This is a genomic window from Arthrobacter sp. PGP41 (genome assembly GCF_002953935.1).
GTDB lineage: Bacteria > Actinomycetota > Actinomycetes > Actinomycetales > Micrococcaceae > Arthrobacter.
Map to the genome: position 1 here is coordinate 789,815 of NZ_CP026514.1, position 56,805 is coordinate 846,619.

Consider the following 56,805-nt stretch of genomic DNA (forward strand, 5'->3'; position numbering starts at 1 on the left):
AGACGGGCGGGCAGGCGGCCGATGCCATGGCTGACGCCGCGCGCTGGGGATGGCTTCCGGCGTTGAGCGGAGTGGCTGTTGGGGGAGATCACGCCCGGCGGAGCCATGGGGAATCCCTGGCGAAGCGTGCAGAAATGTCTGGTTGAGCACAGTATTGCGCCGGTAACGGGATAATGCCCTAAACTGCTTCACTGAGGTGCCTGAAATGGTGCTGCGCAGCAACGAAAGTGAACACGCTATGGCTACCGATTACGATGCCCCACGCAAGCAGGAAGAAGAATCTCCGGCTGACTCGCTGGAGGCCCTCCAGGCCTCGCGCGGCGGCAACGCCCAGACCGCGGTCATTGACGTCGATGAGAACGATACCGCCGAGGGCATTGACCTGCCGGGTGCGGATCTTTCCAACGAGGAACTGACGGTCATTGTTGTTCCCGAGCAGTCCGATGAGTTCACCTGTTCGTCATGCTTCCTTGTCCGCCACCGCTCCCAGGTTGCCCGGGAAAAGAACGGCATGAAGTACTGCCGCGACTGCGAAGGCTGACTCCTTTTCCTGATTGCCGGCGCCGGCCACCCCCTCGGGTGACCGGCGCGTCCTGTCTCCTGCCGCCGTCGTTATCCCGGTAACGGCAAGGTGCCGGAACACTGCCAAAAGAACACGGAACGGGTTCCAAACGGACCCGCGTGGGCCCTGTTTCGGCCCCTGCTATACATGGGCGTGATGCAGGGTGCGGCGGGTTAACGGTTACGTGGCGAAGCGGCAACAAGCCTCGTTTCGCGCCGCAAAGGCTCCTACGCTTGAGCTATCCATTCGCTCCACAACATGGGTGGCTCCAAAATGAAAAAGTTCTACACCTGGCTGGCTGCCATCCTCCTGGCGGCCGGGCTGGGAATCGTGGTCCCGGGGCCCGCCTCCGCTTCCACATCCTATTGCGGGCTCGTATGGGGGTCTTTGGCCAAGGCCGACCAAAGCATGAGCACCGCCACCGTCACCAACGTCCGGACCGGGCAGCACTACTGCTTCGACAGGATGGTGGTGGACCTCCACGGCGCCGTTGCGGGTTATACCGTGCGGTACGTTCCCCAGATAGTCCAGGACGGGTCCGGCTTCGCCATCCCCGTCCGGGGAAACGCGCGGCTGCAGGTGACAGTGAACGCGCCCGCCTACGACGGCGACTACAACTCCACCTACACCCCGTCCGACCAGGCTGAACTCTCCAACGTTGCCCGCTACCAGACCTTCCGCCAGGTGGTTTTTGCCGGCAGCTACGAGGGCTACACCAGCATCGGACTGGGCGTACGGGCCCGCCTGCCGTTCCGGGTCTTCACCCTGGACGGGCCGGGCTCCGGGTCGCGCCTGGTGGTTGACGTAGCGCATTACTGGTGACGGCGGGCAGTAAGCAGCCAGCCGATCAACACCGAAGGTGCCGTTCCCCCGTTATGCGGGGAACGGCACCTTTTTTCGTCCGCGGTAACGGGCTCCGGACCCTTACTCCGGGACCACAAGCGCAGGGGTATCGCGCCTAAGCGTCCCGCCGCGGAAGAAGCCGGGGCGGACCCTGGCCATGATGAGCATGACCACGGCGCCGGATGCCAGGATGCCGACGCCCAGGACAAAGACCAGCCCCACCCCGAACACTTCGGAGCCGCTGCCGAACTCGGGCGCCCAGCTGTCCACGGCGGTCTGCAGGAACACCACGAACAGGCCCACGCCGCCCAGCACCGGGCACACCAGGCGGAGGAGGAAGTGGCGCAGGCTGCTGAAGACACTGTGGCGGAAGTACCAGGCGCAGGCCAGGGCGGTGAGGCCGTAGTAGAAGCAGATCATCAGCCCGAGCGCCAGGATGGTGTCATTGAGGACGTTCTCGCTGACCACGTGCATCACGGCGTAGAAGCCCGCGGACATGATGCCGGCGGCAACCGTGGCGAAGCCCGGCGTCGCAAACTTCCTGCTGACCCTGCTGAACGGCTCCGGAAGCGCACCGTAGTACCCCATGGCCAGCAGGCTGCGGGACGGCGACATGAACGTGGACTGAAGGGACGCGGCAGAGCTGGACAGCACCGCCATGGACATGAGGATGGCGAACGGACCCATGATGGGGGAGGCCAGTGCCGTGAAGATGTTTTCGTGGATCTCGGTGTTGTTCAGGCCGTTGCCGGTATCACCGACACCGGCGAACATCATGGTGGCGATGCTCACCGTCAGGTAGATCGCCAGGACGATCACGGCAGTCAGGGTCCCGGCCAGGCCCGCCGTCCTCTTGCCGTTGGACGTTTCCTCATTGACGGTCAGGCAGACGTCCCAGCCCCAGTACACAAAAATGGACAGTGAGATGCCTGCAGCGATCTGCCCGAAGGTCTCGATCCTGGTGACGTCGAACCACTCCCAGCTGAACGGGATGGCAGTGTCAGAGGCTGACCAGTTGGCAAAGGCCATGCCAACAAAGAGGCCCAGGACAACCAGCTGGAATCCCACCAGGCAGTACTGCACCAGCTTGGTGGTGTGGAGGCCGCGGTAGCTGACCCAGACGGCCAGGGCCACAAACACAAAGCAGGTCAGCACGTTCACTGCCTTGTTTGCCGCCAGCTCGGCGAGCTCCGGCGAGCCCGTCAGCTGCGAAAGGAAAAGATAGAAGAAGTCGACGGCGACTCCCGCGAGGTTGGAGAGCACAATGATGTTGGCCGCCAGCAGGCCCCACCCGCCCATCCAGCCAACCCACGGGCCGAAGGCCTTGGTAACCCAGGTGAAGGTGGTGCCGCTGTCCGGGGAATCGGCGTTGAGTTCCCGGTAGGCGAGGGAGACCAGGATCATGGGGATGAAACCGATCAGGAAGATGACGGGCAGTTGGAGCCCGGCTTCATTGACCGTGGGGCCCAGGGCGCTGGTCAGCGTATAGGCCGGGGCGATGGTGGAAATCCCCAGGACGACGACGGCGAGGAGTCCCAGCTGACCGCCCTTCAGTCCCTTGGGGCTGGTGCCGGCGGTTGCCGGCGAGGCACTCCCGGAACCATGGGCGGATGTGCTGGTGCGGATGGTCTCGGTCATGGCACCACTTTCTGGAGAAGTTGAGACGGCGGTCACTATATGAATGACGTTCATTTAGTATGTCGATACACGGTCCTGGAAGCAAGGAAAATAATGAACGCTGTTCTTTTATTTCGGATGTGAGCGATTTAGTAAGCTCACTGAGAAATTCCCTGCCGGCCCTCCGCCGTGCCGGCTGGTGCTGGTAGCGTCGGGCTTACTGGACCAATTGAGGAGGATGCATGAAAGCTTCACCGACACTGACCAACAACCTGCAGGCCGTGCTCGCGGACCTGATCGAACTGCACATCCAAGGCAAGCAGGCACACTGGAACATTGTGGGAACCAACTTCCGCGACCTGCACCTGCAACTGGATGAGATCGTTGACGCTGCCCGCCAGTTCGCCGACGACACCGCCGAGCGGATGCGGGCCCTCCACGCCCTGCCGGATGGCCGCAGCTCCACCGTGGCCGGGTCCACCAGCCTGGCCCAGTTCCCGGAAGGCCTGATCAGCACCAAGGACGCGATCGAGCGGATCGTGGCCGCCCTTGAGGCCGCCGTTGGCACCATGCGCAAGGTTCACGATGAGGTGGATGAAGAGGATCCCACCACCGCCGACCTGCTGCACGAGTTCATCGCCAAGCTGGAGCAGTTCGCCTGGATGGTCAATGCTGAAACCATGAAGCCCACCGCGAGCGTTACTGCCCCCGACTCCAAGTAGCCACGCCTGGCCCAGGCCAAGCGCCCGGCACCGGACGTACTGTCCGGCGCCGGGCGCCGTTTTCAGCCTGTTCCCAGGCTGCGGTCACGGTGCCAGCTCTGGAGCGGCTGCGGGGCTGGCTGACATTTGCCCCCGGGCCCGCGGCATAGGAGAATTGGGCTGTGTGCGGGCCGTTACCGGTGCGCAAAGACAACCCAAATGAATAGCCTTTGATCTGCGGCGGGAGAGTTCTGCCAGAAGGTACAAGCAGGCGCCGTAGGAGCAATACCTCCCCAGGAATCTCACAGGCCCATGTACCGCCGCGGCGAGGCACCTCTGGAAAGCAGCACGGCGTCCGCTTCGAGGTCCGGTCCCCGGATCTTGGCTGTTGTGCTCACCGACGGTGCAAGCGGTGCCCGCGTGTTCAGGCAACGCGGAAACTCTCAGGTCCAGATACAGAGCGGGGAGGACCCGAATCGATGTGGCGTACCCTGCGCCGCCTTAGTTATGGAGTTCCTCGTGACTGTATCTCCGGCCTCCGCCGTTCCGGCCACTGCCACCCCGGCAACTGCCGAACCCGCTTCTGCCGCCACCTTTGTTGACCGGCACATCGGCGCAAGGCGCCAGGCCGACGTCGAAACCATGCTCAAGGCCGTGGGTTACGACACCGTGGACGCGCTGGTTGATGCCGCCGTCCCCAAGGACATCCGGCAGGACTCCGCGCTGGAACTGTCGGCCGCCCTGAGCGAAGTGGAGGTGCTGGCTGAACTGCGCCGGCTGGCCGCCAGGAACAAGACTGCCGTGCAGATGATCGGCCAGGGCTACTACGACACCGTGACGCCGCCGGTGATCCGCCGCAACATCCTTGAGGGCCCTGCCTGGTACACCGCGTACACGCCCTACCAGCCCGAGATTTCCCAGGGCCGCCTCGAAGCGTTGCTGAACTTCCAGACCATGGTCCAGGACCTCGTGGCACTGCCCATCGCCAATGCATCCCTGCTGGACGAAGCCACCGCAGTGGCCGAGGCAGTGCTGATGATGCGCCGGGCCAATAAGAACGCAGATGCCCGGGACGGCAAGACCGTCCTTGACGCGGACTGCCTGCCGCAGACCATCGCCATCGTCAAGGGCAGGGCAGAAGCGCTCGGCTTCGAGGTGGAAGTGGCCGACCTTTCCAGCGGCCTGCCCGACGGTGCCATCAATGGCGTGGTGCTGCAGCAGCCCGGCGCTTCCGGCCGCGTCTTCGACCACGCCGCAGTGATTGCCGACGCCAAGAGCCGCGGCGCGCTGGTGACCGTGGCCGCCGACCTCCTGGCCCTCACCCTCATCACCCCTCCCGGCGAGCAGGGCGCGGACATCGCCGTCGGCTCGGCCCAGCGCTTCGGCGTCCCGCTGTTCTACGGCGGCCCCCACGCGGCCTACATGGCTGTGCAGAAGGGCCTCGAGCGCTCCATGCCGGGCCGCCTTGTTGGTGTATCGAAGGACAACGCCGGCTTTCCCGCCTACCGGCTGGCCCTCCAGACCCGCGAGCAGCACATCCGCCGCGAGAAGGCCACGTCCAACATCTGCACCGCCCAGGCGCTGCTGGCCATCGTGGCCTCGATGTACGCCGTGTACCACGGCCCGGATGGCCTGAAGGCGATCGCCCAGGCCGCGCACTCCCACGCAAAGATGCTGGCCGCGTCCCTTAGGGCCGCCGGTTTGGACGTGCTGCACACGAGCTTCTTCGACACCGTCACCGTCTCCGTGCCGGGCAAGGCTGCCGGGATCGTCGCTGCCGCCGAAGCCACGGGCATCAACCTGCGCAGCATCGACGCGGACACGGTGGGCTTCTCCACCGATGAAACGACAACATCAGAAATTACCGCCGGGGTGCTGCAGGCCTTCGGCGTCCCGGCCGCCGCGGACGGCGAAGGAGCATTCCAGCTGGACGCCGCCGTCGAGCGTTCCTCCGGGTACCTGCAGCACCCGGTATTCAACACCCACCGCTCCGAAACCCAGCTGCTGCGCTACATCCGGAAGCTCTCGGATAGGGACCTGGCTCTGGACCGGACCATGATCCCGCTGGGCTCCTGCACCATGAAGCTGAACGCCACGGCCGAGATGGAGGCCATTTCCTGGCCCGAGTTCGCCTCCATCCACCCCTTCGCCCCGGACTCCCAGACGGAGGGCTGGCGCGAACTGATTGCCGGCCTCGAGGCGCAGCTGACCGAGATCACCGGGTACGACCAGGTGTCCATCCAGCCCAACGCCGGCTCCCAGGGCGAACTTGCCGGGCTCCTCGCGATCCGCGGCTACCACCACTCGCGGGGCGATCGGCAGCGCAACGTCTGCCTGATCCCGGCCTCGGCGCACGGCACGAATGCGGCTTCGGCTGTCCTGGCGGGCATGAAGGTGGTTGTGGTGGCCACGGCACCGGACGGAACCATCGACCACACCGACCTGTACGCCAAGATCGAGGCGAACAGGGACGCGCTGTCCTGCATCATGATCACGTACCCGTCCACGCACGGGGTGTACGACGCCGACGTCCGTGAAGTATGCGACGCGATCCACGCAGCGGGCGGCCAGGTGTACATCGACGGTGCAAACCTGAACGCCCTGGTCGGGCTGGCGCAGCCGGGCAAGTTCGGCGGGGACGTGTCGCACCTGAACCTGCACAAAACGTTCTGCATCCCGCACGGCGGCGGCGGACCCGGCGTCGGTCCCGTTGCTGCCAAGGCTCACCTGGCACCGTTCATGCCCGGCAACGCCGCCACCTGGACGGAAGGCAATGACGTGCCTATCTCGGCGTCCAAGTACGGCTCCGCGGGCGTGCTCCCCATTTCCTGGGCGTACGTGAAGCTGATGGGCGGCCACGGACTCACCGAGGCCACCAAGTCCGCGCTGCTGGCAGCGAACTACGTCGCAGCCCGACTTAACGATTTCTTCCCGGTGCTCTACACCGGCGAAGGCGGCCTTGTGGCCCACGAGTGCATCCTGGACCTGCGCGAACTGACCGCCCGCACGGGTGTCACGGCCGAGGACGTGGCCAAACGGCTCATCGACTATGGTTTCCACGCCCCCACCCTGGCCTTCCCCGTCGCGGGGACGCTTATGGTGGAACCCACGGAATCCGAGGACATCGGGGAAATCGACCGCTTCATCGAGGCCATGATCGCGATTCGCGCCGAAATCGACCAGGTGGCGAACGGTGACTTCACTGTTGCTGACAGCCCGCTCCGGAACGCTCCGCACACCGCCGCCGCGGCGATCAACAGCGACTGGGATCGCGCCTACCCCCGCGAGCAGGCCGTGTTCCCGGTGAAAACGCTTAAGCAGGACAAGTACTTCCCGCCGGTGGGCCGCATCGACGGCGCAGCGGGGGACCGGAACCTGGTCTGCGCCTGCCCGCCGCTTTCCGAGTTCGAAAACTAAGGACACGCTCCATGGCTGAGAAGCACACCGCCCTCTACGACGAGCACAAAAAGCTGGGCGCCTCCTTCACCGACTTCGGCGGCTGGCAGATGCCGCTCAAGTACAGCTCCGAGCTCGCCGAACACCGCGCCGTGCGCAATTCCGCAGGGCTCTTCGACCTTTCCCATATGGGTGAGGTCTGGGTGACCGGGCGGGACGCAGCCGCCTTCCTCGACTACGCGCTGGTGGGAAAGATCTCCGCCATGCCGGTGGGCAAGGCCAAGTACTCTCTGATCTGCAATGAGGACGGCGGCATCATCGACGACCTCATCACGTACCGCCGGCCCGCAACCGCCGGTAGCGCAGAAGGCAGTACCGACCGCTTCCTGGTGGTCCCCAACGCCGGCAACGCCGCAGTGGTGGCTGCTGAGCTTTCCAAGCGGGCTGCCGGGTTCGATGTGGAGGTGAATGACGCCTCCGCCGTCACGTCACTGATCGCCGTCCAAGGCCCCACGGCGCAGGAACTGCTGCTCCGACTGGTCCCCGCAGCCCAGCACAGCCAGGTGACGGAACTGAAGTACTATGCCGCCGTCGAGGTTCCGTTCTTGGTGGGCGGCGCCGGACTGGATTTGCTGCTCGCACGCACCGGCTACACCGGCGAGGACGGGTTTGAGATCTTCGTGTCCAACGACGACGCCACCGGCCTGTGGCAGGCACTGATCGCCATTGCCGAGGACGGGGAGCTGACGCCCGCCGGGCTGGCCTCGCGCGACTCACTCCGGCTTGAGGCAGGCATGCCGCTCTACGGGAATGAGCTCTCCCTGCAGGGCGATCCCTTCGCCGCAGGCCTGGGACCCGTCGTCGCACTGTCCAAGGAAGGCGACTTCGTGGGAAAAGCGGCCCTCACCGCGAAGAAGGCCGCCGGCGCCTCCGCCGGCCGAAGGCTGGTCGGGCTCAAGGGACTCGGCCGCCGTGCAGGCCGGGCCCACTACCCGGTCCTCAAGGACGGCGCCGTAGTAGGCGAAGTCACCTCAGGCCAGCCGTCACCCACCCTCGGGTACCCCATTGCCATGGCCTACGTGGACGTCGCGTTCACGACTGTTGGCACCACCCTGGATATCGACCTGCGAGGTAAGGCAGAGCCGTTCGAAGTCGTCGACCTGCCGTTCTACAAACGCGCCAAATAGTCGGATCCTCCGTGGCTGGCTTCGGGGCCGGCGGACCGGACATTTTCACGCGTGCCTTGGGCCCACGCCGTCAGGGTTCCCTAGCCGAGCTTGCGAGGTTAGGGAGACGGTGGGGAGCACGCTTTCGAAAAGTCCGGCTCCGTCGCCCCTCGTGCGCATGTCGCCTTGGTGACGCTCTACCCGCCCGCTACACGTCAAGTAAGGAATCCCACGATGGCCGTTGGTGTCTTTGATCTTTTTTCGATTGGGATCGGTCCTTCGAGTTCCCATACTGTGGGGCCGATGCGGGCTGCTGCTGTGTTTGCGGAGGAGCTCAAGGGTTCCGGCAGGCTTGCGGAGGTGGCGTCGTTGCGGGTGGATTTGTATGGGTCGTTGGCGGCGACGGGCCACGGCCACGGCACGATGACTGCGATCCTGCTGGGGCTGGAGGGGTTCCATCCGGAGCTGATCCTGCCCGATGAGGTGGAGGAGCGGCTGGCGGCGATCGCGGAGACGGGTTTGCTGCACCTGGCCGGTTCCGTACCCCTGCCGTACGGGGTGAAGGATATGGTGTTGCGGCCGCTGACGGTGCTTCCGCGGCACACGAACGGGATGACGTTCACGGTGTCTGACGCCGAAGGGCAGGTGCTGCATGCGGCGACGTTTTTCTCGGTGGGTGGCGGGTTCATTGTCCGTGAGGGTGAGGAGGACGCGGCCCAGCAGGAGCTCGAGGAGTCCAAGAAGGAGCTGCCGCTGCCGTTCCGGACTGCCGCGGAGCTGCTGGAGCACTGCCGGGACACGGGGTTGGGGATCAGTGATGTGATGCGGGTGAACGAGGAGGACAGCCGCACCCCGGATCAGATCCGGGCGGGCCTGCTGCACATCTATTCGGTGATGGAGGGCTGCGTGGCCGCGTCGCTGAAGCGTGAGGGGGTGCTGCCGGGCGGGTTGAAGGTCCGCCGCCGTGCCCCGGACTGGTATGACCGGCTGCGGAAGGAAAGCTCCCGGCCGGCCGGATCCCAGGACGAAGGCCAGGACGCGGAGTTCCATGACCCGAGGTATTGGCAGGAGTGGGTTAACTTGATCGCCCTGGCCGTGAATGAGGAGAACGCTTCCGGCGGCCGGGTGGTGACCGCGCCGACGAACGGGGCGGCCGGGATCATCCCGGCGGTGCTGTATTACGCCCTGCATTTCGCGCCGGGGATGGAGAACGCGTCCCGGGTGGACCGGGAGGATGTGGTGGTGAAGTTCCTGCTCGCTGCCGGCGCGGTGGGGGTGCTGTACAAGGAGCAGGCCTCGATCTCGGGTGCGGAGGTGGGGTGCCAGGGCGAGGTGGGGTCGGCGTCGTCGATGGCCGCGGCGGGCCTGGCTGAGGTGATGGGCGGGACCCCGGCGCAGGTGGAGAACGCGGCGGAGATCGCGATGGAGCACAACCTGGGCCTGACGTGTGATCCGATCGGGGGCCTGGTGCAGGTGCCGTGCATCGAGCGGAACGCGATCGCGGCGGCGAAAGCGATCAACGCGGCGAAGATGGCGCTCTGGGGCGACGGCTCCCACCGGGTCTCCCTGGACGAGGTCATCATCACGATGCGGGAGACCGGCAAGGACATGAGCTCCAAATACAAGGAAACGGCCATGGGCGGCCTCGCCGTCAACGTCGTCGAATGCTAAAGGAAGCAGTCAGTTGTAAACGGCGGCCCACCAGTTCAGGGTGCAGGCGAACACCAGCCAGGCAACGTAGGGCAGCAGCAGCAGGCCAGCGGTCCGGCTGATGGGACCGAAGTACAGCACCGTCACCGTGACGGCGGCGACCAGCGCCAAAATAACGGCCAAAGCCAGCCACAGCGCGGCCGTGCCCAGGACGGGATACAGGCCGAAGAACACCGGAGTCCAGGCGAGGTTCAGGCCCAGCTGGACGGCATAGGCCGCCAGTGCGGGCCCGGTCCTGGACGTCCGTTTCCGCCACACCAGCCAGGCAGCCACCGCCATGGCCGCGTACAGCACCGTCCACACCGGCCCGAAGAGCCAGTTGGGCGGCGACCAGGGCGCTTTGTCAGCCGTGGCGTACCGCCCGTCTACGTTGCTGACAGTGGAGAACCCGCCGAGCGCCGCAACCAGGAAGGACGCCGCCAGAAATCCGGCCAGCGCTGCTGCCTGGACGCCGGTACCGTACGGCTGGTCCCTTCCTTCCGGCGGGGACGCCACTCCATCCTTCGGCTGCATGCTTCCACCCTCGCCAACGCCCCCGTGCGCGTCAAGGCAGGCACGGGCCGGGGCCTTGCTGAAAAGCCGGGAGGGCATCAGGCTTTAGACTTGAGGCTGCATGTCCGCACGCAGACACGAGTACCGAACCGCGCACGAAACCGATTGGACACGGCCCCCTTGCGAGAATTCACCGCACGATTTGCCACAGCCGAGGAAATTGAAAACTGGGACAAGCACGTCACGGCCAACCCCAACGGCGGCAACATGCTGCAGTCCGCCGCATATGCCTCAGTCAAGAACGGCAGCGGCTGGAAAGTCCGGTTCCTGGTGCTGGAGAACCCGGCAACTGCCAGCTACAACCTGGTGCTCGAAAAGAGTTTCCCGCTGCTCGGCCGGCTTTGGTATCTCATCAAGGGCCCTGACCTGGCGGCTGCAGGTGACCTGAAATCAGCGCTGGAAGCCTGCGCGGCTTTCGCCCGCAGCCGGAAGCTCAACGTCTTCACCATCAAGATCGAGCCGGACGTCGTCGACTCCGAGGAGGCCCGGGCGCACCTGCATGACGCAGGGCTGGTCAAGGCACCCAACATCCAGTCCAACGACTCCACGGCCCTGCTGGACATTTCCGGACCGGAAGAAGCGGTGTTCAAGGCCATCTCCTCCCGCGCCCGCAACGCCATCCGCCGCGCTGAGCGGGAAGGCTGCGAAGTGGTCCGCGAGGAACACGGACCGGAAACCTACCGGGCCCTTTATGACCTCATGGCCGACACCGTCAAGGCCAAAGGCTCCATGCCCCTGCGCAGCTACGAGTACTATGCCGCCTTCTGGGACGAGTTCTGCAACCGCGGCCAAGGCAGTTTCTTCTTCACCTACGAGGACGGAAAGCCCAGCGTGGGAGCCTTCGTCATCAACTACGGGGCAAAAGCCACCTATAAGGACGGCGGCTCCATCCAGAACCGCAGGCAATACGGTGATTCCCACCTGGTGCAGTGGGCAGCCATCCGGCGCATGCAGGAACTGGGCTGCACGGAATACGACTTCTGCGGCACGCCGCCAGCCTCCCGGATCAAGGACAAGACCCACAACCTGTACGGCATGGGTATGTTCAAGACCAGCTTCACCAAGACGGTCACCGACTTCGTGGGATGCCACGACTACGTTCTCTCGCCCGTGAAACACCGGCTCTGGGTTAACGGAGCAGAGAAGGTCTTCCGCCGGATCGAAACCGCACGCACCGGCCAGCAGTTCTACTGACCCGCGGGCAGGAGCGCCCCGCCGGCTGCCCTGCCCCATCCCGACCGACCTCGCCCGCTGCCCGCCATTGCCAGGCACTTATCCGTGAAGAAGGTAACTCCTTGAATGCAATCCCCGCCGCCGATCTCGAGTTCGCCGTGCTCAGCGACGCCGAATTCGAGCAGTTCGCGCTGAAGCACCCGCAGAACAGCTTTCTCCAATCCGTTGACTTTGCCCGGTTCCAGCGCGCCAGGGGACAGCAGGTGGAGCTCTTCGGCGTCCGCCAGGACGGCGAACTGGTTGCAGCGGGGAAACTGAACTACACCACCACCCGGCTGGGATACACAGTCTGCGAATGCGCCAAGGGACCCCTGATGGACTACACGGACCCTGACCTGGTGCGTGCCGTCGTCGGCCTCCTCCGGCAACGCGCGGCCGAGCGCAAGGCCGCCGAACTGCGGATCTCCCCGAACCTCAGGTACATCGCCCGTGACGCCGATGGCGCCGAGCACCCCGAGATCGAGGACAACCGGCCGCTGGTGGCACAGCTCGGCGGGCTGGGCCTCCGGCACCAGGGCCTGGACATGAACTTCGTGAACGTGAACTGGATGTTCATCAAAAACCTCGAAGGCATCCAGGACGCGGAAGAACTGATCATGGGCACCAGCTACCGGACCCGGAAGGCCATTCGGAAGGCCGAGAAGAACGGCGTCTTCCTGGAACAGGCAACCCTGGACACCCTCGACGAGTTCTACGGCGCCCTGAGCCGGGCCGGTGACGAAAAGGGCTTTGTGTACCGGGAGCGCGCCTACTACGAGCAGCTGCTCCGCACCACGTCGCCTGAGTTCACCAAGCTCATGATGGCCAAGATCGACATCCCCGCCTACCGGAAGTCCATCACGGAGCGGCTTGCCGCTGAATCAGACACCGCTGATGAATTGCGCCATGAGGTGGCGGAGACCGGCAGCAAGAAAAAGAACAACCGCCTCAAAGTGGTGCAGGACCTGGTGGACAGCTACGAGCGAAGCCTTAAGGACATCGAGCGCTTTCCCGACTCGGTGGGCGTGGCCACCGTGGCCGCGATCCACTTCGTCTGCTACGGCGACGAGGTGGTCTGCGTCATCGGCGGCACGGTGCAGGACTACATCTACTTCAACGGCGCTACCTCGCTGTACTGGGGAATGATGCTCCACGCCCTCGAAAAGGGCTATCCGCGGTACAACTTCTACGGGACGTTCGGCATCTCCGGCCAAGACGAGGAAGGCCACGGGGGCTACGCGTTCAAGAAGGGCTTCGGCGGGGAAGTAGTGCAGCTCCTGGGCGACTTCGTGCTGCCTGTCCGGCCCGCCGTATTCCACGCCAACAGGCTCGCCCGGATGGCAGCCGGCGCCGCACGCATCGTGCTGGGCAAACTGCCGCTGAAGCGCTCCGCCTGACGCCGCCTGCACACCACCACAACGGGAGGAGGGACCATGACTGACCGACCCGAGCGCCCCGGCGCCGGATCCCCGAAGGCCAGGCCGCGCACGGACGGCCTGCCCAAGACCGAGCCGCTGACTCCCTCCCAGCTGCGGCAGAACGCTGCGGCCAAGAGGATGCTGCGTCGCCTGGTCCAGGGTGAAAACCCGCCCACGGCTCCCTTGAGCATCGTGGACAGGCTCACCGGCAGCCCCTACGCGAACCCCACGATCCAGGTGGGAGGGGTGGATACCTCCGCCCGCAAGACCCTGGACTTCGCCCTGCACCTGGCAGAAACCATGTTCCGCTACGGTGCGGGTGCCCTGGAGGTGGAGACCAGCATCATTGCAGTCACTGCCGCCCTGGGGCTGAAGAACATCGAGGTGGACATCACCAACCAGTCCGTTGGCATCAACTACGCCCCCAAGGACCAGACGCCCATCGCGCTGCTGCGCGTAGTCCGCTCCTGGACCAACAACTACGCCGGCCTGGCCAAGGTCCACCAGCTGGTGACCGACATCGTCGCCGGGGGAGTGGGCCGGGACGAGGCCATCCGGCGGCTGGAGGAGGCAATCACCAGCCCCAAGCCGTTCCCGCGCTGGATGGTGACCGCGGCGTTCGGCGTTTTTGCTGCAGCCTTCGTTGCCGTGCTGGGCGGCGGACCGGCGTCCTCTGCCATAGCGTTCGCAGCCAACATCGGGGTGAGCCTGCTGGCCCGCCAGCTGGGCCGGTGGCGGGTTCCCGACTTCTTCATAACGGCCAGCTGTTCCTTTGTGGTGACGCAGTTGGCGCTGGTCCTCTGGCAGTTTGGCCTGACAGCGTCGCCGGCCATCGTGGTGGTGGGAGGCATCCTCCTGCTCCTGCCCACTGGGCGCCTCGTCTCCTCTGTGCAGGACGCCATCAACGGCTTCCCTGTTACGGCCGCAGGGCGGTTCCTGTCCACGCTGCTCACTTTTGGGGCCATCGTGGCAGGCATCGCCGTCGCCTTCGTGGTGGGGGAGCTGACCGGCATGCAGCGCATTGACGTGACGCAGACCTTTCCGCCGGCCTACGACCTTTGGGTGCTGGTCATCCTCGTTGCCGTGGCGGTGATGGCCATCGGGGTCACGGAACAAACCACCTGGCAGCTCCTGCTTCCCACCGCGGCGGTGGGGGTTGCCGGCTACTTCGTCCTGCTGGGCGGCGGCCTGCTGGGCATCGGGGACCGGTTCTCTCCGGCGCTGGCCGCAGTGGCCATCGGCCTGCTGGCCCGCGTCGTCGCACTGAGGATGGGTGCACCCCAGCTGGTGGTGGCCGTGCCCGCGGCGCTGATCCTGCTGCCGGGCCTCACCATTTTCCGGTCCATGTACGTGCTCACCATCGAGGAAGCCGAGATCCTGCTGGGTGCCGGCGGGATGCTCAACGCCGGAGCCATCGTCCTGGGAACGGCCGGCGGGATCGTCCTTGGCGACACGCTGGCGCGGCCGCTGACCCGCAGCCTTGCCAGCAACGAGCGGCGGCGCGCCCGCCGCCGCTGACCGGCTGCCTGGAGCCGGTTTAGATCTGTCCTACGGGCAATTTCTTCTCCGCCTGGAAATCGTCCTCAACACGGCCTTTTGCCCAGTAACCGGACAGGGACACCTGTTTGCGTTCTAAGCCACGCTGTACAAAGAAAACATCGCGCAGCGCCTTCATGTAGCCGCGTTCGCCATGGGCAAAAACGTCCACCCGGCCGGCGGGCCAGCCTGCCCCTGCCACCGCCTGCACTAGCAGGCCGCTCTCGCCCGCAGGTACGCGGCGACGGAACAGCCAGTGGAGCTTCACTCCGGCGGGGGCGGCGATCTGCTGGATGTCGGCCTCGGAATCAACCTCAAGGAAGGCGAGGCCGGCGGCCTCGGCCGGCAAGGACTCTATGCAGGCCGCAACGGCGGGCAATGCCGCCTCGTCCCCGGCGAACAGGTACCAGTCAGCGTCCGGCGCCGGGTTGTACGCCCCTCCCGGCCCGGTGAAGGTCAGGGTGTCGCCCGGCCGGGCCTTCGCCGCCCACGGTCCGGCCAGCCCTTCGTCGCCGTGGACTACAAAATCGATGGCAAGCTCCCTGGCTGCGGGATCCACCCAGCGCAGCGTGTACGTGCGCGTGAAAGGCCATTGTTCCCGCGGCATGCTCTCGCGGATGCTCCACAGATCCAGCGGGGAGGGGTAGGCGACGCCCGGCTGCGGGAAGACAATCTTCACGTACCGGTCAACGAAGCCGTTGTCGACGAAGTCCGCAAAGCCGTCCCCGCCGGCAACTATCCGCACCATGTGGGGCGAGAGCTGTTCCCGGCGCAGCACGGCGAGGTTGACCTGCGGTCGGCTCTTCTTGGTGGCGCTGGTGGCGGCGGGAACAATGCTCATAAGGCAAGCCTAAGCTAGGGTACCGTCGGAAGCTCCCAGGTTACGCCCGGCGCACCCTGCTCCCGCAGCAGCGCGTTGACGCGGCTGAACGGCCGCGAACCAAAGAACCCGCGGGCCGCCGACAGGGGGCTGGGATGCGCGCTGGACACAGCCGGAACCCCCGGCAGCAGCGGACGCACGCTCTCCGCATCCTTTCCCCACAGCACGGCAACCAGCGGCAGGCGTGACCCGTCCGGAGCCCGCCGCCCGGCCACGGCCTGGACGGCCGCCGTCGTAATCTCCTCCCAGCCCTTCCTGCGGTGCGACCCTGCGGCTCCGGCCCTTACGGTCATCACGCGGTTCAGCAGCAGTACCCCCTGTCCGGCCCAGGCGGAAAGGTCGCCGTGGACCCGCGCGGGAAGCCCCAGATCCGCCTCCAGCTCCCGGTAGATGTTCGCCAGGCTCCGCGGGATGGGCCGGACGTGCGGATCAACGGAGAAGGCCAGGCCGACGGCGTGCCCCGGCGTGGGGTACGGATCCTGCCCTACGATCAGGACTTTCACCTCCGCGAGCGGCTGGCGGAACGCCCGCAGGACGTTCGACGGCGCCGGCAGCACCGGGTGCCCGGCCGCCTCTTCGCCGGCAAGGAAGGTGAGCACGTCCCTGAGTCCGCTGTCCACGCCCGCCAGGGCGTCTGCCCAGTCGGGCGCCATCAGCTCCTTCAGCGGCAGCTTCGCCAGTTCGGCGAAACCTTGCCCGCGCGCCGGATCCTGCGCCAGTTCGAAAAGGGCATCTGATTCAAACACCGTCCCATTCTCGCAGGGCGGCCACTGTGCCCCGGTCCGCCAGGCCCCCGGCACAAATGACAACAGTGTTATTCGTCCGTAGCATGGGGGTCAGACATTTTACGTAACCAGCAAGGGAGAGTGCGCCGTGGCGGAACCAGCTCGGGAGCACCTGCCGGAGCAGGAACAACGGAACGCCCTGCTGCCGGATTTCAGGCTGCGGGATTCCCCCCTGAACGAGCGTGACCAGCAGATGCTCGCCCTGGAACGGCAGTGGTGGAAGTACGCCGGTGCCAAGGAACAGGCCATTAGGGAACTCTTTAATCTCTCCGCGACGCACTATTACCAGCTCCTCAACGCCCTGATCGACACCGAGGATGCGCTGGCCCACGACCCCATGCTGGTCAAGAGATTGCGTAGACTACGTACGTCGCGTCACCGTGCACGCACTGCACGGCGCCTGGGGTCCGACGCATAAGACGCTCACGCTGGTTCCTCAGCAGCAACACGCAAGGATGTCTCATTCCCATGACCAAATACGCCCGCGATGAATTCGACAAGGTCCCGGAGACCGCGTCGCGACAAGGTGTCCATCGCACAGCCTCTGCTCCGTCACGGGTCCGGCTGTGGCCCGTCCTGGCGGTGGGATGCGTTGCCCTGGCCATCGGGCTGGTTTCCTTCCTGATCCTGCCCAAGCTGGGATTTGCCGGTCCGGCAAGCCAGGCCTCGTCGAGCCTGGAAGCGCCGCTGGCCGGAGCGGGGTCGACCCCTTCCGCGGAGCCGGGCGCGTCCACCGCCCCCTCGGCAGAGCCTGAGCCCTCCGCCGCGCAGGAAACGGCCGGAACCGACACGGTCCCCGCAACTGGGACGGGGCCCAGCACCCGGCCCACGGCGCAGGCTTCGTCCGTAGACAAAACCCAGGCCGTGGCGGTCTACAACGCCGCCGGGACCGCCGGGCTGGCAAGCCGTGTAGGCGGAACCGTGCAGGCGGACGGCTGGCCCCTGGGACAGGTGGGGAACTGGGCCGGCGCGCCGCAGCAGGGCTCCGTCATTTTCTATTCGGGGCCAGCCCAACGGGCCAACGCAGAAGCCCTCGCGGAACTCCTGGGCGTCCCCACTGTGGTCAGCAGCACCGAATTCCAGGTACCGCTGGTGGTTGTGCTGGGCCCGGGGTACCGGTAAGCCCGGTTCTTTCACCGGCCGCGCTGCGCGGGGCCGCACCCGGTCCGGGGGCACAGCGTTACGCCTGAATAACGTTTGCCCGCAGCACCGCCGGGTGCCAGCGGCACCAATATGCATTGGCTAGAGTAAATTCCGGGCTTCGGCCCGGCACGGCGGCACCGGCGCAGCATCCCCGGACCTAACGGAAAGAGTGGTCACCATGGCACGAGGAACCGTCAAGTGGTTCAACGCGGAAAAGGGCTACGGGTTCATCACCGTTGACGGCTCCGGCGACGACATCTTCGTCCACTGGTCTGCCATCCAGGGCGAAGGTTACCGGGCACTGGACGAGGGGCAGCGGGTGGAACTGGAAGTCGGCGAAGGCGAGAAGGGCCCCCAGGCGGAAAGCGTCCGGCCGGCCGAGTGAAGCATCTGTTTGTCCCTGCCCGGGCCCTCCGTCCTGCGTTCGCCGCTGCCCTCTGCTCCACGCTGGCCCTCACCGCCTGTTCCGGGGTCACCGGAAACGCCCGCGTGGAAACAGCGGAGGCGTCCGGTGACGGCGCCCTGCGGATTGGCCTCATTCTGGACAACGCGGGGCAAAGCAGCTTCCTGAACGCGCCCCAGGCGGCCGCAGCCAAGCTCGCAGTCAAAGAAATAAATGCTGCCGGCGGCCACAAAGGCCGGCCCGTGGAACTGCTGCCCTATGAAGCCGGCCAGGATACAGCGGCGCAGGCGCAGGCTTTGGTCCAGGCCAAGGCCGACGTAGTGATCGGCCCCACCGACTCCAGCCACGCCAAGGCCGCCGTGGACATCCTCTCCCGGGCCAGGACGCCGATGATCTCGCCGGCCAACACCGCGGCCGGGCTCAGCAGCATCCCCAGCGGCGGATACTACTTCCGGACGGCGGCCGCCGACGTCGCGCAGGGACCGGTGCTGGCTAAGCTCGCCAAGGACGCCGGCGCCTCCACCGTCTTCGTGATGTTCCAGGAAGGTGCCTACGGCACCGACGTCTCCGCCGTCGTCGCCGATTCCGCGGAACAGGCCGGCCTGGACGTGGTTGCCACGGCCGGCTTCAAACCGGGTGAAGCGGGAAGTGCCGCTGCCGCCGCCCGCGGGGCGGAACCCGACGCCGTCATCCTGGTGGCCCGCGACGGCGCCCAGGGTGCCCTGGCCGAACTCAACAACGCCGCCCTGGCCGGTTCGAAGATCATCCTCAGTGAAGGCGCCTTCGGCCGCTACGCGTCCAAGCTGGGAACCAAAGCCCTGGAGGGCGCCCGTGCCGTGGTCCCCGGAGAGCTGCCATCGGCCGCCTTCCAGGAAAGGCTCCTGGGCATCGATCCGGGCCTGAAGGATGTGTCCTTCGCAGCGGAGACGTATGACGCCGTGACCCTCGCGGCCCTCGCGGCTGCCAAGGCCGAGGACGACTCCGGCCGCTCAATAGCGGCGAACCTCGTCGCCGTCTCCGGCGGGACTGCGGCCGGAGCGGCCGGCGGGGCTGCAACGGCGCCGGGCCCGCCCTGCCCCGGCTACAGGGAATGCCTTGCAGTGAAGGCCTCCGGTGCCGGCATTGATTACGACGGCGAATCCGGCCCGGTTGCCTTCGACGCCAACGGTGACATCACCTCGGCAACGTTCACGGTATTCACCTACGGGGCAGACAACAATCCAACGCCCACCGGCCGCGAAACTGCAGGACGTGCCGGCTGATCGCCGTTGGCGTAGAGATGCCCGCCGCAGCGGTTTCCGCGCCCTTTTCGCTTGCACTCTCACGTGGGGAGTGCTAATTATTGACTTAGCACTCTGACGTACCGACTGCTAAAGCAAAGCCTGGTTCCGGCCGGCGGCGCGCGGCAGCGGGCGAGGAGCGAAGAAACACCTTACTGGAGTGAGATCCGCACCCGGAGGCATACAGAGGCCGCCGGCAAAGGGTCGTCCGTCGCGGGCACTGCAGCGAAGGTTCATTCTTAACGACTGTCCCGAAAGGACTACTGCCGTTATGGCCAAGATCATTGCATTTGATGAAGAGGCACGCCGCGGCCTTGAGCGGGGCCTTAACACCCTCGCCGACGCCGTTAAGGTCACCCTCGGCCCGCGTGGACGCAACGTCGTCCTCGAAAAGAAGTGGGGCGCTCCCACGATCACCAACGATGGTGTTTCCATCGCCAAGGAGATCGAGCTGGACGATCCTTACGAGAAGATCGGCGCCGAGCTGGTCAAGGAAGTTGCCAAGAAGACCGACGACGTCGCTGGCGACGGAACCACCACCGCTACCGTGCTGGCCCAGGCCCTCGTCAAGGAAGGCCTGCGCAACGTTGCCGCCGGCGCCGACCCGCTGTCCCTCAAGCGTGGCATCGAAAAGGCCGTTGAGGCCGTCACCGCCGAGCTGCTGAACTCCGCCAAGGAGATCGAAACCAAGGAAGAGATTGCCGCAACGGCATCCATCTCTGCCGGTGACGAGGAAATCGGTGCGCTGATCGCCGAAGCCCTGGACAAGGTGGGCAAGGAAGGCGTCATCACGGTCGAGGAATCCAACACCTTCGGCCTGGAGCTCGAACTCACCGAAGGCATGCGCTTCGACAAGGGCTACATTTCCGCGTACTTCGTTACCGACGCGGAGCGCCAGGAAACGGTCCTCGAGGATCCGTACATCCTGATCGTCAACTCCAAGATCTCCAACGTCAAGGAACTGGTTGCTGTCCTCGAAAAGGTCATGCAGTCCAACAAGCCGCTGCTGATCATCGCCGAGGACATCGAGGGCGAGGCCCTGGCCACCCTGATCGTCAACAAGATCCGCGGCACCTTCAAGTCCGTGGCCGTCAAGGCTCCGGGCTTCGGTGACCGCCGCAAGGCACAGCTTGCCGACATCGCTGTCCTCACCGGCGGCCAGGTCATCTCCGAGGAAGTCGGACTCAAGCTGGAAAACGCCGGCCTGGAACTCCTGGGCAAGGCGCGCAAGGTTGTTGTCACCAAGGACGAGACCACCATCGTCGAGGGTGCCGGCGACGCCGACCAGATCGCCGGCCGCGTGTCCCAGATCCGCGCCGAGATCGAGAACTCCGATTCGGACTACGACCGCGAGAAGCTGCAGGAACGCCTGGCCAAGCTGGCCGGCGGCGTTGCAGTCATCAAGGCCGGTGCCGCAACCGAGGTTGAGCTCAAGGAGCGCAAGCACCGCATCGAAGACGCAGTGCGCAACGCCAAGGCCGCTGTTGAAGAAGGCATCGTTGCCGGTGGCGGCGTGGCCCTCATCCAGGCCGGCGCCAAGGCATTCGCCAACCTGCAGCTGTCCGGCGACGAGGCCACCGGTGCCAACATCGTCCGCGTGGCCATCGATGCTCCGCTGAAGCAGATCGCATTCAACGCCGGCCTGGAGCCGGGCGTTGTGGTGGACAAGGTTCGCGGCCTGCCCGCAGGACACGGCCTGAACGCCGCAACCGGCGAGTACGTCGACCTGCTGGCTGCCGGCGTGAACGACCCCGTCAAGGTAACCCGCTCTGCCCTGCAGAACGCGGCTTCCATTGCCGGCCTGTTCCTCACCACCGAAGCTGTAGTTGCCGACAAGCCGGAGAAGAACCCGGCCCCCATGGGCGGCGGCGACGACATGGGCGGCATGGGCGGCTTCTAAGCCCTCCTGCCGGGCCTTGTCCCGCTGTAAACAAAATGCGGCCCCCTCACTGAGGGGGCCGCATTTGTTTTCGTGGAGTGGTTGCGGCAAAGGCCCGGTTTGTCCTGCCGGTCTGGGAGGATGGACCGGTGACAATTACTGCAGCGGCCGACGGTTCGGCCTTGGGAAACCCCGGTCCGGCCGGCTGGGCCTGGTACGTGAACGACGATTGCTGGCGCGCCGGAGGATGGCCCCACGGGACGAACAACCAAGGCGAGCTGATGGCGGTCCTGGACCTGTTGCGGGCCACGGCGCACCTTCCCCAGGAGGACCTGCACATCCTCTGCGACAGCCAGTACGTCATCAACTCGATCACCAAGTGGATGCCGGGATGGAAGCGCAAAGGCTGGCGCAAGGCCGACGGCAAGCCGGTCCTCAACGTGGACCTGCTCAAGGAGCTGGACCGGGAGCTCACCGGCCGGAAGTACACTTTCGAGTGGGTCAAGGGGCATGCCGGACATGACTTGAACGAAGCCGCGGACGAGCGCGCCAGGGCGGCGGCGACGGCGTATCAGCAGGGGGTGGCAGCCCGGTCCGGACCCGGTTTTCCCGGCGCCCACCACGCGCCCCACTCCCCGGCTGCCAAGGGCGCGCCGGCGGTTAAGGACGTGCCATCGGTCCAGGACGCCCGCCGCGCACCGCGGGAAGCCGGAACCGTGCCAGGAGCCTATGAGGAGCCGGACCTTTTCAGCCAGCTGGACAATGGCGCTTTCGGCGAACCGGACGCGGCAGCCCGGCCAGGTGCCGTCCCGCCCGAGGGCATGGTGGAGGAACTGGAACGTGAGCTGCTGGGCCCCCTGGTACGCGGGGACATCGGCCGGACTGCTGTCCTCCTGCACCCCGATTTCATGGAGATCGGCAGCTCGGGCAGGGTGTGGACCCGCGATGCCATGATGATGGCCCTCGAGGAGGACCCCGGGGAGCGGACGGACATTGAGATTCTTGGCGTGGACCGTATTGGCGCTGACGCGGTCCTGTTGACGTACCGCAGCTTCGCGCGCTCGGGCACCACGCTTAGAAGCTCGCTGTGGGTGCTGGACGGCGACCGTTGGCGGCTGAGGTTCCACCAAGGTACTCCTGAGGCTTAGCCGCCGGTTGAGCTGGCCACCGGGTATTGCCCCGGTCAGCTGAACCGCTGCGTGTTGCCCTGCTCCGCCTGTGCGTAGGTGGCTGCAGCGGAGGCAAGCGCCGTGTTGATGGACGCCAACGAGGCCTCCACCCGTCCCTGCGTGACGGTCCATTCCGTGATGAGCGCCTGGAAATTAGTGGCGGCGGTGCCGCGCCACGACCCCTGGAGCTCGTCCAGCCCGCGTTTCATCGCCTGGACGTCCGCACTGATCCTGTCCACTGTCGCCTGGACACTTGCGGACTTCAGCTGAAGGAGTTCGGTATCGACGGAAATAATGCTCATGGCCGTGCCTTTCGCTATGGCGGCAGCTTTCGCCTGCGGGGCCCGGCGGGTCCGGACCGTTGACAACGAGCGTAGGGAGCAGGTTCCCACCGCTGCTATGGTCCGGGGCTATATGTGGACAACCCCGCCGTCTCTGCCCTTTCCGCCTCAGTAGCCGCTCCGGTACTCAGCGCATCATCACGGTGCGGAAGGCTGACCACCAAAGTTGCGCCGCCGCCGTCGGTATTTTCCACCCGCACGGAACCGCCGTGGGACCCTACAATCGCAGCCACGATTGCCAGGCCGAGTCCGCTGCCGCCCGTTTCCCTGGTCCGTGAGGTGTCCGCCCGGTAGAAGCGCTCAAAGACCTTGGAGGCGTCCTCTTCGGAGATGCCGGGCCCATGGTCGCGCACTTCGATGACCGAGCGCAGCTGTCCGTCCTCCATCGCACGAACCCCAACCGACACCTCGATCGGACTGTCTTCCGGGGTGTAACGAAGTGCGTTGCCCACGAGGTTGCCCACCACCTGCCGGAGTTTGGCCTCGTCTCCCAGCACGGGGGCAGCTGCGGCAGGTCCGCCGTCGAGCCCGGTCAGCGAAATTACCCGCGAGCGGTCACTGGCCTGCGTGTCCACCACGGCGTCATGGGCGAGCAGCTGAAGGTCCACTGGCTTCTGCTGCAGCGGCCGCTGCTCGTCGAGGCGGGCCAGCAGGAGCAGGTCCTCCACCATTGAGCCCATGCGCTTGGCTTCGCTTTCAATCCTTCCCATGGCTGTGGCCACGTCTTCCTGGGTGGTCAATGCGCCATGCCGGTACAGCTCAGAGAAGCCACGGATGGTTACAAGCGGGGTCCGCAGTTCGTGGGACGCGTCCGCGGCGAACCGCCGCATCCTCGCCTCCGAGGCTGTACGTGCAGCGAAGGCCGTCTCAATGTGGGCCAGCATGGCATTCAGCGACCTGCTGAGCCGCCCCAATTCGGTGCCGGGGTTTTCGACGTCGACACGGCGGGAAAGATCACCGGCCGCAATGGCTGCCGCCGTCTTTTCCACCCGGGCCAGCGGGCGGAAGGAGCGGGAAACGGTCCAGCTCGCGATGAGGGAGGCCAGCAGCAGGGTCAGCAGCCCCACCCCGGTCACCACCAGGGAGGCATGCTTGAGGACATCGTCCACGCTCTGCAGGGGCAGCCCGATGACCACCACGGCGGTAGTCTGGTTGTTCTGCACCGGCACGGCCACCACCCGCCAGTTTTGCCCGTCCGTACCGCGCACCTGGTAGGGAACGGCACCGCGTTCCTGCGCCTGCTGCACCGTGATGGAACTGATGTCCGGACGGCTCTCAGGGTCGCCGCCGAACGGATACGGTTCCTCACCCGGTGCGAAGAGAATGAGTGAGTAGTCCGTCGGGACCATTGGGTTGGGCGCCTGGAGCGGGGTAAAGGACCGCTGCTGCCGGGCCAGGTCCACCGCCGCGTTGAGCTTGTCATCCACCTGTGCCTGCAGGTAGCTGTGGAGCAGGGCCAGCGTTCCCGCCCCGGTCACCGTCAGGGCAACTATCAGCAGCGCCATGATCATGGCCACCAGCTGCGTCCTCAGCGAGGCCGACTTCCATCGCTGCAGCAAGGTCAGCGCTTTTCAGCCGTCCGAAGCACGTACCCCACGCCGCGCTTGGTCTGGATCAAGGCAGGAGCGTTGGGGTCGATGTCCACCTTCCGGCGCAGGTAGGAGATGTACGACTCCACGATGGAGGCATCACCGTTGAAGTTGTATTCCCATACATGGTCCAGGATCTGGGACTTGGACAGCACCCGGTTGGGGTTGAGCATGAGGTACCGGAGCAGCTTGAACTCGGTGGGGGAGAGCTCGATCACCGTGCCTCCGCGCCGCACTTCGTGCGCATCGTCGTCGAGCTCCAGGTCGTCGACGCGGATGACGGCGTCGTCATCCAGCAGCGGCTGCGTCCGGCGGAGGACGGCGCGGATCCGTGCCACCACCTCGTCAAGGCTGAAGGGCTTGGTGACGTAGTCATCCCCGCCGACAGTGAGGCCGGTGACCTTGTCCTCGGTATCGTCCTTCGCAGTCAGGAACAGCACCGGGAAGTGCTTGCCCGAGGCCCGAAGGCGGCGGGTGACGGTGAAGCCGTCCATGTCCGGAAGCATGACATCCAGCACTGCGAGGTCCGGTGCGTGGGCATCGGCCGCAGCAAGCGCGTCCCGGCCGTTCGCAGCCGAGACAACCTCAAAGCCGGCAAACCGCAGCGACGTGGAAAGCAGCTCCCGGATGTTGGGTTCATCGTCAACAACAAGGAGCTTCGCTTCAGGACCGTTCTTGTTCATGCTCCCATTCTGCTCCCAGACTCTGGGAGTTGTCTGGACGTTGGTTGGGAGCCGGGTTGGAGAACCTCGGGGTGTCGGCACTCCGCCGTCTTGGCTTCCGCAGCACTAGTCGGCGGTCTGGACGTCCTTGGCATCCATGATCCGGTAGGCATAGCCCTGCTCTGCCAGGAACCGCTGGCGCTTCGCCGCAAATTCCTGGTCCAGGGTGTCCCGGGCAACAAGTGAATAGAAACGTGCCGCCCGGCCGTCCTTCTTTGGCCGCAGGAGCCTGCCCAGCCGCTGCGCCTCCTCCTGCCGCGAGCCGAACGAACCCGATACCTGGATCGCCACGGATGCCTCCGGAAGATCGATGGAAAAATTGGCCACCTTGGAAACCACCAGCGTCTGGATCTCCCCCGCACGGAAGGCGTCAAACAACTTCTGGCGGACCTTCACCGAGGTGTCGCCCTTGATCACGGGCGCCTGCAGGCGTTCCCCGAGGTCGTCCAGCTGGTCGATGTACTGGCCGATGACCAGCAGCTGTTCCCCGGCATGCCGGGCCACGAGCTGCTCCACTACCTGCGTCTTGGACTCCGAAGTGGAGCAGAGCCGGTACTTGTCCGCGTCGTCGGCCATGGCATAGGCCACCCGTTCGTCCCTGGGCAGGTCAACACGGACTTCCACGCAGTCTGCGGGGGCGATGTAACCCTGGGCCTCGATGTCCTTCCAAGGTGCGTCGTAGCGCTTGGGCCCGATGAGGCTGAACACCTCGCCCTCGCGGCCGTCCTCGCGGACCAGGGTTGCGGTGAGGCCCAGCCGGCGCCGTGCCTGGAGGTCGGCGGTCATCCGGAAAATCGGTGCCGGCAACAGGTGCACCTCGTCGTAGATGATCAGTCCCCAGTCGTGGCCGTCCACAAGCTCCAAATGCGGATACAGGCCGCCGCGCTTGGTGGTCAGCACCTGGTAGGTGGCGATGGTCACCGGCCGGACTTCCTTCACAGACCCCGAGTATTCGCCGATCTCGTCCGCGGTGAGGGACGTGCGCTTGAGCAGCTCGTCCTTCCACTGCCTGGCAGCCACTGTGTTCGTCACCAGGATCAGGGTTGTGGTTGAGCCCGTTGCCATGGCCGCGGCGCCCACCAGGGTCTTCCCGGCTCCGCAGGGAAGCACCACCACGCCGCTTCCCCCGGACCAGAAGTTGTCGCTCGCCATCCGCTGGTACGGCCGCAGCTTCCAGCCATCCTCGTTGAGCGCGATCAGGTGCGGGGTACCGTCCACATACCCGGCCAGGTCCTCCGCCGGCCAGCCGATCTTCAGCAGGAGCTGCTTGAGCTGCCCCCGCTGGGAGGCATGCACCACAACGGTCTCACCATCGATCCGGGGCCCCAGCAGGGGCTGGATCTTCTTGGCCCGGATCACTTCCTCCAATACGGGGTAGTCGTCAGTCCGCATGACCAGCCCGTGCTGCGGGTCCTTCTCCAGGCGCAGCCGCCCGTACCTGGACATGGTTTCTTCCACGTCGATCAGCAGCGAATGCGGCACCGGGAATCGCGAATACTTCAGCAGCGTGTCCAGCACCTTCTCCGCGTCCAGCCCGGCGGCACGTGCGTTCCAGAGCCCCAGCGGTGTCAGCCGGTAGCTGTGCATGTGCTCCGGTGCACGTTCCAGCTCGGCGAAGGGCGCGATGGCATGGCGGGCTTCGGTTGCCAGTTCATGGTCCACCTCAAGCAGGATGGTTTTGTCGCTCTGGACGATCAGGGGTCCGTCGTTCACGCAGGGAAGTCCTTCACTGGCGCAGTTCCTCTGCAGCCTCAATATCGATGATGCGGTGGATGGACAGCACACGTTCTGTTTCCTTGGCAGGATCAAACACCCGGACGCGTCCGCCGCTTACAGATAGCGGAACAACTATCTCAAGGCTGGCATTCCCCAGCCCGTCCACCACGTTCATGCTGATCCGCTGCTTGAGCCTGATGGCGCGCTGCAGGGCTTCAAGCCCCAGCTGGGTGCCGGCTTCACCGCCGGCGTGTCCGGAACCTCCGCGGTGTCCGACGGCGGGACCCGCCTGGCGCAGGACTGCGAGCTGGGCATCCACCTCCTCAGCCCCGGGTGCAGTCCGCGGGGCGGTGTAGACAGGGCGCAGGTGGTCCTGCGGGGCCGGGGTTGCCCGGAGCCGGACCACAGGTTCATCCGCGCCGTCCACCGACGGGGAGAGCCCCAGTCTGCGGAGGACCTGGGCGGTTTCCCGCGGCGGTGCGGAGGAAACCAGGACAGTGGGGGCAATCTTCGCCAGGTTCAGGCCGGACGCCTTTGGCCCGGAGAGAAGCTCCAGGAGCGCGGCTTCGTCTTCGCTTTGGATAAAGCTGGCTGCCGCCCCCACCCGCAACCTTCCGTGCCGTGAGGCCGTGTCCTCCACAAGGTATTCGAGCGGCTGGGGCACCGCGGTGGCAGAATGCTCACGGAGGAACTGAAGGATTGCGGCGGCGTCGTGTCCGCTGTCCAGTGCACGCTTGATGGAGCCGGCTGAAAAGCGGTAGATGGTGGCTGGTCCCTGGCCTTCCGCGTCAGCCATCAGCAGCAGCTTCCCGGTCAGTTCGGGGGCCAGGTACCCCGGGGCGACGGCAGTGAGGTCGGCCTGCAGCAACACGTGTGTAACAGCTGCCGGCAGGTGTTCGCCCAAAATGGCAAGCGCGGCTTCAGGGTTGTCTTCCGCCAGCGCACTTCCAAGCTGGCTCAGGGCTCCGGATCCCACCAGGCCAAGGAGCTCGGCTTCGGCGAGCACGCCGCGGATCATTGAGCTGAACCGCCTGGCCATCCTGGGCTGTGCCCACTCTGCGCGCTGGAGAACGGCTGCCGCATCAAGTACTGGTGCCGTCCCGTCCGGGGCGCCTGCCTCGGCGGTCAGTTCATCCAGGATCTCCAGGATGCGCTTGCGGACCACCGGGGCATCAGGACGCTGCGCTTCGGCTGACAGCGCGATGATGGTGGTGCCGGAGGCGGAACGGTGGGCCGCCGGCACGCTGCGCGTTCCGTGGACGGGCTGGCCCACCAGGGACGGCACGCGCTCGCTGGACAGCCAGGCGTTCACTAGCCAGAGCCACTGTTCCTGCCGCGGCAGGACGAGCCATTCCAGCTGCGGAGGCTGGACCCAGGACGAGGAATCGACATCCAGGCGGATGAGTCCGGCCAGTGCGGACAGCTCCAACAGGATTCCCGTGTGCTGCAGGTCGATCCGCAGCAGTTCGGCAAGGCGCCGCATCTCGCGCACTCCCACACCGCCGCTGCGCAGCGTGGCGAGCGGTTGTTCCCCGACGGCGTGGAGCAAATCGCCTACCAGGCGCAGCGTCTCCGAAATGGCGCTGAGCGCTGCGTTCCGGCGCAGCGCCGCTGAGGTCCGGCCGAGTCGGGGGACCGGTGGCGACAACGTGAAATCGTCGATCACTGCACCGCCGCGCAGCGAGATCCCCACGCTGTGCGGCAACTCGACGTGCGCCGCGTCCAGCGGCACCAGCAGGCCCCGCGCCAGGAGCCAGTCAACAGGCCCGACGTCGGATCCCTCCGCGGTGATTGAGGCCTTCCGTTGCGCCTGGGGGACGGCACCCATGGCCCAGTTCCGGAACCTGGCGAGCAGCGCCGTCGTCCGCTCCGGGGCAGTGGACAGGATGCCCTGGAGGGCCTCGGGGGAGGCGGTCCAATGCTGCAGCGCCAGCGCCGCCTCCATGGGGGTGGTGGCCTCGTGGATGGCAACACCGCTGCGGTGCAGCTCGGACACCAGCTGCACGGCACGCTGCGCGAAGGCCGGCTGAAGGCGGACCAGCTCGGTGTAGCTCCTGCCCAGCCCGGCGGGATAGATGCCCACCACGTCCTTCAGCGAACCCACCGGGAGGTAGTAGTGGTGTTTCGCCGCGGATGCCGGGGTACCGTGCGGCGGCTCGGCGCGGTGCACCAGCGCAAGTTCCTGCAGCGAATGCAGGATCCGCTCCACCGAGGCTGCCGAAGACCCGGAAATCATCTTCCGGAGCCCCGCGGCGGACGCGCTGTGGCCGGTGTCCGTATTGGTGCACAGGTGGAGGGTTTCGAGGACCTGCATCTGCGGGCGGTTGAGGCGTTCAAGTGCCCGCTGCACGCTCAGCCGGGCACTTGCCCGCGCGGCAAGGGCAGGGAAGTCCGGAACAGGGGGCGAAATGAGGTCCGGCCGCGCATCGAACAGCGCACGCAGCGAATCGTCGCTGCGTGCCTCCAGCTCCTTGCTCAATGCGCGAATGAGGGACATCAGTCCAACGTTACCGCCGGTCCGGGTTTGCTGCCCGGCGGCGCCCGGCAACGCTGTCCAGAACCAGGAACAGCATCAGGAGGAACGCAAGCGGCAGGCCGTAGAGCGCCATATAGGTGACCCAGGCCGGAGCCACTGAGCCGGCAAAGGCAAGGGCCATCACGGCGCCCACTGCCACTAGGGAAAGCACGGCGACAGCCGCGGCGAGGATCATCAGGGCACGCCGGTAGCGCGAGGGTGTCATGGACGCAACGCTACCGCTCCTGCCGCACCGGGAGTGAATGGTGCTGGAGGAAGGCAGCCGGAAGGTTGCACTGGGCCATTGAAAGCGTCAATAGGGCGGTAGGCAGGATAACCTTGGGGGATAGACCAACACGGTCCGCAGCCGCCATACCTTGAACCCGCATTGCAATGCGGATGCGGTGACGGCTGGCCGTGTCAGAAGACGTCAGAACGAAGAAGGTTGATTACGTGCCTACCGGCAAGGTCAAGTGGTATGACAAGGACAAGGGCTTCGGGTTCCTCGCAGGCGAAGACGGCCAGGAGGTATTCCTGCCCAAATCGTCGCTGCCCGAAGGCGTAACAGAGCTCAAGGCCGGCACCCGGGTTGAATTCGGGGTAGCCGATGGACGCAAGGGCGCCCAGGCCCTGGGCCTGCGCGTGCTGGACAAGACGCCCTCGATCGCCAAGGCCAAGCGGCCCAACGCCAAGGAACTCGCCCCGCTGGTCCAGGACCTGGTGACCGTGCTGGACAATCTCTCCGGGACCCTTTCCGCAGGCAAGTACCCGGAAGGCAACAAGGGCAAGGCCATCGCCGCTGCCCTGCGCAAGGTTGCCGACGAGCTGGACGTTTAGGCACCGATGAACCCGGAAGCTGAACAGCCGGTAGGGGCTAAGACTGTGTCCAGGCGCCGCGCTGGAGTCCCGGTGTGGCGGACAGGGAAGCCTGATGCCTTCCTGGCCGCAGCGGTGGACACCGCCCGCACGGCCATCGAGGGCATCACGGCACCGGCAACGATCGGCCAACACCTTGCGGCCAAGAGCGAAGGCGACCGCCTGGTGACCCATCTGTTTGAATCCAGGCTGGCCGGCTACCTGGGCTGGCAATGGTATGCGGTGCTCACCCGCAACTCCCGCTCCAAGGTGGTCACCGTCAACGAGCTAGGCCTCCTGCCGTCGGAAGATTCGATCCTTGCCCCGGAATGGGTGCCATGGGCAGAACGCGTCCGTCCCGAGGACGAGCAGGAGCCGGAACCGGTGCCGGCCCAGGAGCCGGAAGAGGACCAGGACCAGGAATCCGGGGACGAAGAGCCCGACGACGGTGGGGAGCCCGGCGACGAAGCAAGGACTTCCTGACCACACACGAACGGCGCCGTCCGGGATGATCCCGGGCGGCGCCGTCGTACGTTAAGGCAGTTGGCCTACTTGCGCAGTTCGCCCACTACGTAGTCGATGCTGGCCAGCAGGGCAGAAACGTCGGACGGCTCGATGGCCACGAACGTGGCGATGCGCAGCTGGTTGCGGCCCAGCTTCCGGTACGGCTCCGTGTCCACGATGCCGTTGGCGCGCAGGACCTTGGCCACCGCGGCCGCGTCCACTGAATCGTCGAAGTCAATCGTGGCGATTACGTTGGAGCGCTCGTCCGGGTTGGCGACGAACGGCGTGGCGAATTCGGAGGACTCCGCCCAGCTGTAGATGCGTCCGGCGGAATCAGCAGTCCGCGCCGAAGCGAAGTCAAGCCCCCCGTTCCCGTTCAGCCACTGCACCTGGGCGTCCAGGGTCACCAGGGTAGACAGCGACGGCGTGTTGTAGGTCTGGTTCAGGCGGGAGTTGTCAATGGCCGTCTGGAGGTCCAGGAAGTCCGGGATCCAGCGGCCGCTGGACTTGATCCGGGCCGCACGCTCCAGTGCGGCCGGCGAGAACAGGCCAAGCCATAGCCCGCCGTCGGAGGCAAAGTTTTTCTGCGGGGCGAAGTAGTAGACGTCGCTCTCCGCTACGTCGACGTCCAGGCCGCCGGCTGCCGACGTCGCGTCGACAAGGACCAGTGCGCCCTCATCCGCGCCTGCCACCCGCTTCACGGGAGCGGAAACGCCAGTGGATGTCTCGTTCTGCGGCCAGGCGTAGGCATCAACGCCCGCCTCAGCCTGCGCGGCAGGGCGGGTTCCAGGCTCGGATTTGATGATGGAGGAGGCATCCAGGAAAGGCGCCCTGTTGGTGGCTGCCGCGAACTTCGAGCCGAATTCACCGAATGAGAGGTGCTGGGCCTTCTTCTCCACCAGGCCGAAGCTGGCGACGTCCCAGAACGCCGTGGAACCACCCACGCCCAGCACCACTTCATAGCCTTCCGGGGCGCGGAAGAACTGGCTCAGGCCTTCGCGTACGGATCCCACCAGGTTCTTGACCGGGGCCTGCCGGTGGGACGTTCCCAGGATGGTCTTTGATGCGGCGGACAAAGCATCGATCTGCTCCTGCCGGACTTTGGAAGGACCGGCGCCGAACCGCCCGTCCTTAGGGAGGAGGTCGGCGGGAATAGTGATGCTGTTTTCGCTCACAGGTGCTCCAATTTCGGCGTGGACGGGGTGTTGGTCCGGACGGATGTAGGTGGCAGGCAGTCGCGGCGGCTGTCACTCGGGCCCTCCTTCATTCTGCCTGAACAGCTGTTTCAGCGGGAACCTGGACCGTCATAGTCCAGACACTGAGACAGCGCCCTGCCCACGACGTCAACTATTAGGACAAATTCAAAATAGGCTAAGCTTTCCAACGGACCACGCTGCACGAGAAGGCGGTACGGTGGGACAACGCAAGGTACTGCGCTCGAGGAGCTGAGCTGGATGACGGATCTGATCGACACTACGGAGATGTACCTTCGGACCATCTTGGAGCTTGAGGAAGAAAACATCGTTGCCCTCCGCGCCCGGATCGCGGAGCGGCTGCGACACTCAGGGCCCACCGTTTCGCAGACCATCGGCAGGATGGAACGGGACGGCCTGGTGGTTGTCTCCGGAGACCGGCACCTTGAACTTACGGAGGTGGGCCGGAAGCGCGCCACCGAAGTCATGCGGAAGCACAGGTTGGCGGAGCGGCTCCTGGCTGATGTCATCGGGCTGGACTGGGCCTACGTCCATGACGAAGCCTGCCGCTGGGAGCACGTCATGAGCGAACGGGTGGAACGGCGCATTTACGAAATGCTGAACCATCCCACCGAGTCCCCGTACGGCAACCCCATCCCGGGATTGGCGGCCCTCGGGGGCCAGGCGCAGTCCGCGGCGGATCCGGCAGTCAGCCTGCTTGAGGCCATGAAGACTTACGGCCCGGCATCCGAGGTGACAGTCAGCCGCCTCGCAGAGCCGATCCAGGTGGAACCCGAGCTGCTGGTCCAGCTTGATGAAGGCGGAATCCGGCCCGGTGCGTCGGTATCGCTGGAGCGGGTCGGGGAGTACATCTCGGTCCGCGTCCCGGGCATCGAAGGGGCCTTGGAACTGCCGCCGGAAGTCGCGGCGCACGTCTTCGTGGCCGTACGCTAGGGACTGCTGTGGGCCTCCCGGCTACCCGAATGGGGGCCGGTTACGCAAAGATAACGGAATTGTTACTTTGGGACTTTTGGCCCTATAGTTAAACCCAAGCGTTGATACTAAAGCGTTACCTGATTCGGAGCCGAGCTCTGCCAGCGGATCAGGTGCACGAGTCATTACTGGCAGAGGCGGGGGAACCACAAACGGCAGCCGGGGGACTGCCTTGGGGTGAAGTCCGTCAGCAGCAAGCCTCTTCCAGTGAAGGATCCTCCGGGGATACCTCTGTGCCGAAGCTTGCTTACGGCGGACCGGGTCTTTGAACTCTCTGACCCGAATCCGACAGCTAACTTCGCAGGCTTTCCAGAGAGGAACCCTTCTTGTCCATGCAGACCCCCAGGGGACGCCGCCGCGCGGCGGTACCCTCTTCGACGCCGCGGGTTGTTGAAGTCATCACCACGGAACGCCCCCGCGATCCGCACCGTGATGCACGCCGCCGTCGTGGTCCCTTCCGCCAGGTCACCGAATTTGCCGCAGCGAGCGGGATCGGCCAGAAGGCCGGAATCGCCCTCGCGGCGACAGGCCTGGTGCTGACCGTGACGGTGCCGGCCACCAGCCCCGTGATGGCCACCGACGCTCCCGGTGCTATACCGGTCGCAGCGTCAGCCGCAACCCCGCAGCCCCAGATCTCAGCCGAGGCCGGTGCCCAGATCGACTTCAGCCGTTCTGCCGTCGTCACCCAGGCGGATCCGGACGGCAAGCTCAAGCAGCTTCTGAGTGCCCAGTCCGCCGGCTCTGTGTCACGTGCTGCCTCGGCAGGAAGCCTCGGCGCCCCGCTGGCCACGCTGACCACAGCATCGCCGTTCGGCTACCGTGTCAGTCCGATCACCGGGGGCTCAGGCGACTTCCACCGCGGCCAGGACTACGTGGCCCAGTGCGGCACGTCCGTCCTCGCTGCGGCTACCGGCACGGTGACCTTCGTGGGCTGGCACCAGTTCGGCGGCGGAAACCGTGTTGTGGTGGACCACGGCAACGGTTTGGAAACCACCTACAACCACCTCTCCTCCTTCAATGTGAGGGAGGGGCAGACGGTCTCACGCGGGGAGGTTGTGGCCCTCAGCGGGACCACGGGCGCCTCCACGGGCTGCCACCTCCACTTTGAGGTGCAGGTCAACGGCGAAGTGGTCGATCCGACTGGCTGGCTGTAGCCAAATGACGGTGAACTATCGGATGATCGCGACTTGCCGTGACCTGAATGTGACATTCACCCAAAACTGCTGTACCGTCTAACTCGCGTCAACTTTTCCGAAGTTGACGCTCTTGTGCGGATTGCCTAACTCTGCCACCGCTCAAGGTCCGTTCGCATTTCATCGTCTGGCAGGGGCGGGGGAACCAATTTTGGTCTTGGCTTTGGCTAAGACCTTGGGGTTAAGTCGCAAAACTTCCTTGGAAGCAGCGCGGCCGGGTGACTCCCATCCGAATCCGACAGCTCACCTCGTAGGCATTGGGAGAGGCTACCTTCGTGTCTTCACGCAACAATTCTGCGCGCCACCGTGCGCAAACGGTTCGTACCAACCCCTTGGACACTGTGTCCAAGGCTGTTAGTGCCAATGCCGGGACAGTAGGTCGCCAGGCTGCCGTCATCGCCGCAGCTTCCGGTCTTATCCTCAGCATGGGCCTGCCCGCCAACGCAGCGGACACCACCGCTGGTGTTTCCGCTTCGACCGAGTCCGGTTCTGCGCAGGCTGCCTTGGCAGTCACCGCAGCACCCACGGCCACCGTGTCGTTCGAGCGGCCCGTGGTCAAGACCACCGCCGCCCCGAAGCGGGAGCCGGTGCGGGCACAGTCCACCGCCACCGAAACGGGCGCAGCGTCCACTACTGAATCTGCTGCGGACAAGCTGGCCAAGACTGTCTCTTCCGCCGCCACCTCCGGCATTGCTGCCATCGCCTACACGGGCATTGGCAGCCCCTACGTCTGGGGCGGCACCAGCCCCGTCACCGGGTGGGACTGCTCAGGCTTCACCCAGTGGGTTTATGCCCAGGCCGGCATCAGCATCCCCCGCGTCAACGCCTGGACTGCCATGACCCCCACCTCCACCCCGCAGCCCGGAGACCTGGTCATGCAGAACGGCGGAGCGCACGTCGGCATCTACGTCGGGAACGGCATGATGGTCAGCGCGCTCAACCCCTCCCAGGGCACGCTGCTCCACGCCGTGGCCGCCACCGGCACGTCTTCGTTCTTCACCGTCAGCAAATAGTTCTTGGACCCTCGGGTCCAGGAACTATTTCTTTGCTCCACCACGCTTTCCGCTAACACCACATCCCCGTTCGGGGCGTGCCGGCATACCCCCAAGATGCCGGCGCGTCCGCATCCCTTGGTGCCCACAACGGCCTGAGGAAAACGAAAGAGAGAACTGATGACTACTCGTGCCACCGCACGGCATCGCGCCGAAGTCACCAAAACCAACTCAATCGCCATCATCGCCAAGGCTGTCGGCGAGAACGCCGGTGGCGTAGGCCGCCAGGCCGCGGTCATCGCCGCCGCTTCCGGCCTGGTACTGACCAGCGGCATCGCGGCAAACGCTGCCGACTCCAACGTCCAGCGCGACTCCGCTCCCGCATCCACCCTGGAAGTTGAATCGGCCGTCGAAGCCCCCATCTCCGCGGCTTCCACGATCAACATCACCTTCGAAAAGCCCGCCGTCACCACCACGCCGGCCCCGGTTATCGAAGAACCCGCACCTGTCGAGGTCCAGGAGGCCGAGCCGGCCCCCGTCGCCAAGCCTGCTGCTCCCAAGGTCACCGCCACGGTTTCCACGGCCCCTGCCGCCGCTCCCACTGCTTCCGCCAGCGGCAAGGGTGCAGCCATCCTGTCCGCTGCGTACGCCCAGTTGGGCGTTATGCAGGACTGCACGATGCTGGTCACGAACTCCCTGGCAGCAGTGGGGATCAACTTCCACGACTGGCCTGCAGGCTACCTCTCCCTGGGCCGCACCGTCAGTGCCGCTGAGGCGCAGCCGGGCGACCTGATCTACTACGCAGACGGTGGCGCCGGCATGGCACACATTGCTGTCTACGCAGGCAACGGCCAGGCCGTCCACGGTGGCTACAACGGAAACCAGACGGTGGTCTTCAGCGCCAACGTCGGCTCCGGCCCCGTCTTCATCCGGGTTAACTGAGACGCCACCACCGGCGGTCCAACCAGGACGCAAAGAACCCTTGCCCTCGCGGCAAGGGTTCTTTCCTTTTAATTGCGCGCTGCTCCGGCCGTTCAGCATGCGCCCCTTGACTGGACCGACACGACAGTTCTGGGACAGGGCGATTAGCTGAACACGCGCTTCTGTGTTTACTCTTGTGGTGTCGATCCATAGCCCGGACATGCCGAGGGCAGCCGGCCCTCGTGCCCCTGGACGGGTGCGGCCGTGAAGAGGTACGTGCATGCGCACTCTCGTTCTGAATGCTGGGTATGAGCCCCTGGCGGTGATCACTTTCCGCCGGGCGCTGGTGCTTGTGCTCACGGGCAAGGCCAGCGTGGTTGCCGAAGGCGATGATCCCGTGGTGGGACCGCAGGAAATCCTGGGACGTCCCTCCGTGATTCTCCTGAACCGCTACATCCGTCCGAGGTACAACCAGGCCACCGCTGTCAGCCGCCGCGGGGTGCTCAGACGCGACGGCCACAGATGCGCGTACTGCGGAAAAGCGGCCCACACCATCGACCATGTCCACCCCAAGTCCCGGGGCGGTGAGGACTCCTGGGAGAACCTGGTGGCGGCCTGCCTGCGCTGCAACAACGTCAAGGGCGACCATACGCCGGCTGAAATGGGCTGGAAACTACGTTTCGTCCCGGAGCCACCGCATGGAACCATCTGGCAGATCAAGGAACTTGAGAAACCCACCCCCGCCTGGGATCCGTTCCTGCTGCCGGAGCGCGCCGCCTGACCGGAAACCTTCGGCACGCCGCAACGCCACAGATGGCTAGGCTGGGGGAATGGAACAGAACCGGCTGGACTTCGATGCAGTGATCCTGGCCGGTGGCCGGTCCTCCCGCTTGGGTGGGGTCCCGAAACAGGACCTGGTTTTCCACCATGACACCCTCCTCGAGCGCGCACTGGCCGCTGCAGCAGGTGCTTCGCGCACGGTGGTGGTGGGCCCGGGAGCCGGACATTCACTTCCCGGAGTACTTTTCTGCCGGGAGCAGCCGCAGTTCGCAGGGCCGGCAGCCGCCATCTCCGCCGGACTCGACGCCTTGGCCCGGGACGGGCGCGGGGCGGAGTTCACCCTGGTGCTGGCGTGTGACATGCCGCTGGTCCGGGACGCAGTGCCGGTACTGGTGGCCGCGATGGTTTCAGCGGACGCAGACGGGGCCATGGCCCGCGCAGAAGACGGCCGGCTCCAGCCGCTGGCCGGTCTTTACCGCACAGCTGCGTTAAAAACATCGGCAGCACAGCTCTCGTCCCGTGGTGCCCTTATTAACGGCTCCGTGCGCTCCCTCCTTGCTAGTCTGGAGGTGCAGCCTGTCACCGTCCCTGCAGGTTCCACGGCAGACGTGGACACCTGGGATGATGCCGCCGCACTAGGGATTGCCGCCGGCAACCAGGACAAAGGCCAGGACCGGCGCAACCGCAGTTAAATAGGGAGGCATGTTCGTGAAAAGCCAGGATGAAACGCTGGAGGAGTGGTGCAGGTCCCTGCTCCAGGCCTATGAACTGGAGGACGTCCAGGTGGACGTCAACGCCATCCTCGCCCTGGCCGGTGTGGCCGCCCATTCGGTGGTCCGTCCGGCCGCGCCCCTGACGACGTTCATTGCGGGTTATGCCGCCGGGCTGGCGTCCGGGTCGGGCCGGGCACCCAATGCTGCATCCATGGAGTCCGCGCTGGCCGTGGCCCGTTCCCTGGCTGCCGACTACGATGCTGAAGCCGCCGGGGCTCCCGGCGAATGACGAAGGACTCCCAGGAAGTAGCGGATGCCCCCGAGGGCGGGGAACCGAGGCACCTCGACCATACGTGGGAAGACGCCCGGCAGGCAGCGTTCGACGCCGGCACTCCAATCCCCGCCGGCCCTGTTCCCTTGGAACTGGCCCTCGGACGCAGGCTGGACCAGGACATTGTGGCCTTGCAGGAGATGCCCCACTATGCGTCGTCGGCGATGGACGGCTGGGCCGTTAACGGCACAGGGCCGTGGATTCTGGTGGAAGCAGGTTCGCCGCTGGCCCCGCACCAGGCCAGTCCCATTGCTACGGGGGGACTCATACCGCCCGGGGCAAAGGCGGTGCTGCGCAGCGAAAGCGCCCGCCTGGACAAAGACGAAGACGGGCTGCCCGTCCTGGTGACCGGCGGCACTGCCCGTCCTGGCGAACCCCGCACAGGCCAGCATGTCCGGAAAGCAGGGGAGGAGGCCTCGGAAGGGGACATCCTCGTCAAGGCCGGGGCGGTGCTGAACCCTGCGCACCTCGCCCTCGCCGCCCTTGCCGGTTATGACGAACTGGTGGTCCAGGGAAAGCCCCTGGTCCGGCTGCTGCTGACCGGTTCTGAAGTGGTTGGGCGCGGCGTGCCGGTTCCAGGCCAGGTGCGTGACACTTTCGGCCCGCAGCTGCCCGCCGTGGTGGGCATGCTGGGCGGGCTGGCCGGCGGGCAGCAACGGATCGGCGATTCGTACGCTGAGTGGCTGGCGGCACTGGAGGACGTGATTCCCGGGGTGCCGGGCGCGCCGGACCTGCCGGCCGACGTCGTCATCACCACGGGCGGGACGGGAAAGTCCGGAACGGACCACCTTCGCAGGGCAGTGCGGGAGCTGGGCGGACGGCTGATTATTGACGGCGTGGCCATGCGTCCCGGACACCCGGCCGTCCTGGCCGAACTTCCGGACGGGCGGTTCGTACTGGGACTGCCGGGAAACCCCCTTGCAGCCATGATGGCCCTCTCCACAGTGGGGGCCCCGCTGCTGGCGGCGCTGGGACACCGCCCCCTGCCCGCAGTGCAGGAGGTGCCCTGCGGAACCACCCTCGATCCCGAACCCGGGCGCACGCGCCTGGTCCCGTTCCGCCTGCTTTACGGCATGGCCTCTCCGGCCCAGCACACCGGCCCGGGCATGATGCGCGGGCTGGCTTCAGCGGACGGCGTGATGGTTGTGCCTCCCCATGGGGTGCAGTTGGGAGAGCTGGTGCCCGCCTTTGCCCTTCCCTGGGGGCCGCCCATCCCCGCGCCACCCGACCCCGCTGCCAAGCCGAAGGCGCGCAGTGCCGGACGGACAGGCAGGCCGGCCGCCAAACCGGCGCCGGCCGGCCCCGTAGACTGGAGCGCACTCCTTGGCTGAGGCGTGCCCGCATGGTGCAGCCACGCTGGCATCACCCCAAAGCGGTTGCGATGATGGAGACATGGACAGGAACGGTGGAAGATGGGACGCGTGACCCAGCGCCGCAAGGTGCACAAGTATGTACTGGACGGCTCCCCGAAGGCCCTCGAGTTCCCGGTCCGGTACCGGGAGGACGTCCTGGCGGTGGAAGAGCCGCTGGAAATCCGGCTGGGCAGCCTGTCCTACTCGGTAACCATGCGCACGCCGGGGGATGACTTTGACCTGGTGGCCGGGTTCCTGGTCTCCGAGGGCGTCATCTGGGAGTCCGGCCAGCTCGTTTCGCTGCGCTTTTGCGCCGGGGAAGACGAAAACGGGGTGCAGACCTTCAACGTGGTGGAGGCCCAGCTGCGGCCAGGCGTTGAGCTTCCTTCAATCGGCCGGCACGTCTACACCTCCAGCTCATGCGGCATCTGCGGGACCGACTCCATAGAATCCGTCCGGAAATCCTCGCACTTCAGCCCCGCCGGGGATCCCCTGAGCGTCTCCGCGGAGGTGCTTGCCTCGCTTCCGGGCATCCTCCGGGAGTCCCAGCGCCTCTTTGACGACACCGGCGGCGTCCATGCTGCCGGGCTTTTCAAAATAGGGGACGACGGCGGCGCCCAGCTTCTGTGCCTTCGGGAGGATGTGGGGCGGCACAATGCCGTGGACAAGGTTGTGGGGTGGGCCCTGCGCGAAGGTCTGCTGCCGCTGAGCGGCACCGTGCTCCAGGTTTCCGGCCGGGCATCCTTCGAGCTGGTCCAAAAGGCCGCGCTCGCCGGAATCCCCGTCCTCGCCGCGGTCAGTGCACCGTCGAGCCTTGCCGTCGAACTGGCCGAGGCCAGCGGAGTGACCCTCGCCGGCTTCAGCAGGGGAACAAGCCTTAACATCTATGCCGGTGACGGAAGGATACGGCGGCCGGTGGCTGCCGCGCCGCCGTCGTAAGCTTAACTTGCGCGCAGGGCAACGTCCGGGATGCGTTTTCCGAAAGGGTTGGTAAACGGGCTACCAGCGGGTAGATTTATCCATCGAATGGACAGCATGCTCCAGTCCCAACCGCTAAAGAAGGCCCACATTGCATGACGACCGCCGGATAACGGAAGTCCGCCTCCAAAGGTTCGTGCGTGAGCGCATCAGCCCGGCGGTCTACAGCCGGAGCCTTCCCCTCGCGCTGAGCAGCTGGGATGCGCCCGACGAGCCAGTCCCCGCGCTGGAGGCAATGCGGCAGGACTTCCAGCCGCAGGAGCATGGGGTCCCTTGGGGCAAGCCGTGGGGGACGAAGTGGCTCCGGCTCCAGGGCGAGGTCCCCGAATCGTGGGGCACCGGGCCGGATACCACTGTTGAAGTGCTCGTGGACCTTGGATTCACTACCGAAATTCCCGGCTTCCAGTGCGAAGGCATGGCGTGGCGTCCCGACGGCACCATCATCAAGGCTGTCTCGCCCAGGAACCAGTACATACCGCTGAAGCTGCTGGGTGGCGGCATGGCGGTCGACTTCTACGTGGAGGCCGCCGCGAACCCGGACGTGGCGCAGGGCTGGACCTTTGCCGCCATGCCGTACGGCGACAAATCAACGGCCGGGACGGCGCCACAGTACCGGCTGGGGAACATCGCCATTGCGGAAATGAACCAGGCGGTCTGGGAACTCCAGCAGGATATCTGGACCCTCTCCGGCCTGATGGCGGAACTGCCCCTGGAACTGCCGCGGCGGCATGAAATCCTCCGCGCCCTTGAACGCATGATGGACATCATGGACCCGGACGATGTTGCGGGCACGGCGGCAGCAGGACGTGAAGCACTTGCTGAAGTACTGGCCCGGCCGGCCTATGCCTCAGCGCACCAACTGGTGGCCACCGGCCACGCCCACATCGACTCCGCCTGGCTTTGGCCGGTGCGGGAGACTGTCCGCAAGTGTGCACGGACCTTCTCCAACGTGGTGTCCCTGATGGATGAACATCCGGACTTTGTGTTCTCCTGTTCCTCGGCCCAGCAGCTGGCCTGGATCAAGGAGCTCTACCCTGAGTTGTTCAGCCGTATCCGCGAGAAGGTCCGCGCCGGCCAGTTCGTCCCCGTGGGCGGCATGTGGGTCGAGTCGGACACCAATATGCCCGGCGGTGAGGCCATGGCACGCCAGTTCGTGGAGGGCAAAGGCTTCTTCATGGCTGAATTCGGCATTGAGTGCCACGAAGCCTGGTTGCCTGATTCATTTGGCTACTCCGCTGCACTGCCGCAGATCGTCAAGTCTGCCGGCAGCCGCTGGTTCCTGACCCAAAAGATCTCCTGGAACCAAACCAACAAGTTTCCCCATCACACCTTCAACTGGGAGGGCATCGACGGCACCAGACTGTTCACCCACTTCCCGCCGGTAGACACCTACAACTCGGAGCTGACCGGCCGCGAACTGGCCCACGCTGAACGGAACTACCGCGACCATGGGCGTGGCACGGTATCCCTGGTGCCGTTCGGCTACGGCGACGGCGGCGGCGGACCAACCCGGGAAATGCTGGCGGCAGCGTCCCGCACCGCCAATCTGGAAGGCTCGCCCAAAGTCCGGATCGGCTCGGCCGAGAGCTTTTTCACGCAGGCGGAGGAAGACTACCCCGTCCTGCCGGTCTGGGTTGGCGAGATGTACCTCGAACTGCACCGCGGAACCTACACCAGCCAGGCCAGGACCAAGAAGGGCAACCGACGCAGCGAGCACCTGCTGCGGGAGGCAGAATTGTGGTGCACCACGGCCGCCGTACGTACCAGCGGCGCCTACGCCTACCCGGCCGCCGAGCTCAAACGGCTCTGGCAACTGGTGCTGCTGCAGCAGTTCCATGACATCCTGCCCGGCAGCTCCATTGCCTGGGTACACCAGGATGCCGAGCGCAACTACCAGGCAATCGGCGAAGCCCTTGAAGCCATCATCGGCCAAGCGGCCGCCGCCGTGCTGGGAAACGGCGAACGGATGTTCCTGCTGAACGCAGCGCCGCATGCCAGGGCCGGCGTGGCCGCCCTGGCTGCGGGCGAACCGGCGGTGCCGGCCGAAGAGGTGTACGCCAAGGCCCATGACGGCGGCTACATCCTGGACAATGGCGTCATCCGCGCGGTGCTGGACGGTAACGGGCTCCTCACGTCATTGGTGGATCATGCCACCGGGCGCGAAGCCATTGCCCCTGGCCAGCGCGGCAACCTCCTGGAACTGCACCGCGACACGCCCAACGAATGGGACGCCTGGGACATCGACGGGTTCTACCGGCGCAATGTCACGCCGCTGACCCAGGCGGCATCCCTGCGGTTGAGCCGGGAGGGGGCAGCGGCCGTTGTCTCGGTGGAGCGGCTTGCCGGCGCGTCCGCCGTTACTCAGCACATCAGCCTTGCGGCCGGCAGTCCCTCCCTGTCAATCACCACCTCCGTGGACTGGCAGGAACGCGAAAAGCTGCTGAAGCTCGGTTTCGCCCTGGATGTCCGGGCGGAGAGGTCGGCGGCGGAGACGCAGTTCGGCCACGTCTTCCGGCCCACCCACACCAATACGTCCTGGGAAACGGCAAAGTTCGAAATCTGCGCACACCGGTGGATCCACGTTGCCGAGCCAGGCTATGGCGTGGCCATCTCCAACTCATCCACCTATGGGCACGATGTCACGCGGAACATCAGGGATTCGGACGGCGGCACCACCACTACCGTGCGGCTTTCACTGCTGCGCGCCCCGAAGTTCCCGGATCCCGACGCCGACCGCGGGCTTCATGAACTCACCGTCACCATCCGTCCGGGTGCCGGCATTGCCGGTGCCGTGGAGGAAGGCTACCGAACCAACCTCATGCCCCGGCTGGTCCGCGGCGCTTCACCGGTGGAACCGCTCTTCTCCGTATCGAACCCTGCGCTGGTCATTGAAGCGGTCAAGCTGGCCGAGGACGGGTCCGGCGACGTGGTTGTCCGCCTGTACGAATCACTGGGCGAGCGCTCTGCGGGGAAGCTCACGGCGAACTTTCAGGTGCGCTCCGTGACTGCCGTCGACTTGCTGGAGCGCCCGGTCCCGGCCCCCGGAGTGGAACCGGGCCAGGGCGGAGTGGATCTGGCTTTGAGGCCGTTCCAGCTGGTGACCCTGAGGGTGTCCCGGGCGGCTGGCCCAGCTTCGAAGTAAGCCGTGGGAGTGGGGCTTAGCGCCCCGAAAAGTGCCTTAAATAGGCTGAGTGGGGGCGGTCCCCAACGTCCCGCCACCACTCATCCCCCCAATGCATGCAAAGGCCCCCGGAGCGCCAGCGTTCAAGAAATATCCCCGTTCGAAAACGCCCTGCGCTCCACCTTCACACATTCATGATTGTTTCATATTCTAATGTTTTTGTGAAAGCCCGCTCGGTTACTTTTCGGTATATGTCCTCTTGGTGGACAAAGGCCTGCCGCTGCGCACCCGGGCCGCCCAGATCAGCGCCAGCCCAACCACGTAACACAGCACCGCGGTGTAGTTGACCACGAACATGATGGCGCTCCACCCCGGAGGCACCAGGGGAAACAGCAGGCTAAGGCCGATCGCCGCGCCGCCCAGGGCAAGAAGGCCGGCTGCCGCCCGCACCAGCACCGGCAGCCGGCTCCGGACAGCCCGCGCCATGGCGGGCAGCAGGACCAGGCCCACATATGCGGGGTAGGCTCGGCCCGCGGCACCGTAGTACTGCGCCAAGAGGGCGTTGTTCTCGCTTCTGACTGACATTGCCGACAGCCCCGCCGATGAGCCCGTGGTGTCCATCATGAAGAACACCACTGTCATCACCAGCGAAACGACCCCCAGCACAATCATGCCGGCCTTCCCCGTGATGAGCCGGTAGGCGCCTTCGGCACCGAAGCCGAGCGTGACGCGGATCCCGATGAAATAGATGGCGGCAAAGATGATGAACCGCAGCAGCAGGTTGGCAAGGTTGATGCCGCCCAACGCGTGATCGATGGCTACGTACGGTGCTTCGATGCTCAGGAGGATGGCGGCGGTCATCAGGGCGAAGATATAGAAGAGCGACCTGTTCTCGCCGCGCAGTGCGCTGGGGATGCGGGCAGCGGCCACAAGGCCGCAGGTGGCAAGGGTGGACCACTGAAGAATTTCGATCATCCCAGGTTCTCCCAGATTTTTTCGGTTTGCGCCTGGTCCTGTTCTTGGCGCCGCAACACCTTGCCCAGTGCCTGCAGCCTGTCACCGGCCAGGGCCGTGAGGTCGCCGTCGGACAGGCTGTCCAATGCCCCCTGCCGGGCGCCGGCCGGCCAGCCGGCTTCTTCCTCCGTGATGAGGCCGGTAGCCACGAGCCCGCCTGTGGGTCCGACGCCGGCGGCGAGGGACGTGGCTATGGCCAGTTCAGGGGACAGCCGGTTCGCGGTCAGCTGGGCGGAGTAGTTTTGCGGCGCGACGCCGGTGGCCGCCGAAACGCGGTGCCGCACTTCGCCGTCGTCAATTGCATCAACCCAGTTCTTTACCGACGTGGAGTGCGGGACAGCGGAGAGCGGCAGTGTTTCCTTGGCGGGGACGGCTGCTTCCATCGCCGGCCGCGCCAGCAGTGCCCGCAGGAGGTCGGCCGTGGAGATCTGGCTCACCAGTTCAGCGGGGGTGGGGGGACGCAGGGGGCCTGCCAGGTCCCGGTAGGCTTCGAAGCTGGCGAGGGCTGCAACAGGATTAACGCCGTACGCGCGGCTGATGCTGACCACCGTGCCCACAGCGACTTTTCCGCGGACCAGCTGCTGGGCGAGCGTGGTCCGCTTGATCCCGGAGACCCTGCAGACATCTGCCGTGCTGGCGTCCGGCGCAATACCTTGCAGCCAGCGCTGGAACGCCTTGGCGGGGAGGGTCATGAAGTGCTCTCTGCAGAACGGGTGTTTCGTAGATTTTAGCCTGCCCTTGGTGGCCTGGTTTTACCAGGACTGCCGTTTCGACTATGCTTAATGGTCGAGCCCGTTGGTCCGTACACCCCCCAAGTCCGGACCAGCGGGTTCTTTCATGTCCTGCGGCCCGCGCGCCTTCCTCCCGGGCAATCGGCATGGCCCTGCCGCTCGTTTCAGGCAGGGAAACCCGCTGCGGACGCAGCGGCGAAAGGATGGATCAATGACTGCAACCCTTGTAGCCAAGGACGTCTCCGGCGGTCATGACCACCGGCAGCTGTTCTCGGGGCTTTCCCTGACCGTCGCGCCCGGAGACGTCGTGGGCGTGGTGGGTGCCAACGGAGCCGGGAAGTCGACGCTGCTCCGGCTTCTCGCCGGCGTGGACGAGCCGCAGGACGGCTCGGTCAGCCTTGCCCCCGCCGACGCTTTTGTAGGGTGGCTTCCCCAGGAGCACGAACGCGTGCCGGGTGAAACCGTTGCCGGATACATAGCCCGGCGCACAGGCTGTGCCCAGGCCACCGCCGAGATGGAAGCCACGGCGGAGGCGCTGGGAGCAGGTGCCCCGGGAGCAGATGATGCGTATGCGCTGGCTTTCGACCGGTGGATGGCTTCCGGCGCAGCCGACCTGGATGACCGGCTTCCCGCGGTATTGGCTGACCTTGGGCTGGAGACTGGCCCGGACGCGGCCATGACCGGCCTTTCCGGCGGGCAGGCCGCGCGGGTTGCGCTGGCCGCACTGCTCCTGAGCCGGTTCGACGTGGTGCTGCTGGACGAACCCACCAATGACCTTGACTTGGAGGGCCTCGCCAAGCTCGAGGACTTCGTCAAGGGCCTGCGGGGCGGTGCTGTGCTGGTGAGCCATGACCGCGAGTTCCTGGCCCGCTGTGTCACCACGGTGGTGGAACTGGACCTTGCCCAGAACGCTGTGGCCGTCTACGACGGCGGCTATGACGCCTTCCTCGAGGAACGCGCCGTTGCCCGGCGACACGCCCGCGAAAAGTACGAGGAGTTTGCGGCCACCAAGGCAGACCTGGTGTCCAGGGCCCGGACCCAGCGTGAATGGAGCTCGCAGGGCGTGCGGAACGCCATGAAGAAGAGCCCGGACAATGACAAGATCCGCCGGGCCGCCAGCACCGAGTCTTCAGAAAAGCAGGCCCAGAAGGTACGCCAGATGGAGTCCCGCATTGCAAGGCTGGATGCGGTGGAAGAGCCGCGGAAGGAATGGCAGCTGCAGTTCTCCATCGGCAAGGCACCCCTCTCCAGTTCCGTGGTTGCAACGCTCCGCGACGCCGTGGTCCGGCAGGGCGACTTTACCTTGGGACCCGTCAACCTCCAGCTCAACGCGGGGGAGCGGATCGGCATCACGGGACCCAACGGTGCCGGGAAGTCCACCCTGCTGCGGCTGCTGCTGGGCGGTATCAGGCCGGATTCCGGGAGCGCCGCCATGGGTGCCTCCGTGGCCATCGGGGAGATTGACCAGGCCCGAGGGCTGCTGGCCGGCAACCTTACCCTTGCCGACGCCGTCGAGGCCGTCCTGGCGGATATGACCCCGGCCGAGGTCCGCACCCTGCTCGCCAAGTTCGGCCTGAGGGCGGACCACACGTCCCGGACCGTTGATTCTTTGTCGCCGGGCGAGCGGACCCGGGCCGCGCTGGCACTGCTCCAGGCCCGCGGCGTGAACCTCCTGGTCCTGGACGAGCCCACCAACCACCTCGACCTTCCCGCCATTGAGCAGCTGGAGGAGGCCCTGGAAAATTATGACGGGGCGCTGCTGCTGGTGACCCACGATCGGCGGCTGCTGGAAAACGTGCGGCTGGATGTACGTTGGAATGTGGATAACGGCACGGTAGAGGAGCAGCAGCAATGAGCATGGAAGGGGTGGCCTGGAGCTCGCTGTACAAGATCACCCGGGCCAAAAGCGGTTCCCAGCCCTTCTCCAAGGACACGCTGAAGCGCGTCCTTGGCTTTGCCCGGCCGCACCGCGGAAAGCTCATCGCGTTCGTGGCACTGTCCGTGGTGATGGCGTTCCTGGCCGTCGCCACGCCTGTCCTCGCCGGTCAGGTGGTGGACGCCATCGTGGCCAAGGCTGCCGCCGGGGAAGTGGTCCGGCTCGCGGTGCTGATTGCCGTCGTCGCTGTTGCGGAAGCAGGCCTGGGGCTGGTGAGCCGCTGGCTTTCCTCCACCATTGGCGAGGGCGTGATCGTGGATCTCCGCACCCGGGTGTTCGACCATGTGCAGAAGATGCCCATCGCCTTCTTCACCCGTACCCGGACCGGGGCCCTGGTCAGCAGGCTGAACAATGACGTCATCGGCGCCCAGTCAGCGTTTGCCGGCACCCTGTCCGGCGTGGTCAGCAATGTGGTGGCGCTGATCCTGACTCTCGTGGTGATGCTGGGAACCTCCTGGCAGGTGACCGTGCTGGCCATGATCCTGCTGCCCATTTTCCTCATCCCCGCCCGCCGGATGGGGTCCCGGCTGGCGGACCTGCGGCGTGAGGCGGCCGAGCACAACGCCGCCATGGGCACCCAGATGACCGAGAGGTTCTCCGCCCCCGGTGCCACCCTGGTGAAGTTGTTCGGCCGTCCCGACGAGGAATCCCGGGAATTCGCGGTGCGGGCCGGACGGGTCCGGGACATCGGGGTGCGCACCGCAATGCTGCAGTTCACCTTTGTCACGGCGCTGACCCTGGTTTCCGCGCTCGCGCTCGCCCTCGTGTACGGGCTGGGCGGCTGGATGGCCATCACCGGCCAGCTGGCGGCTGGCGACGTCGTGGTGCTGGCGCTGCTGCTCACCCGGCTCTACGCGCCGCTTACCGCGCTTTCCAACGCGCGGGTGGAAATCATGAGCGCCCTGGTCAGCTTCGAGCGTGTGTTCGAAATCCTGGACCTGAAGCCGCTCATCCAGCAGAAACCGGACGCCGTGGCCGTTCCGCCCGGTCCGGTCTCCGTGGAGTTCGACGACGTCCGGTTCGCCTACCCCTCCGCGGACAAGGTTTCCCTGGCTTCCCTGGAAGAGGTATCCACGCTGGACACCCGCGGCGGGGAGGAAGTGCTGCACGGCATCAGCTTCCGGGTGGAACCGGGCCAAACCGTGGCGCTGGTGGGTTCCTCCGGTGCCGGCAAATCCACCATCGCGCAGCTGCTCGCACGGCTCTACGACGTGGACTCCGGTGCGGTGCGCCTGGGCGGCACTGTTCCCGGCACCGGCGTGGACCTGCGCGATGTCACCTTTGATTCCCTGCGGGACACGCTGGGCATGGTCACGCAGGACGGCCACCTCTTCCACGAGTCCATCGCCTCGAATTTGCGGCTTGCCCGGCCCGAAGCCACGGAAGCGGACATGTGGGAGGTCATCCGGCAGGCCAGGCTGGAAACCATGATCCGTTCCCTGCCGGACGGGCTGGACACTGTGGTGGGGGAGCGCGGCTACCGGCTTTCCGGCGGTGAACGGCAGCGCCTCACCATTGCGCGGCTGCTTATCGCCCAGCCTCGGGTGGTTATCCTCGATGAGGCAACGGCTGCCCTTGACTCCACCAACGAAGCCGCCGTGCAGGCGGCCCTGGGGGCCGCGCTCGAGGGGCGCACCGCCGTCGTGATTGCGCACCGCCTGTCCACTGTCCGGGCCGCGGACGCGATCCTGGTAGTGGAGGATGGCCGGATCGTGGAACGCGGGACCCACACCGAACTGCTTGCTGCCGAAGGGCGGTACGCCGAGCTTTACCGGACGCAGTTCGACGAGGCCACGGCGGTGGCCCAGGAAGCAGTTCCGGAGTTCTAGGCTCCCAGGGAAGCGCTGCCCGGCCTGGCGGCGAGCTCGGGCAGGATGTGGTCCGTCAGCAGCGGCGCCAGGTCTTCGACGGGTTCCGTGCCGCTGCCCAGGGCAGCCAGGTCCAGCCAGCGGATTTCTTCGATCTCCCCGGAAGGACGGGCCGCCCACGTGCCCGGCGCAGTGAAGACGGTGGCTTCAATATCGGTGGCGGCCTCGTTGGCGGCAGCGGCGATCCAGACGCCCATCAGCTGCAGTTCACTTGGATCCAGGACGATGCCAACTTCTTCAGCCAGCTCCCGGGCTGCCGCCTGGACAGCTGTTTCGCCCGGCTCCGGCTTGCCGCCCGGGTGCATGAACATTGCCGTGCCGCGCTTCCTCACCGTGAGGAGCCGGCCGGCGTCGTCGAACACGCAGACGGCGGAGACCACAATGCGGTCCTTCATGCGGCACCGCCTGGGATCCGGACCAGATGCGAGGCCAGCAGCAGGTCCTTCTTCGGGCCCTTCACGTCCCAGGTGTAGCTGAACCTGTCGGCGTCCCCGTAGGCGTAGGCGACGCGGTAGGTGTCGGGGTCGCACCAGTGCTGGTCCAGGTTGGTCTCCGGCGTGAAGCTCATGGTGTGGAAGGGGCGGCCGTCCGGGAAGAAAACATCCAGTGCATCCGGGCGGGCTGTGTTTTTCAGCAGGTATTCCCGGGAGGCGGGGCCTGTAAAGGATGGCCAGCGCATGGTGCCTTCCTCGCGAAGGGCCAGGCCGTCGTCGTCCGTGGGAACAAAATGCACGACGCCGGAAAAGGTGCCGCGGGTGCCCTCCGCGCGGTCCAGCAGGTCCCGCTGGACGGCCCACCGTCCGGCCTCTGCAGTGCCCGTGGCGCGGCTGGGCCCGGCGGGGCCAAGGAGGTAGGCGCGAAGCTGGAACTCCGGGGAAGGATGGTTCAAGTGCCCTCGATTGGAATCGAACCAACGACACCGGCTTTAGGAGAGCCGTGCTCTATCCACTGAGCTACGAGGGCTTGCGTCCGTAGGATCGGCGGGCCAGTCCGGCCGGACACGGATACAAGCATACAAGGTGCGGGGCCGTACTACGCTCAAGGCATGAGTTCAGCGCCGTCCGCCGCCCCAGCCTTCGCCTTTATTCCGGACACCACCTCCACACGGCAGTACATCGGCGCGTGGTCGGTCCTGAGCGTGCTGCAGTATTTCGCGGCGGAAGCGGCAGCGGTCGGAGCGTGGGCAGGACCCACTGCCTACGACCTCCGGACCGGCTATATCAGCGACCTGGGGGCACTGAACTGCGGGATCTATGACGGCCGCCACGTGTGTTCCCCGCTGAACTGGCTGATGAACGCCTCGTTCGTGGTCCAAGGCCTGGGAATGCTGCTGGGTGCTGTCCTGCTGACGTCCGGGCTGCTGTGCGTGGCGGCCCGGGCGGACCTGCGGGTGCAGCCGCGGCGGCGGCCCTGGATGGCGGCTGTCTGGGTGCGGATCCTGACAGGGGCTGCCGGGGCCGGCACTGTAATTGTTGGACTGGTGCCGGAGGATGCGGGCTCAAGCTGGCACTTCGTGGGCGCCCTGGTGTACTTCCTCGCCGGGGCGGGCGCGCTGTTGGTGCTGGGAGTCCTTTGGCTGCGGAAGACAGCTTTCGCCTGGTTCATCCTGGCCTGCGGTGCTGTTTCTTCCGCTGCCCTGGCGACCGGTGGGCTGACGCGCATGGATGTGCCGGAGCCGGGCACGCTGGAGCGGCTGATGGGCTACCCGGTCACGGTGGGCATGGCCACCGCAGGCTTGGTCATCGCGCACCGTGTGCACCGGCACCGCAAGGAGGTCCGGGGCATGGCTGCGGTCAACTAGCTGCCTTGGGCTTCCGGGTACCGAGGATGACTGCGGCAGCGCCCGCGAGCAGGCTCAGGACCAGCAGGACCCAGCCGGCAACGGTGAGGCCCGATGCAAGGGCAACCTGGCCGGCGTCGGGTGTTTCTGCTGCCAGCATGCCGTCGATAGCCACGTTGGCCCAGAGCCGCACCACCACGAAGAGCAGCGGGAAAGCCCAGAGCGCCCAGCGCAGCGCCTTCCGGGCAACGTTCGTCCCGATCAGCAGCAGCCACGTGAACCCGAAAATCAGCGGAAACAAGGTGCCCGCCGTCTTGTGCAGATAGTTGAGCTGACCGCGGGCGTCCGCGTCCATGGCGGCCTGCAGTGTGCCGATGTAGGCGGGGTCGAAACCGCCAATAAGGGAGTCCGGCATGGCGAGGCCGCCGGAGAGCTGCCGGAGCTGGTCCAGGGTCAGCAGGTGCAGGTACCAGAAGAGGAACAGGCTGGCCACCACGCCCGCGATGAGGAGGAGGTTGCCGTTGCTTTGGGCCTTTTGCGGGGTGCGGGCCGTTGTGGGGTTCACCACGGGCGGGAGGTGGTGCTGGGGTACCGCCGCCCTGGAGCCGTGCTTCTTGATCCGCTGGGCAGGTGTCTTGGCCATGGCACCATTATCGCGCCCCATAAACTGAAGCCATGACCATTGGCCGGCACAGCGCTGTTGAACTTGACCCTTCACTTGACGACTACCAGCTTGCAGCCGCCTTGGTGCGTGAAGCCGGCCAATTGGCGCTTCTCATGCGGATGGCAGGCCTGCAGTCACAGCAGAAGACCTCCATCTCGGACGTCGTGACGGCGGCCGACCATGCAGCGGAAGCCTATGTCCTGGAGCAGCTCCAGCGCTGCCGGCCGCAGGACGGAATCCTGGGTGAGGAAGGCGCGTCGGTGCAGGGCAGCAGCGGCCGGACCTGGGTGATTGATCCCGTGGACGGCACCTACAACTTCCTGCACGGGTCCACCTACTGGTGCTCGGCCATCGCCCTGAAAGACCAGTCGGGCGTGGTGCTGGGCGCCATCTTCCAGCCGGAGGAGGACAAGCTCTGGCTGGGGGGACGGTCGCACCCCGCCACCCTGAACGGCGAACAGCTGACGGTTTTCCACGACAACAGGGGAGAGCGGAACGCGGCCGCCGTTGCCGAGCTTGGGGCGGCCACCTATATCCATCCCAGCTGGCTGATGGACCCCCTCTGCGCCATGCCCTGGCATGCGGCCGCAACGTCGGCCGCCGCACTGCGGATGCTCGGCTCCGGCTCCTGCGACCTGGGCCGGGTGGCGGATGGGCAGATCGGTTGCTGGTTCCAGCACAGCTGCCCGGAATGGGACTGGCTGCCCGGCAAGGCGATTGTGCGGGCCGCCGGTGGTGCTGTGGACACCGTGCGCGTGAACGGGCTGGAATGGTTCATGGCAGGAGGCACGACGGCGGTACGCGAGTTGCGTGCCGCCCTTGAGTCAGGTTCGGTGGCCTAGGGTCCTGCCAGCCCATGCACGGCACGCACCCTCAGCGCTATGTGGATAAAGCCCGTAATCCACAGCCTGGACCTGGGTGTCGGCCCCACCGCCTAGACTTGTAGGCACCATGGATATGTTGTTTGACCCGTACTCTGACGGACCGTTCAAGGCCGCTTCCGCAGCGGCTTCCCGCACCAAGTCGCGCCCTGACGGCGCTACGGCGGCTGGTCCTGGCGGTTCTGCGCCCTGGGAGAACCGGCCAGGTGCGGGCCTTGCGGGCAGCAATCACGGGCCTGATGCTCAGCACGGGGAGGGGCATCGCCACGGCGATCGCAGGCCGGACGCAGCCCAGCTCCTGGAGGGGTTGAACCCGCAGCAGGAAGAAGCGGTCAAACACGTCGGGCCCGCCCTGCTGATCGTGGCCGGCGCCGGTTCGGGCAAGACCCGTGTGCTTAGCAACAGGATCGCCTACCTGATCGCCACCGGACGTGCCCACCACGGAGAAATCCTGGCCATCACCTTCACGAACAAGGCCGCGGCGGAAATGCGGGAACGCATCGAAAAGCTCGTGGGCGGACGTGCCAAGATCATGTGGATTTCCACTTTCCATTCATCCTGCGTCCGCATCCTTCGGCAAGAGGCGGCCAACGTTGGCCTCAAGTCGAACTTCTCCATCTACGACTCCGCGGACTCGCTCCGGCTCATCACGCAGGTATCCAAAGCCCTGGACCTGGATCCCAAGAAGTTCGCGCCCAAGGCCATCCAGCACAAGATTTCCGCCTTGAAGAACGAACTCATCGATGCTGACTCGTACGCCTCTGCGGCGAACTACAACGATCCTTTCGAGCAGGCCGTAGCCGACGTCTTCAAGGGCTATACCCAGCGGCTGCGCCAGGCGAACGCCATGGACTTTGACGATCTCATCGCGGAGACCGTCTACATGTTCCGGGCTTTCCCCGCACTTGCTGAGTCCTACCGCCGCCGGTTCAGGCATGTGCTTGTGGACGAATACCAGGACACCAACCATGCCCAGTACGCCCTGGTCCGGGAAATCGTGGGGGAAGGTCCGGGCGCGTCAGAGCTGACGGTCGTGGGTGATTCCGATCAGTCCATCTACGCATTCCGTGGCGCCGACATCCGCAACATCGTGGAATTCGAAAAGGACTATCCCGAGGCCCGGACCATCAAGCTGGAGCAGAATTACCGTTCCACCCAGAACATTCTCAGCGCAGCGAACTCCGTCATCTCAAGGAATCCGAACCGTCCCGAGAAGCGGCTGTGGACTGCCGAGGGGGACGGCCACAAGATCATCGGTTACGTGGGCGAGAACGAGCACGATGAAGCCCAGTTCATTGCCAAGGAGATCGACCGGCTCCAGGACGAAGACAACCTCCGTCCCGGCGATGTCGCCATTTTCTACCGCACCAATGCCCAGTCCCGCTCCATCGAAGACGTTCTGGTCCGCGTGGGCCTGCCCTACAAGGTGGTGGGCGGCACGCGCTTCTACGAGCGCAAGGAGATCAAGGACGCCCTCGCCTACCTGCGCGTCCTGGTCAACCCGGACGACGACGTCAACCTCCGCCGGGTGCTTAACGAACCAAAAAGGGGCATCGGCGACCGGGCCGAGGGCGCCGTAGCGGCACTGGCCCAGCGCGAGCGGACCTCCTTTATGGACGCTGCACGCCGTGCCGACCAGGCTCCGGGAATGGCGACCCGGTCCGTGAACGCCGTCCTCGGTTTCGTGAAGCTGCTGGATGACCTCGCCGAGGTGGCTGCCGGCTCCGGCGCCGCGGCGGCGTTGGAGGCTGTCCTGGAGCAGACCGGCTACCTTGCCGCGCTGCGTTCCAGTACTGACCCGCAGGACGAGTCGCGGGTGGAAAACCTGGCGGAACTCGTCGCCGTCGTCCGTGAGTACGAACAGGAGAACCCGGAAGGGTCGCTAAGCGCCTTCCTGGAGCAGGTCTCGCTGGTGGCAGACGCAGACCAGATCCCTGACGCGCCCGGAGCAGACATTGATGCCGCCGTGGCGGAAGCCAAACGGCTGGGCGTAGTCACGCTGATGACACTCCACACCGCGAAGGGCCTCGAGTTCCCGGTGGTGTTCCTGACCGGCATGGAACACGGACTGTTCCCGCACCAACGCTCAGCCACGGACCCCAAGGAACTGGCCGAGGAACGCCGGCTTGCCTATGTAGGCCTTACCCGCGCCCGGAAGCGGCTTTATGTCACCCGGTCCGAGGTCCGCAGCATGTGGGGGCAGAGCCAGTACAACCCTGCCAGCCAGTTCCTCGAGGAGATTCCCGCCGAACTCCTGGAGTGGAAGCGGGAAGGAACCAGCAGGCAGGGCGGCTGGGGGAGCAGCGGTTCCATTGGCTCCAGCCGCTACAGCGGATCCTTCTGGGGTGCAGGGACTGCGCGCGGCGCGTCGGCTGATGCCTCTGCGGGTTTCAATGCCGATGTTCCCGCCGCTATCGCGCGGAACAGGGTACAACCGCAAAAAGAGATTGTTGCAGTCAACGTTGGGGACAAGGTCAACCACACGAGCTTCGGCAACGGAACCGTCCTGGCGCTCGAGGGAGCGGGGGACAAGACAGTGGCCAAGGTGAAGTTCGACGTCGGCGAGAAGCGGCTGCTGCTGCGCTACGCGCCGCTGACCAAGCTCGACGCCTGACCCATGAGGCGGACGGTTGGGGGGATGCTCGCCTCCCTTTTCCTGCTGGGTGCCACAGGGTGCGCGGTGACGGTGGAAGACCGCGGGTATGTAGCACCGCCGCCGCTGCCACCAATGGAACAGCTGGCGCAGGGAGCGCTGGCTGACCCGGAGGACTACTCCGGCGGAGCTGATGGCGTTGTCTCGTTCCTCACGGAAGACCGAACCGTGGCATGTTCCCTCACGGCCGCCCGCGGGCCGCACATCAACCTTCCTTATGAGCATGACAGCTTCAGCGACAGCGAAAACAACAAACTGGCCATTGTGCCGGTGGCCCACTGCGAACTGTCCAGGTACCCCGCGCCGCAATCCGAAGACGTGGCAGACGACTGTGCGGGCACGAACCTCGGACACCTGGGCGGGGTTGCCCTGCTGACGCCTGACGCCGCAAGGTACGGCGAGTGCCGTTCCGGCGTCACACAAATGGAGGCAGCGTACGGCCCCCGGGGCAGCAAGGCAGGACCGCTGACGCAGCTGCCTGTCCTTGCGGACGGGAAAATCCTCGAACATAACGGGCTGCGCTGCTCTGCCTACAACGGCGGTGTAGCGTGCGGAAACGTGTCCGCAGGGGTCGGATTCTTCGTGTCGCCGGATCATTACGAACTGATCGCAGGACCAGCCGCAGGCGCCCCGCCGGCGACCGCAGGGGCCTCAAAAACCCCGTAATTCCGCGGTTTTTCTACGCTTCATAGAATAGTGTCCTTACTCACATAAGGGGTAGTCTGGGACGGGCCGGTCCCTTCAAAGGACTAGAGTTCCCAATGGAGCATCACGCCGCGTGGCTCGTTTCCAACAGGCCGCCGGTGCGTGCAATTCCGCAGCCCGGTCATCGTCTTGCGATGGTGTCCGACTGTACAGAAACTACTTCGACGTAGAAGGACACTAAACCGTGGACCTGTTTGAATACCAGGCGCGCGATATGTTCGAGGCGCACGGTGTACCCGTGCTTGCCGGCATCGTGGCGTACACCCCAGAAGAAGCAAAGGCAGCTGCCGAGAAGATCGGCGGCGTTACTGTCGTTAAAGCACAGGTCAAGGTTGGCGGCCGCGGCAAGGCCGGCGGCGTCAAGGTGGCAAAGTCCGCGGATGAGGCACTTGAACACGCCACCAACATCCTGGGCATGGACATCAAGGGCCACACTGTCAACAAGGTGATGATTGCCCAGGGCGCGGACATTGCCGAGGAATACTACTTCTCCGTCCTGCTGGACCGGGCCAACCGCAACTACCTGGCCATGTGCTCGGTTGAGGGCGGCATGGAAATCGAGCAGCTCGCCGTCGAACGCCCCGAGGCGCTCGCCAAGATCGCCATCGATCCCGCCGTGGGCATCGACCAGGCCAAGGCCGACGAGATCGTCGCGGCCGCCGGCTTCGCTGAGGAACTCCGTGGCAAGGTCGCCGCAGTGATCCTCAAGCTCTGGGACGTCTTCAAGAAGGAAGACGCCACCCTGGTGGAGGTCAACCCGCTCGTCAAGACCGGCGCAGGCGAGATCGTGGCCCTCGACGGCAAGGTCTCGCTGGACGAGAACGCCGAGTTCCGCCACGCAAAGCACGCCCTCCTCGCTGACAAGGATGAGGCTGACCCGCTTGAGGCCAAGGCAAAGGCGCAGGACCTCAACTACGTCAAGCTGGACGGCGAAGTGGGTATCATCGGCAACGGCGCAGGCCTTGTGATGTCCACGCTGGACGTCGTCGCCTACGCCGGTGAAAACCACGGCAACGTGAAGCCTGCCAACTTCCTGGACATCGGTGGTGGAGCATCCGCAGAGGTCATGGCCGCCGGCCTGGACGTCATCCTCGGCGATGAGCAGGTCAAATCCGTCTTCGTGAACGTCTTCGGCGGCATCACCGCCTGTGACGCTGTAGCCAAGGGCATCGTTGGTGCACTGGCCGAACTGGGCCACTCCGCGAACAAGCCGCTGGTAGTCCGCCTTGACGGCAACAACGTTGAGGAAGGCCGCCGCATCCTGGTCGAGGCGAACCACCCGCTGGTTACCCTGGCCGCAACCATGGACGAGGGCGCCGACAAGGCAGCCGAGCTCGCCAACGCAGCTAAGTAAAGGGACGCACCATGTCTATCTATCTGAACAAGGACTCCAAGGTCATCGTCCAGGGCATCACCGGCGGCGAAGGCACCAAGCACACCGCCCTGATGCTCAAGGCCGGCACCAACATTGTTGGCGGCGTCAACGCCCGCAAGGCCGGCACCACGGTCCTG

Annotated in this window: 52 protein-coding genes, 1 tRNA gene and 3 riboswitches (2 of these 56 only partly in view); of the genes, 36 read left to right on the forward strand and 17 right to left on the reverse strand. The window is 65.8% G+C overall.

Translation table 11 applies throughout. From position 1 onward, the window contains the following. From C3B78_RS03675 to C3B78_RS03685, 3 genes are all read left to right on the forward strand, one after another. Positions 1–146 carry the 3' portion of a hypothetical protein gene (locus C3B78_RS03675; protein ID WP_104996863.1) on the forward strand. Its footprint begins 58 nt before the window's first position, so only the last 146 of its 204 coding nucleotides appear in the window; its start codon lies beyond the left edge, outside the window; the stop codon is at positions 144–146. Positions 147–238: 92 nt separating this feature from the next. Beyond that, the gene (locus C3B78_RS03680; RefSeq protein WP_066280293.1) at positions 239–541 is read left to right on the forward strand and encodes a DUF4193 domain-containing protein; all 303 of its coding nucleotides are present in this window, start codon (positions 239–241) and stop codon (positions 539–541) included. A gap of 294 nt (positions 542–835) precedes the next feature. Then, complete coding sequence (locus C3B78_RS03685; protein ID WP_104996864.1) at positions 836–1,384, forward strand: AMIN-like domain-containing (lipo)protein; 549 nt, start codon at positions 836–838, stop codon at positions 1,382–1,384. A 102-nt stretch (positions 1,385–1,486) separates the two neighbouring features. On the opposite strand, the gene C3B78_RS03690 is transcribed toward C3B78_RS03685, so the two are convergent. Next, on the reverse strand, positions 1,487–3,043 hold the full coding sequence (locus C3B78_RS03690) for an APC family permease (protein WP_104996865.1): 1,557 nt from the start codon (positions 3,041–3,043) through the stop codon (positions 1,487–1,489). Positions 3,044–3,264: 221 nt separating this feature from the next. On the opposite strand from C3B78_RS03690, the gene C3B78_RS03695 reads away from it, so the two are divergent. From C3B78_RS03695 to C3B78_RS03710, 4 genes are all read left to right on the forward strand, one after another. Continuing rightward, positions 3,265–3,744 carry a Dps family protein gene (locus C3B78_RS03695; protein WP_104996866.1) on the forward strand — a complete coding sequence of 160 codons (480 nt, stop codon included), beginning with the start codon at positions 3,265–3,267 and terminating at the stop codon, positions 3,742–3,744. Positions 3,745–3,954: 210 nt separating this feature from the next. Next, a riboswitch (glycine riboswitch) is annotated at positions 3,955–4,053 on the forward strand. Positions 4,054–4,230: 177 nt separating this feature from the next. After that, on the forward strand, positions 4,231–7,140 hold the full coding sequence (gcvP, locus tag C3B78_RS03700; protein WP_234005505.1) for an aminomethyl-transferring glycine dehydrogenase: 2,910 nt from the start codon (positions 4,231–4,233) through the stop codon (positions 7,138–7,140). 11 nt (positions 7,141–7,151) lie between these two features. Further along, a complete protein-coding gene (gene gcvT, locus C3B78_RS03705) occupies positions 7,152–8,306 on the forward strand; it encodes a glycine cleavage system aminomethyltransferase GcvT (protein ID WP_104996867.1) in 1,155 nt (384 codons plus the stop codon). Positions 8,307–8,519: 213 nt separating this feature from the next. Then, positions 8,520–9,956 (forward strand): L-serine ammonia-lyase, encoded by a 1,437-nt coding sequence (locus C3B78_RS03710; RefSeq protein ID WP_104996868.1) that lies wholly within the window; start codon positions 8,520–8,522, stop codon positions 9,954–9,956. Positions 9,957–9,965: 9 nt separating this feature from the next. On the opposite strand, the gene C3B78_RS03715 is transcribed toward C3B78_RS03710, so the two are convergent. After that, complete coding sequence (locus C3B78_RS03715) at positions 9,966–10,508, reverse strand: TspO/MBR family protein (RefSeq protein WP_104996869.1); 543 nt, start codon at positions 10,506–10,508, stop codon at positions 9,966–9,968. A 159-nt stretch (positions 10,509–10,667) separates the two neighbouring features. Here C3B78_RS03715 and C3B78_RS03720 point away from each other — a divergent pair, with 159 nt between their 5' ends. The 3 genes from C3B78_RS03720 to C3B78_RS03730 all read left to right on the forward strand — a co-directional run bounded on the left by C3B78_RS03720 (position 10,668) and on the right by C3B78_RS03730 (position 14,695). Continuing rightward, the gene (locus C3B78_RS03720; RefSeq protein ID WP_104996870.1) at positions 10,668–11,741 is read left to right on the forward strand and encodes a lipid II:glycine glycyltransferase FemX; all 1,074 of its coding nucleotides are present in this window, start codon (positions 10,668–10,670) and stop codon (positions 11,739–11,741) included. 101 nt (positions 11,742–11,842) lie between these two features. Continuing rightward, positions 11,843–13,156 (forward strand): peptidoglycan bridge formation glycyltransferase FemA/FemB family protein, encoded by a 1,314-nt coding sequence (locus tag C3B78_RS03725; RefSeq protein ID WP_104996871.1) that lies wholly within the window; start codon positions 11,843–11,845, stop codon positions 13,154–13,156. Between the two features lie 36 nt (positions 13,157–13,192). Then, a complete protein-coding gene (locus tag C3B78_RS03730) occupies positions 13,193–14,695 on the forward strand; it encodes a threonine/serine ThrE exporter family protein (RefSeq protein ID WP_104996872.1) in 1,503 nt (500 codons plus the stop codon). Positions 14,696–14,714: 19 nt separating this feature from the next. On the opposite strand, the gene C3B78_RS03735 is transcribed toward C3B78_RS03730, so the two are convergent. Both C3B78_RS03735 and C3B78_RS03740 read right to left on the reverse strand, forming a co-directional pair. Beyond that, a complete protein-coding gene (locus C3B78_RS03735) occupies positions 14,715–15,554 on the reverse strand; it encodes a siderophore-interacting protein (protein ID WP_104996873.1) in 840 nt (279 codons plus the stop codon). 14 nt (positions 15,555–15,568) lie between these two features. Next, positions 15,569–16,339 (reverse strand): uracil-DNA glycosylase, encoded by a 771-nt coding sequence (locus tag C3B78_RS03740; protein ID WP_104996874.1) that lies wholly within the window; start codon positions 16,337–16,339, stop codon positions 15,569–15,571. A 127-nt stretch (positions 16,340–16,466) separates the two neighbouring features. Between C3B78_RS03740 and C3B78_RS03745 the strand changes: the two genes are divergently transcribed. From C3B78_RS03745 to C3B78_RS03770, 6 genes are all read left to right on the forward strand, one after another. Next, complete coding sequence (locus tag C3B78_RS03745) at positions 16,467–16,796, forward strand: DUF3263 domain-containing protein (RefSeq protein ID WP_104996875.1); 330 nt, start codon at positions 16,467–16,469, stop codon at positions 16,794–16,796. Between the two features lie 50 nt (positions 16,797–16,846). Then, positions 16,847–17,500, forward strand: coding sequence for a LytR C-terminal domain-containing protein (locus C3B78_RS03750; RefSeq protein WP_104996876.1), 654 nt, complete (start codon positions 16,847–16,849; stop codon positions 17,498–17,500). Positions 17,501–17,699: 199 nt separating this feature from the next. Beyond that, a complete protein-coding gene (locus tag C3B78_RS03755) occupies positions 17,700–17,906 on the forward strand; it encodes a cold-shock protein (RefSeq protein WP_146031895.1) in 207 nt (68 codons plus the stop codon). Further along, complete coding sequence (locus tag C3B78_RS03760; protein ID WP_234005506.1) at positions 17,903–19,186, forward strand: ABC transporter substrate-binding protein; 1,284 nt, start codon at positions 17,903–17,905, stop codon at positions 19,184–19,186. The genes C3B78_RS03755 and C3B78_RS03760 overlap by 4 nt, the downstream gene beginning before the upstream one ends. A gap of 289 nt (positions 19,187–19,475) precedes the next feature. After that, positions 19,476–21,104: a chaperonin GroEL gene (gene groL / locus C3B78_RS03765; protein ID WP_104996878.1), complete on the forward strand. Its 1,629-nt coding sequence runs from the start codon at positions 19,476–19,478 to the stop codon at positions 21,102–21,104. A 128-nt stretch (positions 21,105–21,232) separates the two neighbouring features. Further along, positions 21,233–22,231 carry a ribonuclease HI family protein gene (locus C3B78_RS03770; RefSeq protein ID WP_104999620.1) on the forward strand — a complete coding sequence of 333 codons (999 nt, stop codon included), beginning with the start codon at positions 21,233–21,235 and terminating at the stop codon, positions 22,229–22,231. 35 nt (positions 22,232–22,266) lie between these two features. Here C3B78_RS03770 and C3B78_RS03775 read toward each other — a convergent pair whose 3' ends face one another. The 6 genes from C3B78_RS03775 to C3B78_RS03800 form a co-directional block, all read right to left on the reverse strand. Then, positions 22,267–22,554 (reverse strand): WXG100 family type VII secretion target, encoded by a 288-nt coding sequence (locus C3B78_RS03775; RefSeq protein ID WP_104996879.1) that lies wholly within the window; start codon positions 22,552–22,554, stop codon positions 22,267–22,269. Positions 22,555–22,649: 95 nt separating this feature from the next. Then, positions 22,650–24,152 (reverse strand): sensor histidine kinase, encoded by a 1,503-nt coding sequence (locus C3B78_RS03780; RefSeq protein ID WP_199775325.1) that lies wholly within the window; start codon positions 24,150–24,152, stop codon positions 22,650–22,652. A 2-nt stretch (positions 24,153–24,154) separates the two neighbouring features. Further along, positions 24,155–24,865 (reverse strand): response regulator transcription factor, encoded by a 711-nt coding sequence (locus tag C3B78_RS03785; RefSeq protein WP_104996880.1) that lies wholly within the window; start codon positions 24,863–24,865, stop codon positions 24,155–24,157. A 105-nt stretch (positions 24,866–24,970) separates the two neighbouring features. Next, positions 24,971–26,617: a DNA repair helicase XPB gene (locus C3B78_RS03790; RefSeq protein WP_104996881.1), complete on the reverse strand. Its 1,647-nt coding sequence runs from the start codon at positions 26,615–26,617 to the stop codon at positions 24,971–24,973. Positions 26,618–26,630: 13 nt separating this feature from the next. After that, the gene (locus C3B78_RS03795; protein WP_104999621.1) at positions 26,631–29,117 is read right to left on the reverse strand and encodes a helicase-associated domain-containing protein; all 2,487 of its coding nucleotides are present in this window, start codon (positions 29,115–29,117) and stop codon (positions 26,631–26,633) included. Between the two features lie 10 nt (positions 29,118–29,127). Further along, positions 29,128–29,361 carry a hypothetical protein gene (locus C3B78_RS03800; RefSeq protein WP_104996882.1) on the reverse strand — a complete coding sequence of 78 codons (234 nt, stop codon included), beginning with the start codon at positions 29,359–29,361 and terminating at the stop codon, positions 29,128–29,130. Positions 29,362–29,588: 227 nt separating this feature from the next. On the opposite strand from C3B78_RS03800, the gene C3B78_RS03805 reads away from it, so the two are divergent. Both C3B78_RS03805 and C3B78_RS03810 read left to right on the forward strand, forming a co-directional pair. Beyond that, positions 29,589–29,972 (forward strand): cold-shock protein, encoded by a 384-nt coding sequence (locus C3B78_RS03805; protein WP_104996883.1) that lies wholly within the window; start codon positions 29,589–29,591, stop codon positions 29,970–29,972. A 6-nt stretch (positions 29,973–29,978) separates the two neighbouring features. Then, the gene (locus C3B78_RS03810; protein WP_104996884.1) at positions 29,979–30,473 is read left to right on the forward strand and encodes a DUF3027 domain-containing protein; all 495 of its coding nucleotides are present in this window, start codon (positions 29,979–29,981) and stop codon (positions 30,471–30,473) included. A gap of 65 nt (positions 30,474–30,538) precedes the next feature. Here C3B78_RS03810 and serC read toward each other — a convergent pair whose 3' ends face one another. Next, positions 30,539–31,669: a phosphoserine transaminase gene (gene serC, locus C3B78_RS03815; RefSeq protein ID WP_104996885.1), complete on the reverse strand. Its 1,131-nt coding sequence runs from the start codon at positions 31,667–31,669 to the stop codon at positions 30,539–30,541. A 279-nt stretch (positions 31,670–31,948) separates the two neighbouring features. Between serC and C3B78_RS03820 the strand changes: the two genes are divergently transcribed. The 10 genes from C3B78_RS03820 (at position 31,949) to C3B78_RS03860 (ending at position 43,082) form a co-directional block, all read left to right on the forward strand. Beyond that, positions 31,949–32,641: a metal-dependent transcriptional regulator gene (locus C3B78_RS03820; protein ID WP_104996886.1), complete on the forward strand. Its 693-nt coding sequence runs from the start codon at positions 31,949–31,951 to the stop codon at positions 32,639–32,641. A 143-nt stretch (positions 32,642–32,784) separates the two neighbouring features. Further along, positions 32,785–33,002, forward strand: a riboswitch (cyclic di-AMP (ydaO/yuaA leader). A 10-nt stretch (positions 33,003–33,012) separates the two neighbouring features. Next, complete coding sequence (locus C3B78_RS03825; RefSeq protein WP_104996887.1) at positions 33,013–33,834, forward strand: M23 family metallopeptidase; 822 nt, start codon at positions 33,013–33,015, stop codon at positions 33,832–33,834. Positions 33,835–33,962: 128 nt separating this feature from the next. Beyond that, positions 33,963–34,144, forward strand: a riboswitch (cyclic di-AMP (ydaO/yuaA leader). A gap of 70 nt (positions 34,145–34,214) precedes the next feature. Next, the gene (locus tag C3B78_RS03830) at positions 34,215–34,886 is read left to right on the forward strand and encodes a C40 family peptidase (RefSeq protein ID WP_104996888.1); all 672 of its coding nucleotides are present in this window, start codon (positions 34,215–34,217) and stop codon (positions 34,884–34,886) included. Between the two features lie 159 nt (positions 34,887–35,045). Then, on the forward strand, positions 35,046–35,807 hold the full coding sequence (locus tag C3B78_RS03835) for an NlpC/P60 family protein (RefSeq protein ID WP_104996889.1): 762 nt from the start codon (positions 35,046–35,048) through the stop codon (positions 35,805–35,807). A 259-nt stretch (positions 35,808–36,066) separates the two neighbouring features. Continuing rightward, on the forward strand, positions 36,067–36,567 hold the full coding sequence (locus tag C3B78_RS03840) for an HNH endonuclease (protein WP_104996890.1): 501 nt from the start codon (positions 36,067–36,069) through the stop codon (positions 36,565–36,567). 49 nt (positions 36,568–36,616) lie between these two features. Beyond that, on the forward strand, positions 36,617–37,258 hold the full coding sequence (gene mobA / locus C3B78_RS03845; RefSeq protein ID WP_234005507.1) for a molybdenum cofactor guanylyltransferase: 642 nt from the start codon (positions 36,617–36,619) through the stop codon (positions 37,256–37,258). 10 nt (positions 37,259–37,268) lie between these two features. Next, complete coding sequence (locus C3B78_RS19810) at positions 37,269–37,568, forward strand: DUF6457 domain-containing protein (protein ID WP_234005508.1); 300 nt, start codon at positions 37,269–37,271, stop codon at positions 37,566–37,568. Beyond that, positions 37,565–38,941: a molybdopterin molybdotransferase MoeA gene (locus C3B78_RS03850; RefSeq protein WP_104996891.1), complete on the forward strand. Its 1,377-nt coding sequence runs from the start codon at positions 37,565–37,567 to the stop codon at positions 38,939–38,941. The genes C3B78_RS19810 and C3B78_RS03850 overlap by 4 nt, the downstream gene beginning before the upstream one ends. Before the next feature lie 81 nt (positions 38,942–39,022). Then, positions 39,023–39,901, forward strand: a complete 879-nt coding sequence (gene fdhD, locus C3B78_RS03855; protein WP_104996892.1) for a formate dehydrogenase accessory sulfurtransferase FdhD — start codon at positions 39,023–39,025, stop codon at positions 39,899–39,901. 130 nt (positions 39,902–40,031) lie between these two features. Further along, on the forward strand, positions 40,032–43,082 hold the full coding sequence (locus C3B78_RS03860; RefSeq protein ID WP_104996893.1) for an alpha-mannosidase: 3,051 nt from the start codon (positions 40,032–40,034) through the stop codon (positions 43,080–43,082). 216 nt (positions 43,083–43,298) lie between these two features. Here C3B78_RS03860 and C3B78_RS03865 read toward each other — a convergent pair whose 3' ends face one another. Both C3B78_RS03865 and C3B78_RS03870 read right to left on the reverse strand, forming a co-directional pair. Beyond that, entirely contained in the window at positions 43,299–44,036 is a 738-nt protein-coding gene (locus tag C3B78_RS03865; RefSeq protein WP_104996894.1) for a hypothetical protein, read from the reverse strand. After that, positions 44,033–44,767 (reverse strand): hypothetical protein, encoded by a 735-nt coding sequence (locus C3B78_RS03870; RefSeq protein WP_104996895.1) that lies wholly within the window; start codon positions 44,765–44,767, stop codon positions 44,033–44,035. Before C3B78_RS03870 ends, C3B78_RS03865 begins: the two co-directional genes overlap by 4 nt. Positions 44,768–45,017: 250 nt before the next feature. Between C3B78_RS03870 and C3B78_RS03875 the strand changes: the two genes are divergently transcribed. Continuing rightward, positions 45,018–46,661 (forward strand): ABC-F family ATP-binding cassette domain-containing protein, encoded by a 1,644-nt coding sequence (locus C3B78_RS03875; protein ID WP_104996896.1) that lies wholly within the window; start codon positions 45,018–45,020, stop codon positions 46,659–46,661. Continuing rightward, complete coding sequence (locus tag C3B78_RS03880) at positions 46,658–48,571, forward strand: ABC transporter ATP-binding protein (RefSeq protein ID WP_104996897.1); 1,914 nt, start codon at positions 46,658–46,660, stop codon at positions 48,569–48,571. Before C3B78_RS03875 ends, C3B78_RS03880 begins: the two co-directional genes overlap by 4 nt. On the opposite strand, the gene C3B78_RS03885 is transcribed toward C3B78_RS03880, so the two are convergent. From C3B78_RS03885 to C3B78_RS03895, 3 genes are all read right to left on the reverse strand, one after another. Then, entirely contained in the window at positions 48,568–49,005 is a 438-nt protein-coding gene (locus C3B78_RS03885) for an NUDIX hydrolase (RefSeq protein WP_104996898.1), read from the reverse strand. The genes C3B78_RS03880 and C3B78_RS03885 overlap by 4 nt on opposite strands. Continuing rightward, the gene (locus tag C3B78_RS03890; protein ID WP_104996899.1) at positions 49,002–49,499 is read right to left on the reverse strand and encodes a DUF6314 family protein; all 498 of its coding nucleotides are present in this window, start codon (positions 49,497–49,499) and stop codon (positions 49,002–49,004) included. The genes C3B78_RS03885 and C3B78_RS03890 overlap by 4 nt, the downstream gene beginning before the upstream one ends. Before the next feature lies 1 nt (position 49,500). Beyond that, a tRNA-Arg gene (locus C3B78_RS03895) sits at positions 49,501–49,573 on the reverse strand. A gap of 82 nt (positions 49,574–49,655) precedes the next feature. On the opposite strand from C3B78_RS03895, the gene C3B78_RS03900 reads away from it, so the two are divergent. Further along, on the forward strand, positions 49,656–50,411 hold the full coding sequence (locus C3B78_RS03900) for a DUF998 domain-containing protein (RefSeq protein WP_104996900.1): 756 nt from the start codon (positions 49,656–49,658) through the stop codon (positions 50,409–50,411). Here C3B78_RS03900 and C3B78_RS03905 read toward each other — a convergent pair. Beyond that, a complete protein-coding gene (locus C3B78_RS03905; protein ID WP_104996901.1) occupies positions 50,404–51,033 on the reverse strand; it encodes a hypothetical protein in 630 nt (209 codons plus the stop codon). The two genes, C3B78_RS03900 and C3B78_RS03905, sit on opposite strands and share 8 nt — an antisense overlap. Positions 51,034–51,065: 32 nt before the next feature. Here C3B78_RS03905 and C3B78_RS03910 point away from each other — a divergent pair, with 32 nt between their 5' ends. The 5 genes from C3B78_RS03910 to sucD form a co-directional block, all read left to right on the forward strand. Next, the gene (locus tag C3B78_RS03910; protein ID WP_104996902.1) at positions 51,066–51,896 is read left to right on the forward strand and encodes an inositol monophosphatase family protein; all 831 of its coding nucleotides are present in this window, start codon (positions 51,066–51,068) and stop codon (positions 51,894–51,896) included. Between the two features lie 115 nt (positions 51,897–52,011). Beyond that, entirely contained in the window at positions 52,012–54,549 is a 2,538-nt protein-coding gene (gene pcrA, locus C3B78_RS03915) for a DNA helicase PcrA (RefSeq protein ID WP_442778268.1), read from the forward strand. 24 nt (positions 54,550–54,573) lie between these two features. Beyond that, positions 54,574–55,254 (forward strand): hypothetical protein, encoded by a 681-nt coding sequence (locus C3B78_RS03920; RefSeq protein WP_104996904.1) that lies wholly within the window; start codon positions 54,574–54,576, stop codon positions 55,252–55,254. Positions 55,255–55,477: 223 nt separating this feature from the next. Next, positions 55,478–56,647: an ADP-forming succinate--CoA ligase subunit beta gene (sucC, locus tag C3B78_RS03925; protein ID WP_104996905.1), complete on the forward strand. Its 1,170-nt coding sequence runs from the start codon at positions 55,478–55,480 to the stop codon at positions 56,645–56,647. A gap of 11 nt (positions 56,648–56,658) precedes the next feature. Next, positions 56,659–56,805, forward strand: the 5' portion of a protein-coding gene (gene sucD, locus C3B78_RS03930) for a succinate--CoA ligase subunit alpha (RefSeq protein ID WP_104996906.1). It continues 756 nt past the right edge of the window; the window shows 147 of its 903 coding nt (coding positions 1–147); its start codon is at positions 56,659–56,661; its stop codon lies beyond the right edge, outside the window.

Excerpts from the sequence above, each read along its gene's own strand:
- C3B78_RS03680 (WP_066280293.1), top strand. The coding sequence starts at position 239 with ATGGCTACCGATTACGATGCCCCACGCAAGCAGGAAGAAGAATCTCCG.
- C3B78_RS03685 (WP_104996864.1), top strand. The coding sequence starts at position 836 with ATGAAAAAGTTCTACACCTGGCTGGCTGCCATCCTCCTGGCGGCCGGG.
- C3B78_RS03690 (WP_104996865.1), bottom strand. The coding sequence starts at position 3,043 with ATGACCGAGACCATCCGCACCAGCACATCCGCCCATGGTTCCGGGAGT.
- C3B78_RS03695 (WP_104996866.1), top strand. The coding sequence starts at position 3,265 with ATGAAAGCTTCACCGACACTGACCAACAACCTGCAGGCCGTGCTCGCG.
- gcvP (WP_234005505.1), top strand. The coding sequence starts at position 4,231 with ATGGAGTTCCTCGTGACTGTATCTCCGGCCTCCGCCGTTCCGGCCACT.
- gcvT (WP_104996867.1), top strand. The coding sequence starts at position 7,152 with ATGGCTGAGAAGCACACCGCCCTCTACGACGAGCACAAAAAGCTGGGC.
- C3B78_RS03710 (WP_104996868.1), top strand. The coding sequence starts at position 8,520 with ATGGCCGTTGGTGTCTTTGATCTTTTTTCGATTGGGATCGGTCCTTCG.
- C3B78_RS03715 (WP_104996869.1), bottom strand. The coding sequence starts at position 10,508 with ATGCAGCCGAAGGATGGAGTGGCGTCCCCGCCGGAAGGAAGGGACCAG.
- C3B78_RS03730 (WP_104996872.1), top strand. The coding sequence starts at position 13,193 with ATGACTGACCGACCCGAGCGCCCCGGCGCCGGATCCCCGAAGGCCAGG.
- C3B78_RS03735 (WP_104996873.1), bottom strand. The coding sequence starts at position 15,554 with ATGAGCATTGTTCCCGCCGCCACCAGCGCCACCAAGAAGAGCCGACCG.
- C3B78_RS03750 (WP_104996876.1), top strand. The coding sequence starts at position 16,847 with ATGACCAAATACGCCCGCGATGAATTCGACAAGGTCCCGGAGACCGCG.
- C3B78_RS03755 (WP_146031895.1), top strand. The coding sequence starts at position 17,700 with ATGGCACGAGGAACCGTCAAGTGGTTCAACGCGGAAAAGGGCTACGGG.
- groL (WP_104996878.1), top strand. The coding sequence starts at position 19,476 with ATGGCCAAGATCATTGCATTTGATGAAGAGGCACGCCGCGGCCTTGAG.
- C3B78_RS03775 (WP_104996879.1), bottom strand. The coding sequence starts at position 22,554 with ATGAGCATTATTTCCGTCGATACCGAACTCCTTCAGCTGAAGTCCGCA.
- C3B78_RS03785 (WP_104996880.1), bottom strand. The coding sequence starts at position 24,865 with ATGAACAAGAACGGTCCTGAAGCGAAGCTCCTTGTTGTTGACGATGAA.
- C3B78_RS03795 (WP_104999621.1), bottom strand. The coding sequence starts at position 29,117 with ATGTCCCTCATTCGCGCATTGAGCAAGGAGCTGGAGGCACGCAGCGAC.
- C3B78_RS03800 (WP_104996882.1), bottom strand. The coding sequence starts at position 29,361 with ATGACACCCTCGCGCTACCGGCGTGCCCTGATGATCCTCGCCGCGGCT.
- C3B78_RS03810 (WP_104996884.1), top strand. The coding sequence starts at position 29,979 with ATGAACCCGGAAGCTGAACAGCCGGTAGGGGCTAAGACTGTGTCCAGG.
- C3B78_RS03820 (WP_104996886.1), top strand. The coding sequence starts at position 31,949 with ATGACGGATCTGATCGACACTACGGAGATGTACCTTCGGACCATCTTG.
- C3B78_RS03825 (WP_104996887.1), top strand. The coding sequence starts at position 33,013 with ATGCAGACCCCCAGGGGACGCCGCCGCGCGGCGGTACCCTCTTCGACG.
- C3B78_RS03835 (WP_104996889.1), top strand. The coding sequence starts at position 35,046 with ATGACTACTCGTGCCACCGCACGGCATCGCGCCGAAGTCACCAAAACC.
- C3B78_RS03840 (WP_104996890.1), top strand. The coding sequence starts at position 36,067 with ATGCGCACTCTCGTTCTGAATGCTGGGTATGAGCCCCTGGCGGTGATC.
- mobA (WP_234005507.1), top strand. The coding sequence starts at position 36,617 with ATGGAACAGAACCGGCTGGACTTCGATGCAGTGATCCTGGCCGGTGGC.
- C3B78_RS19810 (WP_234005508.1), top strand. The coding sequence starts at position 37,269 with ATGTTCGTGAAAAGCCAGGATGAAACGCTGGAGGAGTGGTGCAGGTCC.
- C3B78_RS03850 (WP_104996891.1), top strand. The coding sequence starts at position 37,565 with ATGACGAAGGACTCCCAGGAAGTAGCGGATGCCCCCGAGGGCGGGGAA.
- fdhD (WP_104996892.1), top strand. The coding sequence starts at position 39,023 with ATGGGACGCGTGACCCAGCGCCGCAAGGTGCACAAGTATGTACTGGAC.
- C3B78_RS03865 (WP_104996894.1), bottom strand. The coding sequence starts at position 44,036 with ATGATCGAAATTCTTCAGTGGTCCACCCTTGCCACCTGCGGCCTTGTG.
- C3B78_RS03870 (WP_104996895.1), bottom strand. The coding sequence starts at position 44,767 with ATGACCCTCCCCGCCAAGGCGTTCCAGCGCTGGCTGCAAGGTATTGCG.
- C3B78_RS03875 (WP_104996896.1), top strand. The coding sequence starts at position 45,018 with ATGACTGCAACCCTTGTAGCCAAGGACGTCTCCGGCGGTCATGACCAC.
- C3B78_RS03880 (WP_104996897.1), top strand. The coding sequence starts at position 46,658 with ATGAGCATGGAAGGGGTGGCCTGGAGCTCGCTGTACAAGATCACCCGG.
- C3B78_RS03885 (WP_104996898.1), bottom strand. The coding sequence starts at position 49,005 with ATGAAGGACCGCATTGTGGTCTCCGCCGTCTGCGTGTTCGACGACGCC.
- C3B78_RS03900 (WP_104996900.1), top strand. The coding sequence starts at position 49,656 with ATGAGTTCAGCGCCGTCCGCCGCCCCAGCCTTCGCCTTTATTCCGGAC.
- C3B78_RS03905 (WP_104996901.1), bottom strand. The coding sequence starts at position 51,033 with ATGGCCAAGACACCTGCCCAGCGGATCAAGAAGCACGGCTCCAGGGCG.
- C3B78_RS03910 (WP_104996902.1), top strand. The coding sequence starts at position 51,066 with ATGACCATTGGCCGGCACAGCGCTGTTGAACTTGACCCTTCACTTGAC.
- pcrA (WP_442778268.1), top strand. The coding sequence starts at position 52,012 with ATGTTGTTTGACCCGTACTCTGACGGACCGTTCAAGGCCGCTTCCGCA.
- C3B78_RS03920 (WP_104996904.1), top strand. The coding sequence starts at position 54,574 with ATGCTCGCCTCCCTTTTCCTGCTGGGTGCCACAGGGTGCGCGGTGACG.